Source organism: Streptomyces cinereospinus, assembly GCF_042430725.1.
Taxonomy (GTDB): domain Bacteria; phylum Actinomycetota; class Actinomycetes; order Streptomycetales; family Streptomycetaceae; genus Streptomyces; species Streptomyces cinereospinus.
Map to the genome: position 1 here is coordinate 1 of NZ_JBHMCY010000006.1, position 53838 is coordinate 53838.

60 protein-coding genes, 2 tRNA genes, 3 pseudogenes and 1 riboswitch (1 of these 66 only partly in view) are annotated in these 53838 nt (G+C 70.5%); of the genes and pseudogenes, 38 read left to right on the forward strand and 27 right to left on the reverse strand.

What is annotated here, in order from left to right; genetic code table 11:
- Nucleotides 1-102: 102 nt before the first annotated feature.
- Complete coding sequence (locus ACFF45_RS04350; RefSeq protein WP_381342084.1) at nucleotides 103-1368, reverse strand: PTS transporter subunit EIIC; 1266 nt, start codon at nucleotides 1366-1368, stop codon at nucleotides 103-105.
- Nucleotides 1369-1545: 177 nt separating this feature from the next.
- Nucleotides 1546-2525 (reverse strand): annotated as a pseudogene (locus ACFF45_RS04355) (PTS transporter subunit EIIC).
- Nucleotides 2526-2778: 253 nt separating this feature from the next.
- Between ACFF45_RS04355 and ACFF45_RS04360 the strand changes: the two are divergent.
- From ACFF45_RS04360 to rdgB, 4 genes are all read left to right on the forward strand, one after another.
- Nucleotides 2779-3012, forward strand: coding sequence for a PTS sugar transporter subunit IIB (locus ACFF45_RS04360; protein WP_381342087.1), 234 nt, complete (start codon nucleotides 2779-2781; stop codon nucleotides 3010-3012).
- Nucleotides 3013-3169: 157 nt separating this feature from the next.
- Nucleotides 3170-3955 carry a ribonuclease PH gene (gene rph / locus ACFF45_RS04365; RefSeq protein ID WP_381342089.1) on the forward strand — a complete coding sequence of 262 codons (786 nt, stop codon included), beginning with the start codon at nucleotides 3170-3172 and terminating at the stop codon, nucleotides 3953-3955.
- A gap of 140 nt (nucleotides 3956-4095) precedes the next feature.
- Nucleotides 4096-4497 (forward strand): hypothetical protein, encoded by a 402-nt coding sequence (locus ACFF45_RS04370; RefSeq protein WP_381342092.1) that lies wholly within the window; start codon nucleotides 4096-4098, stop codon nucleotides 4495-4497.
- Nucleotides 4498-4544: 47 nt separating this feature from the next.
- On the forward strand, nucleotides 4545-5147 hold the full coding sequence (rdgB, locus tag ACFF45_RS04375) for an RdgB/HAM1 family non-canonical purine NTP pyrophosphatase (protein ID WP_381342094.1): 603 nt from the start codon (nucleotides 4545-4547) through the stop codon (nucleotides 5145-5147).
- A gap of 54 nt (nucleotides 5148-5201) precedes the next feature.
- Here the strand turns inward: rdgB and ACFF45_RS04380 are convergent.
- The 3 genes from ACFF45_RS04380 to bcp all read right to left on the reverse strand — a co-directional run bounded on the left by ACFF45_RS04380 (nucleotide 5202) and on the right by bcp (nucleotide 6908).
- Nucleotides 5202-5286: transfer RNA gene (locus ACFF45_RS04380), tRNA-Leu, on the reverse strand.
- Between the two features lie 18 nt (nucleotides 5287-5304).
- Entirely contained in the window at nucleotides 5305-6336 is a 1032-nt protein-coding gene (locus ACFF45_RS04385) for an HNH endonuclease signature motif containing protein (RefSeq protein WP_381342097.1), read from the reverse strand.
- Between the two features lie 104 nt (nucleotides 6337-6440).
- Nucleotides 6441-6908 carry a thioredoxin-dependent thiol peroxidase gene (gene bcp / locus ACFF45_RS04390; protein WP_381342100.1) on the reverse strand — a complete coding sequence of 156 codons (468 nt, stop codon included), beginning with the start codon at nucleotides 6906-6908 and terminating at the stop codon, nucleotides 6441-6443.
- Between the two features lie 93 nt (nucleotides 6909-7001).
- Here bcp and ACFF45_RS04395 point away from each other — a divergent pair, with 93 nt between their 5' ends.
- The 3 genes from ACFF45_RS04395 (at nucleotide 7002) to ACFF45_RS04405 (ending at nucleotide 8238) form a co-directional block, all read left to right on the forward strand.
- Nucleotides 7002-7331, forward strand: coding sequence for a DUF3618 domain-containing protein (locus ACFF45_RS04395; protein WP_381342103.1), 330 nt, complete (start codon nucleotides 7002-7004; stop codon nucleotides 7329-7331).
- Nucleotides 7332-7429: 98 nt separating this feature from the next.
- Nucleotides 7430-7732, forward strand: coding sequence for a GroES family chaperonin (locus ACFF45_RS04400; protein WP_202425017.1), 303 nt, complete (start codon nucleotides 7430-7432; stop codon nucleotides 7730-7732).
- Nucleotides 7733-7810: 78 nt separating this feature from the next.
- Nucleotides 7811-7882: riboswitch (guanidine-III (ykkC-III) riboswitch) on the forward strand.
- A gap of 35 nt (nucleotides 7883-7917) precedes the next feature.
- Complete coding sequence (locus ACFF45_RS04405; protein WP_381342105.1) at nucleotides 7918-8238, forward strand: DMT family transporter; 321 nt, start codon at nucleotides 7918-7920, stop codon at nucleotides 8236-8238.
- A gap of 10 nt (nucleotides 8239-8248) precedes the next feature.
- On the opposite strand, the gene ACFF45_RS04410 is transcribed toward ACFF45_RS04405, so the two are convergent.
- Entirely contained in the window at nucleotides 8249-10612 is a 2364-nt protein-coding gene (locus ACFF45_RS04410) for a transglycosylase domain-containing protein (protein ID WP_381342108.1), read from the reverse strand.
- Nucleotides 10613-10797: 185 nt separating this feature from the next.
- Here ACFF45_RS04410 and ACFF45_RS04415 point away from each other — a divergent pair, with 185 nt between their 5' ends.
- The 4 genes from ACFF45_RS04415 (at nucleotide 10798) to ACFF45_RS04430 (ending at nucleotide 14188) form a co-directional block, all read left to right on the forward strand.
- Entirely contained in the window at nucleotides 10798-11598 is an 801-nt protein-coding gene (locus ACFF45_RS04415) for an ABC transporter permease (protein ID WP_381342111.1), read from the forward strand.
- A gap of 67 nt (nucleotides 11599-11665) precedes the next feature.
- Nucleotides 11666-12430 (forward strand): ABC transporter permease, encoded by a 765-nt coding sequence (locus ACFF45_RS04420; protein WP_381342453.1) that lies wholly within the window; start codon nucleotides 11666-11668, stop codon nucleotides 12428-12430.
- Between the two features lie 3 nt (nucleotides 12431-12433).
- The gene (locus ACFF45_RS04425) at nucleotides 12434-13429 is read left to right on the forward strand and encodes an ABC transporter ATP-binding protein (protein ID WP_381342114.1); all 996 of its coding nucleotides are present in this window, start codon (nucleotides 12434-12436) and stop codon (nucleotides 13427-13429) included.
- A 33-nt stretch (nucleotides 13430-13462) separates the two neighbouring features.
- Nucleotides 13463-14188 carry a DUF1707 SHOCT-like domain-containing protein gene (locus ACFF45_RS04430; RefSeq protein WP_381342116.1) on the forward strand — a complete coding sequence of 242 codons (726 nt, stop codon included), beginning with the start codon at nucleotides 13463-13465 and terminating at the stop codon, nucleotides 14186-14188.
- Nucleotides 14189-14390: 202 nt separating this feature from the next.
- Here ACFF45_RS04430 and ACFF45_RS04435 read toward each other — a convergent pair whose 3' ends face one another.
- On the reverse strand, nucleotides 14391-15755 hold the full coding sequence (locus ACFF45_RS04435) for an SGNH/GDSL hydrolase family protein (RefSeq protein ID WP_381342118.1): 1365 nt from the start codon (nucleotides 15753-15755) through the stop codon (nucleotides 14391-14393).
- 253 nt (nucleotides 15756-16008) lie between these two features.
- Between ACFF45_RS04435 and ACFF45_RS04440 the strand changes: the two genes are divergently transcribed.
- Entirely contained in the window at nucleotides 16009-17403 is a 1395-nt protein-coding gene (locus ACFF45_RS04440) for a DUF445 domain-containing protein (RefSeq protein WP_381342121.1), read from the forward strand.
- A gap of 72 nt (nucleotides 17404-17475) precedes the next feature.
- Nucleotides 17476-18981 (forward strand): MFS transporter, encoded by a 1506-nt coding sequence (locus tag ACFF45_RS04445; RefSeq protein WP_381342123.1) that lies wholly within the window; start codon nucleotides 17476-17478, stop codon nucleotides 18979-18981.
- Between the two features lie 165 nt (nucleotides 18982-19146).
- Here the strand turns inward: ACFF45_RS04445 and ACFF45_RS04450 are convergent, their stop codons facing one another.
- Nucleotides 19147-19596 carry a hypothetical protein gene (locus ACFF45_RS04450; protein WP_381342126.1) on the reverse strand — a complete coding sequence of 150 codons (450 nt, stop codon included), beginning with the start codon at nucleotides 19594-19596 and terminating at the stop codon, nucleotides 19147-19149.
- Nucleotides 19597-19760: 164 nt separating this feature from the next.
- Here ACFF45_RS04450 and ACFF45_RS04455 point away from each other — a divergent pair, with 164 nt between their 5' ends.
- Nucleotides 19761-20708, forward strand: coding sequence for a GlxA family transcriptional regulator (locus tag ACFF45_RS04455; RefSeq protein WP_381342129.1), 948 nt, complete (start codon nucleotides 19761-19763; stop codon nucleotides 20706-20708).
- A 62-nt stretch (nucleotides 20709-20770) separates the two neighbouring features.
- Here ACFF45_RS04455 and ACFF45_RS04460 read toward each other — a convergent pair whose 3' ends face one another.
- Nucleotides 20771-21658: an SPFH domain-containing protein gene (locus tag ACFF45_RS04460; RefSeq protein ID WP_381342131.1), complete on the reverse strand. Its 888-nt coding sequence runs from the start codon at nucleotides 21656-21658 to the stop codon at nucleotides 20771-20773.
- 227 nt (nucleotides 21659-21885) lie between these two features.
- On the opposite strand from ACFF45_RS04460, the gene ACFF45_RS04465 reads away from it, so the two are divergent.
- The 4 genes from ACFF45_RS04465 (at nucleotide 21886) to ACFF45_RS04480 (ending at nucleotide 25375) form a co-directional block, all read left to right on the forward strand.
- Nucleotides 21886-22305: an Hsp20/alpha crystallin family protein gene (locus ACFF45_RS04465; protein WP_381342456.1), complete on the forward strand. Its 420-nt coding sequence runs from the start codon at nucleotides 21886-21888 to the stop codon at nucleotides 22303-22305.
- A 177-nt stretch (nucleotides 22306-22482) separates the two neighbouring features.
- Nucleotides 22483-22938: a DUF2267 domain-containing protein gene (locus tag ACFF45_RS04470; RefSeq protein WP_381342134.1), complete on the forward strand. Its 456-nt coding sequence runs from the start codon at nucleotides 22483-22485 to the stop codon at nucleotides 22936-22938.
- A 233-nt stretch (nucleotides 22939-23171) separates the two neighbouring features.
- Complete coding sequence (locus ACFF45_RS04475) at nucleotides 23172-24188, forward strand: DNA cytosine methyltransferase (RefSeq protein ID WP_381342136.1); 1017 nt, start codon at nucleotides 23172-23174, stop codon at nucleotides 24186-24188.
- Between the two features lie 11 nt (nucleotides 24189-24199).
- Entirely contained in the window at nucleotides 24200-25375 is a 1176-nt protein-coding gene (locus tag ACFF45_RS04480; RefSeq protein WP_381342139.1) for a DNA cytosine methyltransferase, read from the forward strand.
- Here the strand turns inward: ACFF45_RS04480 and ACFF45_RS04485 are convergent.
- From ACFF45_RS04485 to ACFF45_RS04495, 3 genes are read right to left on the reverse strand one after another with little or no spacing between them, the layout of a single operon-like run.
- Nucleotides 25365-26267: a DUF6339 family protein gene (locus tag ACFF45_RS04485; RefSeq protein ID WP_381342141.1), complete on the reverse strand. Its 903-nt coding sequence runs from the start codon at nucleotides 26265-26267 to the stop codon at nucleotides 25365-25367. The two genes, ACFF45_RS04480 and ACFF45_RS04485, sit on opposite strands and share 11 nt — an antisense overlap.
- Nucleotides 26264-27238 carry a hypothetical protein gene (locus tag ACFF45_RS04490; protein ID WP_381342144.1) on the reverse strand — a complete coding sequence of 325 codons (975 nt, stop codon included), beginning with the start codon at nucleotides 27236-27238 and terminating at the stop codon, nucleotides 26264-26266. The genes ACFF45_RS04485 and ACFF45_RS04490 overlap by 4 nt, the downstream gene beginning before the upstream one ends.
- A complete protein-coding gene (locus tag ACFF45_RS04495) occupies nucleotides 27235-29304 on the reverse strand; it encodes a helix-turn-helix domain-containing protein (RefSeq protein ID WP_381342147.1) in 2070 nt (689 codons plus the stop codon). Before ACFF45_RS04495 ends, ACFF45_RS04490 begins: the two co-directional genes overlap by 4 nt.
- A 421-nt stretch (nucleotides 29305-29725) precedes the next feature.
- Here ACFF45_RS04495 and ACFF45_RS04500 point away from each other — a divergent pair, with 421 nt between their 5' ends.
- Complete coding sequence (locus tag ACFF45_RS04500) at nucleotides 29726-29896, forward strand: hypothetical protein (protein WP_381342150.1); 171 nt, start codon at nucleotides 29726-29728, stop codon at nucleotides 29894-29896.
- Between the two features lie 247 nt (nucleotides 29897-30143).
- Here ACFF45_RS04500 and ACFF45_RS04505 read toward each other — a convergent pair whose 3' ends face one another.
- Nucleotides 30144-30539, reverse strand: a complete 396-nt coding sequence (locus tag ACFF45_RS04505; protein WP_381342458.1) for a very short patch repair endonuclease — start codon at nucleotides 30537-30539, stop codon at nucleotides 30144-30146.
- A gap of 410 nt (nucleotides 30540-30949) precedes the next feature.
- The gene (locus tag ACFF45_RS04510) at nucleotides 30950-31960 is read right to left on the reverse strand and encodes an SEC-C domain-containing protein (RefSeq protein WP_381342153.1); all 1011 of its coding nucleotides are present in this window, start codon (nucleotides 31958-31960) and stop codon (nucleotides 30950-30952) included.
- Nucleotides 31961-32053: 93 nt separating this feature from the next.
- On the opposite strand from ACFF45_RS04510, the gene ACFF45_RS04515 reads away from it, so the two are divergent.
- Nucleotides 32054-32491, forward strand: a complete 438-nt coding sequence (locus ACFF45_RS04515) for a VOC family protein (RefSeq protein WP_381342156.1) — start codon at nucleotides 32054-32056, stop codon at nucleotides 32489-32491.
- A gap of 1024 nt (nucleotides 32492-33515) precedes the next feature.
- Here ACFF45_RS04515 and ACFF45_RS04520 read toward each other — a convergent pair.
- Nucleotides 33516-34166 carry a hypothetical protein gene (locus ACFF45_RS04520; RefSeq protein ID WP_381342158.1) on the reverse strand — a complete coding sequence of 217 codons (651 nt, stop codon included), beginning with the start codon at nucleotides 34164-34166 and terminating at the stop codon, nucleotides 33516-33518.
- A 46-nt stretch (nucleotides 34167-34212) separates the two neighbouring features.
- A complete protein-coding gene (locus ACFF45_RS04525; RefSeq protein WP_381342161.1) occupies nucleotides 34213-34569 on the reverse strand; it encodes a hypothetical protein in 357 nt (118 codons plus the stop codon).
- Between the two features lie 289 nt (nucleotides 34570-34858).
- Here ACFF45_RS04525 and cutA point away from each other — a divergent pair, with 289 nt between their 5' ends.
- Complete coding sequence (gene cutA / locus ACFF45_RS04530; RefSeq protein ID WP_381342163.1) at nucleotides 34859-35182, forward strand: divalent-cation tolerance protein CutA; 324 nt, start codon at nucleotides 34859-34861, stop codon at nucleotides 35180-35182.
- Here the strand turns inward: cutA and ACFF45_RS04535 are convergent.
- Both ACFF45_RS04535 and ACFF45_RS04540 read right to left on the reverse strand, forming a co-directional pair.
- Nucleotides 35124-35591, reverse strand: a complete 468-nt coding sequence (locus tag ACFF45_RS04535) for a hypothetical protein (protein WP_381342166.1) — start codon at nucleotides 35589-35591, stop codon at nucleotides 35124-35126. The two genes, cutA and ACFF45_RS04535, sit on opposite strands and share 59 nt — an antisense overlap.
- A 96-nt stretch (nucleotides 35592-35687) precedes the next feature.
- The gene (locus tag ACFF45_RS04540) at nucleotides 35688-36443 is read right to left on the reverse strand and encodes a helix-turn-helix domain-containing protein (protein WP_381342168.1); all 756 of its coding nucleotides are present in this window, start codon (nucleotides 36441-36443) and stop codon (nucleotides 35688-35690) included.
- A gap of 180 nt (nucleotides 36444-36623) precedes the next feature.
- Between ACFF45_RS04540 and ACFF45_RS04545 the strand changes: the two genes are divergently transcribed.
- The 4 genes from ACFF45_RS04545 (at nucleotide 36624) to ACFF45_RS04560 (ending at nucleotide 39001) form a co-directional block, all read left to right on the forward strand.
- Nucleotides 36624-37037, forward strand: a complete 414-nt coding sequence (locus ACFF45_RS04545; protein ID WP_381342171.1) for an ATP-binding protein — start codon at nucleotides 36624-36626, stop codon at nucleotides 37035-37037.
- Nucleotides 37034-37237: a hypothetical protein gene (locus ACFF45_RS04550; protein WP_381342174.1), complete on the forward strand. Its 204-nt coding sequence runs from the start codon at nucleotides 37034-37036 to the stop codon at nucleotides 37235-37237. Before ACFF45_RS04545 ends, ACFF45_RS04550 begins: the two co-directional genes overlap by 4 nt.
- Nucleotides 37238-37866: 629 nt before the next feature.
- Nucleotides 37867-38178, forward strand: coding sequence for a DUF6412 domain-containing protein (locus ACFF45_RS04555; RefSeq protein ID WP_381342177.1), 312 nt, complete (start codon nucleotides 37867-37869; stop codon nucleotides 38176-38178).
- 103 nt (nucleotides 38179-38281) lie between these two features.
- Nucleotides 38282-39001 carry a YidC/Oxa1 family membrane protein insertase gene (locus ACFF45_RS04560; protein WP_381342180.1) on the forward strand — a complete coding sequence of 240 codons (720 nt, stop codon included), beginning with the start codon at nucleotides 38282-38284 and terminating at the stop codon, nucleotides 38999-39001.
- A 199-nt stretch (nucleotides 39002-39200) separates the two neighbouring features.
- On the opposite strand, the gene ACFF45_RS04565 is transcribed toward ACFF45_RS04560, so the two are convergent.
- Nucleotides 39201-39692, reverse strand: a complete 492-nt coding sequence (locus tag ACFF45_RS04565; protein ID WP_381342183.1) for a heme-degrading domain-containing protein — start codon at nucleotides 39690-39692, stop codon at nucleotides 39201-39203.
- 26 nt (nucleotides 39693-39718) lie between these two features.
- Nucleotides 39719-40798: a Gfo/Idh/MocA family oxidoreductase gene (locus ACFF45_RS04570; protein ID WP_381342186.1), complete on the reverse strand. Its 1080-nt coding sequence runs from the start codon at nucleotides 40796-40798 to the stop codon at nucleotides 39719-39721.
- Nucleotides 40799-40853: 55 nt separating this feature from the next.
- On the opposite strand from ACFF45_RS04570, the gene ACFF45_RS04575 reads away from it, so the two are divergent.
- The 3 genes and pseudogenes from ACFF45_RS04575 to ACFF45_RS04585 all read left to right on the forward strand — a co-directional run.
- Nucleotides 40854-42035, forward strand: coding sequence for an ROK family transcriptional regulator (locus tag ACFF45_RS04575; protein ID WP_381342188.1), 1182 nt, complete (start codon nucleotides 40854-40856; stop codon nucleotides 42033-42035).
- Nucleotides 42036-42669: 634 nt separating this feature from the next.
- Nucleotides 42670-43434, forward strand: coding sequence for a hypothetical protein (locus tag ACFF45_RS04580; RefSeq protein ID WP_381342191.1), 765 nt, complete (start codon nucleotides 42670-42672; stop codon nucleotides 43432-43434).
- A 30-nt stretch (nucleotides 43435-43464) separates the two neighbouring features.
- Nucleotides 43465-43620, forward strand: a pseudogene (locus ACFF45_RS04585) (2-aminoethylphosphonate ABC transporter permease subunit); the annotation flags it as partial.
- A gap of 120 nt (nucleotides 43621-43740) precedes the next feature.
- Here the strand turns inward: ACFF45_RS04585 and ACFF45_RS04590 are convergent.
- Nucleotides 43741-44520 carry an HAD-IIA family hydrolase gene (locus ACFF45_RS04590; protein ID WP_381342194.1) on the reverse strand — a complete coding sequence of 260 codons (780 nt, stop codon included), beginning with the start codon at nucleotides 44518-44520 and terminating at the stop codon, nucleotides 43741-43743.
- Between the two features lie 142 nt (nucleotides 44521-44662).
- Here ACFF45_RS04590 and ACFF45_RS04595 point away from each other — a divergent pair, with 142 nt between their 5' ends.
- Nucleotides 44663-45145: a hypothetical protein gene (locus ACFF45_RS04595; protein WP_381342196.1), complete on the forward strand. Its 483-nt coding sequence runs from the start codon at nucleotides 44663-44665 to the stop codon at nucleotides 45143-45145.
- A gap of 146 nt (nucleotides 45146-45291) precedes the next feature.
- Nucleotides 45292-45972 (forward strand): pentapeptide repeat-containing protein, encoded by a 681-nt coding sequence (locus ACFF45_RS04600; RefSeq protein WP_381342198.1) that lies wholly within the window; start codon nucleotides 45292-45294, stop codon nucleotides 45970-45972.
- Between the two features lie 6 nt (nucleotides 45973-45978).
- On the opposite strand, the gene ACFF45_RS04605 is transcribed toward ACFF45_RS04600, so the two are convergent.
- From ACFF45_RS04605 to ACFF45_RS04620, 4 genes are all read right to left on the reverse strand, one after another.
- The gene (locus ACFF45_RS04605) at nucleotides 45979-46845 is read right to left on the reverse strand and encodes an aKG-HExxH-type peptide beta-hydroxylase (protein WP_381342201.1); all 867 of its coding nucleotides are present in this window, start codon (nucleotides 46843-46845) and stop codon (nucleotides 45979-45981) included.
- A 102-nt stretch (nucleotides 46846-46947) separates the two neighbouring features.
- Nucleotides 46948-47124: a hypothetical protein gene (locus ACFF45_RS04610; RefSeq protein ID WP_381342204.1), complete on the reverse strand. Its 177-nt coding sequence runs from the start codon at nucleotides 47122-47124 to the stop codon at nucleotides 46948-46950.
- 148 nt (nucleotides 47125-47272) lie between these two features.
- Nucleotides 47273-47419: a hypothetical protein gene (locus ACFF45_RS04615; RefSeq protein WP_381342206.1), complete on the reverse strand. Its 147-nt coding sequence runs from the start codon at nucleotides 47417-47419 to the stop codon at nucleotides 47273-47275.
- A gap of 44 nt (nucleotides 47420-47463) precedes the next feature.
- On the reverse strand, nucleotides 47464-47826 hold the full coding sequence (locus ACFF45_RS04620) for a hypothetical protein (protein ID WP_381342209.1): 363 nt from the start codon (nucleotides 47824-47826) through the stop codon (nucleotides 47464-47466).
- 206 nt (nucleotides 47827-48032) lie between these two features.
- Between ACFF45_RS04620 and ACFF45_RS04625 the strand changes: the two genes are divergently transcribed.
- The 7 genes and pseudogenes from ACFF45_RS04625 to ACFF45_RS04655 all read left to right on the forward strand — a co-directional run bounded on the left by ACFF45_RS04625 (nucleotide 48033) and on the right by ACFF45_RS04655 (nucleotide 52109).
- Complete coding sequence (locus ACFF45_RS04625) at nucleotides 48033-48440, forward strand: hypothetical protein (protein WP_381342211.1); 408 nt, start codon at nucleotides 48033-48035, stop codon at nucleotides 48438-48440.
- Nucleotides 48412-48936 (forward strand): DUF6879 family protein, encoded by a 525-nt coding sequence (locus tag ACFF45_RS04630; protein WP_381342213.1) that lies wholly within the window; start codon nucleotides 48412-48414, stop codon nucleotides 48934-48936. Before ACFF45_RS04625 ends, ACFF45_RS04630 begins: the two co-directional genes overlap by 29 nt.
- A gap of 7 nt (nucleotides 48937-48943) precedes the next feature.
- A complete protein-coding gene (locus ACFF45_RS04635) occupies nucleotides 48944-49798 on the forward strand; it encodes a helix-turn-helix domain-containing protein (protein WP_381342215.1) in 855 nt (284 codons plus the stop codon).
- 6 nt (nucleotides 49799-49804) lie between these two features.
- Entirely contained in the window at nucleotides 49805-49996 is a 192-nt protein-coding gene (locus ACFF45_RS04640; protein WP_381342218.1) for a DUF397 domain-containing protein, read from the forward strand.
- 146 nt (nucleotides 49997-50142) lie between these two features.
- A pseudogene (locus ACFF45_RS04645) lies at nucleotides 50143-50319 on the forward strand (HAD hydrolase-like protein); the annotation flags it as partial.
- Between the two features lie 162 nt (nucleotides 50320-50481).
- The gene (locus tag ACFF45_RS04650; RefSeq protein WP_381342221.1) at nucleotides 50482-51438 is read left to right on the forward strand and encodes a hypothetical protein; all 957 of its coding nucleotides are present in this window, start codon (nucleotides 50482-50484) and stop codon (nucleotides 51436-51438) included.
- A gap of 5 nt (nucleotides 51439-51443) precedes the next feature.
- Nucleotides 51444-52109 carry a class F sortase gene (locus ACFF45_RS04655; RefSeq protein ID WP_381342223.1) on the forward strand — a complete coding sequence of 222 codons (666 nt, stop codon included), beginning with the start codon at nucleotides 51444-51446 and terminating at the stop codon, nucleotides 52107-52109.
- Nucleotides 52110-52400: 291 nt separating this feature from the next.
- Here the strand turns inward: ACFF45_RS04655 and ACFF45_RS04660 are convergent, their stop codons facing one another.
- Nucleotides 52401-53102 carry a FadR/GntR family transcriptional regulator gene (locus ACFF45_RS04660; protein ID WP_381342226.1) on the reverse strand — a complete coding sequence of 234 codons (702 nt, stop codon included), beginning with the start codon at nucleotides 53100-53102 and terminating at the stop codon, nucleotides 52401-52403.
- Nucleotides 53103-53191: 89 nt separating this feature from the next.
- A tRNA-Lys gene (locus ACFF45_RS04665) sits at nucleotides 53192-53265 on the reverse strand.
- A gap of 207 nt (nucleotides 53266-53472) precedes the next feature.
- Between ACFF45_RS04665 and ACFF45_RS04670 the strand changes: the two genes are divergently transcribed.
- Nucleotides 53473-53838, forward strand: partial view of a peptidoglycan-binding protein gene (locus ACFF45_RS04670; protein WP_381342228.1) — the 5' portion only. It continues 693 nt past the right edge of the window; only the first 366 of its 1059 coding nucleotides appear in the window; its start codon is at nucleotides 53473-53475; its stop codon lies off the right edge, out of view.

Consider the following 53838-nt stretch of genomic DNA (forward strand, 5'->3'; position numbering starts at 1 on the left):
CACGGTCCTCGCAACTCCCAACTCGTGAGTGTTGCGAGGACCGCTAGAACCCAAGGAGCGTCCGAGCGCTCCGGGGGCCTTCGTGCGGACGGGGCCGTGCGTCTACTTGGCTTCGGCCTTCTGCAGTTCCGCCAGTTCCTCGTCGGACTCGCGGCCCGGCGTCGGCAGGTTGAACTTGGTGATCGCGAAGCGGAAGACCACGTAGTAGACCGCCGCGAAGCAGAGGCCGACCAGGGCCAGGCCCCACGGGTTGGTCGCGATGCCCAGGTTGAGGAAGAAGTCGACCGCGCCGGCCGAGAAGCCGAAGCCGTCCTTCATGCCCAGCGCCCAGGTCAGCGCCATCGAGACACCGGTGAGCAGCGCGTGGATCGCGTACAGCACCGGCGCGATGAACATGAACGTGAACTCGATCGGCTCGGTGACACCGGTGACGAACGAGGTCAGCGCGAGGGAGAACATCATGCCGCCGACGACCTTGCGGCGCTCGGGGCGGGCGCAGTGCACGATCGCGAGGCAGGCGGCGGGCAGGGCGAACATCATGATCGGGAAGAAGCCGGTCATGAACTGGCCCGCGGTCGGGTCGCCGGCCAGGAAGCGGGCGATGTCACCGCTCTTGCCCTCGAACTCGCCCGCCTGGAACCACGGGAAGGAGTTCAGCAGGTGGTGCATGCCGATCGGGATCAGGGCGCGGTTGGCGACGCCGAAGATGCCCGCGCCCGCGGCGCCGGAGCCGACCAGCCACTCACCGAAGTTGTGCAGGCCCGTGCCCAGGACCGGCCAGATGTAGCCGAACACGATGCCGATGACCAGGCCCGCGAAGGCCGACAGGATCGGGACCAGGCGGCGGCCGCCGAAGAAGCCGGCCCAGTCCGGCAGCTTGGTGCGGTGGAAGCGCTGGTACAGCAGGGCGACGACGACGCCCATGACCACACCGCCGAGGACCTTGGCGTCCACCGCCTGCTCGACCATGACGATCTCGCCGTCGACTATGGCCTCCTTCTTCGGCAGGCTGCCGTCGGTGAAGGTGGCCAGCACGTTCTTGAAGACCAGGTAGCCGACGACCGCCGACAGGGCCGTGGAGCCGTCCGACTTCTTCGCGAAGCCGATCGCGATGCCCACCGCGAACAGCAGCGCCATGTTGTCGAGGATGGCGTTGCCGCCGGCCGTCATGAAGCCCGCGATCTTCGTGAGGAACGCGGGGAACTCCGCGCGCCCCAGCATGTCGGCGTTGCCGAGGCGGACCAGCAGCGCGGCGGCGGGCAGCACGGCCACCGGCAGCATCAGGCTGCGGCCGATACGCTGCAGGACAGCCATCGCGCCGGAGCCCTTCTTCTTCTCGGCCGCGGGAGCGGCGCTGGCCGTGGACACAACTTCCTCCTGGGGGTACCCCCGGCCGTAGGCCGGGGGAGGGCATAATGGCGCCGCCCAGCTGTGAGAGGGAAGGGTGGGACGGCGGCGTCCGGTGGTCTACACCATCAGTGGTGTAGACCTGTTGTAGCACGATGAAGGGCGCACAAGGAACCCGCTGTTCCCGCGACGGAACCGCTACCCGCCGTGTCCGGAAGATCCGGACTTGGTCACGTCCTCCACCTCCTTCGCCGGCTCCCGCCCCGGCGTCCTCAGGCCGAACGCCGTGATCGCGAACCGGAAGACCGCGTAGTACACGGCCGCGAACGCCAGACCCACCGGAATGAGCAGCCACGGCCTCGTCGCCAGGCTCCAGTCGATGACGTAGTCGATCAGACCGGCGGAGAAACTGAACCCGTCCTTCGCGCCCAGCCCCCACGACACCGCCATCGACACGCCGGTCAGCACCGCGTGGATCGCGTACAGCACCGGGGCGACGAAGAGGAACGAGTACTCCAGGGGCTCGGTGATGCCGGTGACGAACGACGTCAGCGTCACCGACAGCATCAGACCGCCCACCTCCCTGCGGCGGTCCGGCCGCGCGCAGTGCGTGATGGCGAGGGCGGCGGCCGGCAGGGCGAACATCTGAAGAACCCCAGCCAGTCCACCAGCTTCGTCCGGTGGAAGCGCTGCCAGAGGAACGCCGACAGCAGACCCATGACGATGCCGCCGAAGACCCCCGGGTTCTGGTACGTGAAGACCGACACCGTCCCGTCGCCCGCCCGGCAGCCCACGGCGACCGCCCGCGCCCCGGCCGGACACTCCTCCGGGAACTGGCGCAGCACCCGGTAGTACACGAGGAACCCCGCCACCGCCGCGAGCGCCGTCGAACCGTCCCCCTTCCTCGCCATGCCGATCGCCACCCCGACACAGAACAGCAGGGGCAGCCCCAGCGAGCTGTCCAGCAGCGCCTCGCCCGCGCCCGCCATCACCTTGGCCGCGCCGGTCCAGCCGAGCCCCTCGGCGCCGACCAGGTGCGGCTGGCCGAGCCCGATCAGGATGCCCGCGGCCGGCAGCACGGCGATCGGCAGCTGCAGGCTGCGCCCCCTCTTCTGCAGGCCCTGGAACAGGGCGCTGCGGCGGGTGCGGGCGGGCCGGGCGGCGCTGTCGGCAGTCATCGGACTCCTCTCGGACTCCTCTCGGACTCCTCTCGGACTCCTCGGCGGACTCCTCGGCGGACTCCGCCCGAAGGGACCGGGTTTGGCGACCGTCCGTGAGGTGGTGTAGACCAGTCGACGGAAGGTTCCGCTGTCGTGACGCCATCATTCGGTACGTACGCCCTGGCCGCTCGCGAAGCTGGGCCAACTGTGGGTTACTGCGGCAAAGCGCATCGGACCAGGACCAGGACCAGGCCGAATCAGGGAGAAGGACATGGCCAGCAAGGCTGAGAAGATCGTTGCCGGGCTCGGCGGCATCGACAACATCGAAGAGGTCGAGGGCTGCATCACGCGGCTGCGGGTCGAGGTGGCCGATCCCTCGCTGGTCGACGACGCCGCTCTCAAGGGCGCCGGCGCGCACGGCGTCGTCAAGATGGGCACCGCCATCCAGGTCGTCATAGGCACCGACGCCGACCCGATCGCCGCGGACATCGAAGACCTGATGTGAGACCCGGCTCACCGCCGAAGGGGCCCTTCCCGTACGGGAGGGGTCCCTTTCCGTGCAAAGAAGCCTTTCCGCACCCAGGGCCGGGCCACGGAACGGCGGGAGACCGGACCGCGACGGCGGAGACCGGACCGCGACGACGGGGCACTAGGCTCGACCCATGTCTCGAATCGACGGCCGCACCCCCCAACAGCTCCGCCCCGTCACCATCGAACGCGGCTGGAGCAAGCACGCCGAGGGCTCCGTCCTCGTCTCCTTCGGTGACACGAAGGTCCTCTGCACCGCCTCCGTCACCGAGGGCGTGCCCCGCTGGCGCAAGGGCAGCGGCGAGGGCTGGGTCACCGCGGAGTACGCCATGCTGCCCCGCTCCACCAACACCCGGGGCGACCGCGAGTCGGTCAAGGGCAGGATCGGCGGCCGTACGCACGAGATCTCCCGCCTCATCGGCCGCTCCCTGCGCGCGGTCGTCGACTACAAGGCGCTCGGCGAGAACACCGTCGTCCTGGACTGCGACGTCCTCCAGGCCGACGGCGGCACCCGCACCGCCGCCATCACCGGCGCGTACGTCGCCCTCGCCGACGCCGTCGCCTGGGCCCAGGCCAAGAAGCTGGTCCGGCCCGGCCGCCGGCCCCTCACCGGCTCCGTCAGCGCCGTCTCGGTCGGCATCGTCGGCGGCGTCCCGCTGCTCGACCTCCGCTACGAGGAGGACGTGCGCGCCGAGACCGACATGAACGTCGTCTGCACCGGCGACGGACGGTTCGTCGAGGTGCAGGGCACCGCGGAGGCCGAGCCCTTCGCACGCGAGGAGCTCAACGCGCTGCTCGACCTCGCCGTCGCCGGCTGCGCGGACCTGACCGCGCTGCAACGCGCGGCGCTCGACGCCGCAGCCGGTGCCGGTGTCAGTACCGGTGCCGGTGCCGGTGCCGGTGCCGGTGCCGGAAAGTAAAGGGCGCACCAAGACCGACGCCCCGGCGCGGGCAACCACGCCGGCCGCCGCGGCGTCCTGAGGAGTACGGGCGCACGGACCGAACCCCGTGCGCCCGGCCGGTTCGAGGCCCGCGGGCCTGTCAGGAGGGGAACGAAACCATGGCCGTGAGCCGCCGTCGTCGTAGCCGTACCGCCGTAGCCGCCACCGTGGCCGCGGTCGGGCTGACGCTCGGACTGACCACCGGCTGCGACGCCGTCAGCAAGGCACTGGACTGCGTGGAGACCGCCGACGCCGTCGCCGACGCCGTCACCGACCTGCAGCAGGCGGTCGAGAACGCGGCCAACGACCCCACCCAGACCCAGGAGGCCGTCGACGCCGTGGGCGACAGCCTCGACAGGATCGACGCCGAGACGGGCGACGCCGACCTCGACAAGGCCACCGAGGACCTGCGGCGCGCCCTCACCGAGGTCACCACCGCCATCGAGAACGGCGACGAGACCCCCGACATCAGCGGCGTCACCGACGCGGCCGGCGAGCTGACCAAGGTCTGCACGTCCTGACGGCGGCGCCGGCCGGCCCGGGACACCGGGCCCGGGATACTGAGGGCATGACCCGCCTGATCCTCGCCACCCGCAACGCCGGAAAGATCACCGAACTGAAGGCGATCCTCGCCGACGCAGGTCTCCCGCACGACCTCGTCGGCGCGGACGCCTACCCCGACATCCCCGACGTCCGCGAGACCGGCGTCACCTTCGCCGAGAACGCCCTGCTCAAGGCCCACGCCCTCGCCCGGGCCACCGGCCTGCCCGCGGTCGCCGACGACTCGGGCCTGTGCGTCGACGTCCTGGGCGGGGCACCGGGCATCTTCTCGGCCCGCTGGTCCGGCCGGCACGGCGACGACCGCGCCAACCTCGACCTGCTGCTGGCCCAGCTGTCGGACATCGCCGAGGAGCACCGCGGCGCCCACTTCACCTGCGCCGCCGCCCTCGCCCTGCCGGACGGCACCGAGCGGGTGGTCGAGGGACGGCTGAGGGGGGTCCTGCGCCACGAGCCGGCCGGCACCCACGGCTTCGGCTACGACCCCGTCCTCCAGCCCGAGGGCGAAACCCGCACCTGCGCGGAACTGACCCCCGACGAGAAGAACCTCATCAGCCACCGCGGCAAGGCGTTCCGCGCCCTGGTACCGGTGCTGCGCGAGCAGCTGGGCTGAGCCCGAAGGAGGAGCAGGGGCCCGGTTCGAGGGAACCGGGCCCCTGCCGACGGGTGCGGTCGGTGGGACTCGAACCCACACGGGATTTCTCCCACGGGCACCTAAAACCCGCGCGTATCGCCTATTTCGCCACGACCGCCACAAAACGGACATCTGGCTATGCCGCTCCGTTTGGTGACCTCAGTGTACGGGGGTGCTGGTCCTGGTGGTGCGCGGCCTTCCTGCGGCACCATGTCGCCGTCAGGGCGTGGCAGTTGGGGCAGAGGTAGCGGAGGTTCTCGCGGCGGTTGTCCAGCCAGTTGCCGTCGACGTGGTCGATCTGGAGTGTGAGGGGTTGCCCCTGCCACTCGCCGTTGTTCCCGCAGCACGCACACCGGTAGGGCACACCCCGGGTCCGGAGCGCCGCATGCAGGCGTTCCCGGTTGGGCCGAGCCGATCCGGCGGGCAGGACGACGAGGACGTCGCCGGCCGTCGACCGCTTCGCGGCCGCTGGTGCCGACGCCCAGGCGCGCCGCCTGAAGTGGCTGGTGTCGAGCCCCAGTTGCGCCACCCGGCGGCGGATCCGGCGGTGGTTCGTGTGGTTCACGTCGAGTTCCAGCGCGCGCATGACGTCCGCGTAACTCTCGGCGGCACGCACGGCCCCGCTGAGCTCGTCGTCCGGCAGGAGCGGCCGGGTGTGGCGGAAGTGGGAGAGGTCGATGCCGTGTTCCCGGAGCAGACGCCCCAGCGCCGTCCTGGTCCGCCCGTCGTCCGGAATCCCGAGCGCTCTGGCGGTGCCGCGCACGCTGTCCGCCGACGCCGCGGCGGCCCGCAGTTCCTCCCCGGTGAACGGCAGCTCCGGGCGGGAGCGGCCGATGCCCTTGAAGTGGCTGATGTCGACGCCCGCCGACTCGATCCGGCGCCGGATGTGGGACAGCGTCCCGGGCGCCGGCGTGGCACCCAGGCGGAGAGCGACCTCCCGGAGGGTCGAGGAGGAGGCGGCCGCGTCGGCGATGGCGTCGTCCGGATAGCTGAACCGGGGCCTGCGTCGGGTGAAGTGGCTGGTGTCGATGCCGTGAGCGGCGACCTTCTGCCGGAGCACCCGTCGCTGTCCGCCGCTCGGCTTGAGCCCCATGCGTCGCATGAGGTCGTTCCATGTGTGCGACTCGCTCACCGCGGCTGCGAGCGGCTCGCGAGCGTACTTCTCCATGTCACCCATGCGTCCCCCGATCGGCCAGGCGTTCGCGTCTCGTACGGATCAACGATCCGAGCGGTGGGCGGTCACGCCCGGCCTGTCGGCAGTGGACGGGACGGTCAGATCCCCAGGTCCTTGATGATCTTGGCGACGTGGCCGGTGGCCTTGACGTTGTAGAGGGCGCGTTCGACCTTGCCCTGTTCGTCGACGATGACCGTGGAGCGGATGACGCCGACCACCGTCTTGCCGTAGAGCTTCTTCTCGCCGAAGGCGCCGTAGGACTCCAGCACCCGCTTGTCGGGGTCGGCGAGCAGGGTGACCTTCAGGGACTCCTGGTCGCGGAACTTCGACAGCTTCCCGGGCTTGTCCGGGGAGATGCCGATCACCTCGTAGCCGGCGCCGGCCAGCAGGTCGAGGCTGTCCGTGAAGTCGCAGGCCTGCTTGGTGCAGCCGGGGGTCAGCGCCGCGGGGTAGAAGTAGACGATGACCTTGCGGCCCCTGTGGTCCGCGAGGGACACCTCGTTGCCGTCGGCGTCGGGCAGGGTGAAGGCGGGGGCCACGTCCCCGGGCTGGAGTCGTTCGCTCATCGATCCAGCGTAACCGGGGGTCCTGGCGGTGCGGTCGGCGAGGCAACTGACAGACTGTCCGGAAACAGCATCAGCAGACTCGGAGGCCGTACGGTGGCGGACACGTCGGACACCAGAACCCCGGCGCAGATCGAGGCGGACATCAGGCGCCGCCGCGATGTGCTGGCCGAGACGCTCGACGAGATCGGGGTGCGGGTGCACCCGAAGACGATCGTCGGCGACGCCAAGGCCAAGGTCGTGTCGAATGTCAATCACACCCTCGGACGGGCCTATGTGCAGGTCAACCGAATGGTGAGCGATGTCAGGGCACAGTTCGTGGACGAGGACGGCTCGCCCCGGATGGCGCGTGTGCTGCCCGTCGCACTCGTCGCCGTCGGGGTGGTGGGGCTGCTCGCCCTCGGCCCCCGGCGCCGCAAGCGCTGACCCACCGGCGGACGTACGCCCCGGATGCAGGTAGGTTCAAGGACGTGAGCGCCAACAGAAACGACCAGAGCACCCATGCCGACAAGCTGCCCATCCGGATGCTGCACGACCGTGTGCTCGTGCGGCAGGACACCAGCGAGGGCGAGCGGCGTTCCGGCGGCGGCATCCTGATCCCCGCCACGGCGGCCGTGGGCCGCCGGCTGGCGTGGGCGGAGGTCGTCGCGGTGGGGCAGAACGTACGGACCGTGGAGCCGGGCGACCGGGTCCTGTACGACCCGGAGGACCGCGCGGAGGTGGAGGTGCGCGGCATCGCGTACGTCCTGATGCGCGAGCGCGACCTGCACGCGGTCGCCGCGGACCGGTTCGAGGGGTCCGAGGACTCCACGGGGCTGTATCTGTGAAGCGGGACGCGTAGGGCGGGAGTACGAGGCGGGAGGGCCGGTGGCCGGTGTCACCGGCCCTTCCGGCTGCCCGGGGGAGCGGGCCCCTGCTAGCGTGGGGAGGCACCCGACGAGACGCGCCGTACCGGGTCAAGGCAAAGACGACGCACCACCGTCAGTCCGCCTGTCTCCCGGAGGTGCCCGTCATGGCCTGGGTCCTGCTGATCGTCGCCGGTCTGCTCGAAGTCGGCTGGTCGATCGGGATGAAGTACACCGACGGTTTCACCCGGCTCGTGCCGAGCCTGCTCACCGGCGCCGGCATCGTCTCCAGCATGCTGCTGCTGTCGTACGCCGCGAGGTCCCTGCCCATCGGTACCGCCTACGGCGTCTGGGTCGGGATCGGGGCGGCCGGGGCGGCGGTGCTCGGCATGGTGGTGCTGGGTGAGCCAGCCACCGCCGCCCGGATCTTCTTCGTCTGCCTGCTGCTGGTCGCCGTCGTGGGCCTGAAGGCGACCTCCGGTCACTGACCCCGGTCGGTCACCGGCCCCGGTCGGTCGTCGTGCCCGTGGAGGTGCCGGTGCCGGTGGTGCCGGTGGAGGTGCCGTCGGTGGTGCCGCCCGCGGTGGTGTCCCCGCCGGTGGCGGTCCCGCCGTCCGCCGTACCGCCGTCGCCGGTGGTGCCCCCGTCGGCGGTGGTGCCGCCGTCGGCCGGGTCTCCGGTCGTCCCCCCGTCGGTGGGCGTCCCGCCGGGTGTGGTGCCGGTCCCGGCCGTGGCACCGGCGTCGGTCGTGCCGCCCTGCGCCTGGTCCGGTGTCGCCGGGTCGCCGGTGCCGGGGGTGTCCTCGTCGCCGGGGGCGTCGGTGTCCTGGTCGGCGGCGGGCGGGGCCGGGGGCTGGTACACCACCTCGGCGCCGTTCTGGAGCCGCAGGTCGAAGTCGGTGACCGGGGTGCCTTCGAGGGCGTCCCTGGTGAACTGGGCCCAGATCTCGGCGGGGGCCCCGCCGCCGTTGACGCGCTCCAGGCCCATCGCGCCGTACAGCGACTTGTGGTCGGCGGTGACCGGGTCCTGTCCCATCACGGCGACCACGGTGGCCAGGTCGGGGGTGTAGCCGGCGAACCAGGCGGCCTGGTCCTCCTCCGCCGTGCCGGTCTTGCCCGCGGCGGGCCGGCCGGCGGCCTGTGCGGCGGTGGCGGTGCCGTTCTCGACGACGCTGCGCAGGACCGAGGTGGTGGTGTCGGCGGCCTCGCGGCTGACGGCCTGGGTGGTGCGCCGCTCGGGGGTCTCGATCACCGCGCCGCCCCGGGTGATCTTCTCGACCAGGGTGTACGTGCCGTGCTCCCCGTGGTTGGCGAGCGTCGCGTAGGCCTCCGCCATGTCCAGGACGCTGGCCTGGGCGACGCCGAGCGCGATCGAAGGGTAGGGGAGCAGCTCGGGGGTGCCGGAGGGCAGGCCGAGGGCGACCGCGGTGCGCTTCACCTCGTCGGGGCCGACGTCGACGGCCATCTGCGCGTACACCGCGTTCACGGACTTGTCGGTGGCTTCGCGGACGGTGATGTCGCCGTACGACACCTGGTCCTCGTTCTCCGGCGCGTAGCCGCCGCTCCAGCCCTGCACGGGGCGCTTGTTGGTGCCGTCGTAGTAGGTGTTGGGGGTGATGGGCGAGCCGTTCTGGGTGGTGGAGGCGTTCTCGACGGCGGCGGTGAACACGAACGGCTTGAAGGTGGAGCCGACCTGGAAGTCCCGCCGGGTGGCCCCGTTGGTGTACTGCTTGACGTAGTCGATGCCGCCGTACATCGCGACGACCTTGCCCGACGTGGGCTCGACGGCGGCGCCGCCCGCGCGGACGTAGGTGTCGACCGTGCGGTTCTCCGGGTCCAGCTCGGACATCAGCTGGTCGTCGACGGCCTTGACGAAGGCGTCCTGCTTGGGCTTTTGCAGGGTGGTGGTGATGCGGTAGCCGCCCGCTTCGAGGGAGTCGGCGTCGACGACGCCGTTGTCGACGAGGTACTGCTTGACGGCGTCGACGACGTAGCCGCGCTGTCCGGACATCCCGGTCGAGACGGTGGCCTCCTTGGGCATCGGGAACTTCAGCCCGGCCCGCTCGGACGAGGTGAGCCAGCCCTCCGTCACCATGCCGTCCAGGACGTAGTTCCAGCGGGCCTCGGCGGCGGAGCGGTTCTCCGGGTGGGCGACGACGTCGTACTCGCTGGGCGCGTTCAGCAGGGCGGCGAGGTAGGCGCCGCGGGCGGCGTCCAGTTCGGTGGCGTCGACGCCGTAGTAGGCCTGGGCGGCGGCCTGGATGCCGTAGGCGTTGCGGCCGAAGTAGCTGGTGTTGAGGTAGCCCTCCAGGATGTCGTTCTTGCTCTTCTCCTGGTCGAGCTTGATCGAGATGAAGAACTCCTTGACCTTCCGGGTGACCGTCTGTTCCTGGGCCAGGTAGTAGTTCTTCACGTACTGCTGGGTGATCGTGGAGCCGGACTGCTTGCCCTTGCCGGTGGCCGTGTTCCAGGCCGCGCGGACCATCGCCTTGGGGTCGATCGCCGACTCGGTGTAGAAGCCGCGGTCCTCGGCGGCCAGCACGGCGTGCTGCGCGTCCTCGGAGATCTGGGCGAGGCCGACGTTCTCCCGGTTGACCTCGCCGTCCCGGGCGAGCTGGGAGCCGTCGGCGTACAGGTAGACGTTGCTCTGCTTGATCGCCAGCGCGTTCGCGGGCGGGATCCTGACCATCGAGTAGCCGAGGTAGAACAGGCCGATCACCAGCAGGGCGCCGATGACGCAGGTGCCCAGCACCGTGCGCCAGGTCGGGATGATCCGGCGCCAGCCGGTGCGCCGGGGCCGCCTGCTCTCGCCCTCCCCGGCCCCGCCCTCGTTCGGCTGCTGCGGCTGCGGCTCGTCGCTCATGTCGTGCACGGACTCCTGTGTATTTCCTCGAACGTCATCTGTGCCCCCAAGTGAAGACTCCCGTACCGGGCGTTCCGTTCCCGGAATCGGCACTGTCACGCCCGGAAAATGCCTGGCAGGGCCTCCCGGCCGCGTACTAGGCTCCTGCGCTTCGGTGTCGGGCTGGTCGGGGACGGTGGTTCGGTGTGGGCACGGGACGGTTGTACGCGGCCGTCGCGCTGGGGAGTTTCCGACGGTACGCGACCTATCGGGCGGCCACGGCGGCCGGGGTGTTCACCAACACCGTCTTCGGGCTGATCCTTGTGTACACCTATCTGGCCCTGTGGGACGAGCGGCCGCAGCTCGGCGGGTACGACCAGGCCCAGGCCGTGACCTACGTCTGGCTCGGGCAGGCGCTGCTGGCGACGCTCGCGATCGGCGGTGGCGGTTTCGAGGCCGAGCTGATGGAGCGCATCCGTACCGGTGATGTGGCGATCGACCTGTACCGCCCGGCCGACCTCCAACTGTGGTGGCTCGCGGCCGACGTGGGCCGGGCCTGCTTCCAGCTGCTGGGGCGCGGGGTGGTGCCGTTCGGGTTCGGGGCGCTGGTCTTCGACGTCGCGCTGCCGTCGGATCCGCTCACCTGGGGCGCCTGCCTGGTCGCGGTGGCGCTGGGCATGGTGGTCAGCTTCGGGATCCGGTTCCTGGTGGCGCTGAGCGCGTTCTGGCTGCTCGACGGCACCGGAGCGACCCAGATGGCGTTCCTGCTGGGCTTCTTCTGCTCGGGCATGCTGCTGCCGCTGAACGTCTTCCCCGGCCTGCTCGGTGAGATCGTCCGGGCGCTGCCGTGGTCGTCGCTGCTCCAGGCGCCGGCGGACGTGCTGCTGGGCCGGGCCGATCCGGTGGGCACGTTCGTCTTCCAGGGCGCGTGGGCGGTGGCGCTGCTGGCGGCGGGGCGGCTGGTGCAGTCGGCGGCCACGCGGCGGGTGGTGGTGCAGGGTGGGTGAGAACGGTCACCCGGGGCGGGCCGGCCGGGCCGCCGAGGGGCTGCGGGCGTACGGGCTGATCGTCGCCATGTGGATCAGGTCCACGATGGCCTACCGGGCGTCGTTCGTCATGACCACGGTCGGCAACTTCGTGGCGTCCGGGCTGGACTTCGTCGCGATCCTGCTGATGTTCTCCCGGGTGGACGAGCTCGGCGGCTACACGCTGCCCGAGATCGCGTTCCTGTACGGGCTGGCCGGCCTGGCCTTCGGGCTGGCCGACCTGGCGATCGGGTCGACGGAGCGGCTGGGCCGCCGGGTGCGGGACGGCACGCTGGACACGCTGCTGGTGCGTCCGGTGCCGGTGCTGGCGCAGGTCGCCGCCGACCGGTTCGGGCTGCGCCGGCTGGGCCGGATCGTGCAGGGGGCGCTGGTTCTCGGCTACGCGCTGGCGGCGCTGGACATCGACTGGACGCCGTCGAAGGCGCTGCTGCTGCCGGTGACGGTGGTCAGCGGGGCGGTGATCTTCGGCGCGGTGTTCGTCGCGGGCGCCGCCTTCCAGTTCGTGGCGCAGGACGCCTCCGAGGTGCAGAACGCGTTCACCTACGGCGGGACGACGCTGTTGCAGTACCCGCCGACGGTGTTCGGCCGGGAGCTGGTGCGCGGGGTGACGTTCGTCCTGCCGCTGGCCTTCGTCAACTGGCTGCCCGCGAGCCACATCCTGGGGCGGCCGTATCCGCTGGACCTGCCGGAGTGGGTGGCGTTCGCGCCGCCGCTGGTGGCGGTGGGGTGCTGCGCGCTGGCCGGGCTGGCGTGGCGGGCCGGGCTCACGTCGTATCGGAGTACAGGGAGTTGACCGGTGACGGGCTTCATCGAACTCGACGGGGTCGAGAAGGTCTTCGAGGTGCGCAGGCGGACCGGGCTGCTGAGGCGGGAGCGGCGGCAGGTGCGGGCCGTGGACTCGCTCACCTTCCGTGTGGCGCGCGGTGAGATGGTCGGCTACATCGGGCCGAACGGCGCCGGGAAGTCCACCACGGTCAAGATGCTGACCGGCATCCTCACCCCGAGCGGCGGACGGCTGCGGGTCGCGGGCATCGACCCGTCCCGGGAGCGGACGCGGCTGGCGCACCGCATGGGGGTGGTGTTCGGGCAGCGCACCACGCTGTGGTGGGACCTGCCGCTGATCGACTCCTACCGGCTGGTGCACCGCATGTACCGGATCCCCGAGGCCCGTTACCGCGCCAACCTGGAGCGGTGCGTCGAACTGCTGGAGCTCGCCGACCTGCTGGACGTGCCGGTGCGGCAGCTCTCGCTCGGCCAGCGGATGCGCGGGGACATCGCGGCCGCGCTGCTGCACGATCCCGAGGTGCTCTACCTCGACGAGCCGACCATCGGCCTGGACGTCGTCTCCAAGGCCAGGGTGCGGGAGTTCCTGCGCGACCTCAACGCCGAGCGGGGCACCACGGTGCTGCTCACCACGCACGACCTCCAGGACATCGAGCAGCTCTGCTCCCGGGTGATGGTCATCGACCACGGGCGCCTGATGTACGACGGCCCGCTCGCCGGGCTGCACGAGGTGGGGGAGAGCGAACGGACGCTGGTGGTGGACCTGGAGCGGGAGCTGCCGCCGGTGGCGGTGCCGGCGCCCGCGCGGGTGGTGCGCGTCGAAGGGCCCCGGCAGTGGCTGGCGTTCCCGGCGGCGCAGTCGGCGGCGCCGCTGGTGGCGCGGATCGCGGCCGAGTACCCGCTGGCCGACCTGTCGGTGCGGGAGCCGGACATCGAGGCGGTGATCGCCCGCATGCTGCACTCCCTGCGGGACACCCCCGAACCTCCGGCGGAGCGGGCGAGTGCGTAGTGCCGGCGGCGGGGAAATCGTAGGCTGCTGTCCATGACCGACGATGTTCCGGAGCTGCGTGCCTCCGACGCCGATCGAGAGCGAGTCGCCGAGGTCCTGCGGGACGCCCTCGCGGAGGGCCGGCTGGACATGACGGAGTTCGAGGAGCGGCTCGACGCGACGTACCGGGCACGGACGTACGCGGAGCTGGCGCCGATCACACGGGACCTGCCGGTCGCGGGCGGCGCGCCGGCGGACTCGGTGTCCCTGATGAAGGAGTCCGCGCCGGGCGGGAGCTGGGCCGGGCGGATCGTCGGGGGCGAGGGGTCCTCGGCGGCGGGCGTCGCCGTGATGGCCGGGTTCCAGCGCAAGGGCCGCTGGACCGTGCCCAAGCGGTTCACCTGCTTCGCGTTCTGGGGCGGCGGCGAGATCGACCTGCGCGAGGCCGACTTCGCCGGCCGCGAGGTCGAGATCAAGTGCGTGGCGATCATGGGCGGGGTGAACATCGTCGTCCCGCCCGGTGTCGAGGTCGTCGTGCGCGGCGTCGGCGTCATGGGTGGCTTCGACCACCGCGAGGACGGCGTGCCGGGCGACCCGGGCGCCCCCCGGGTGATCGTCTCCGGGTTCGCCCTCTGGGGCGGTGTCGGGGTGGAGCGCAAGCCGGTCCGCGACCGGGGCCGGCCGGAGCGGGAGGCGGAGGGGGCGGACCGGCGAGTGCTGGGGCACGGGGACCCGGCGCACGGCTGGGGGCACGACCCGCACCGCCGCGACGCCCCCTAGTGCCGCGGCAGGCGACGTTCGCCCCGTCGCGACGCCCGGCACGCACTCTGGCCGCACCGGCCGAAACGGCACGCACTCTCGCCGCACCGGACGAAAGCCCGAGGACGTCCCGTACGAGGGCTTCCGGCCGGCACGCCGAGAGCCCCGCACCGGACGCCGCTCCGCCACGGGCGGACGTCGCCTGCCGCGGTACCAGGTGTGCCTACAGCCGGGCCGGCACCGACCCCTTCAGCGCCCGCAGGTCGAACGCGCGGGCCATCCGTTCGTACCCCCTGTCGTTGGGGTGCAGATGGTCGCCCGAGTCGTAGTCGGGGCGGAACCTGCGCGGGTCGTAGGGATCGCGCAGCGCCGCGTCGAAGTCGACCACCGCGTCGAAGACGCGCCCGGACCGGATCTCGGCGTTGATCTCCTGGCGCACCGCCTCCCGGCCGGCGGTGTAGCCGCGGTGGCCGCCGAACGGCATCAGCGTCGCGCCGACGACCTTGATGCCGTGGGCGTGGGCCCGGTCGGTCAGGGTGCGCAGGCCGTCGAGGACCGGGCCGGGCTCGATGACGCCGGGGTGGCGCAGGATGTCGTTGACGCCGAGGTCGATGACGACGACCTCGACGCCGGTCCGGCCGAGCACGTCACGTGCGAAGCGGTCCAGGCCGCTGGGGTTGTCGGCGGGGCGGCCCAGGCCGCCGGTCAGGACGCGGTTGCCGCCGATGCCCTCGTTGACGACGCCGTACCGGGGCACGTCCCGGCCCGCGCCGGCCGCCTCGCGCAGCCGGTCGGCGAGGACGTCCGGCCAGCGCCGGTTGGCGCCCACGGTGGAGGAGTGGCCCTCGGTGAGGGAGTCGCCGAAGGCGACGAGGGTGCCGTGGGACTCCCTGCTGAGCACGTCCAGCGCGGTCAGATAGCGCCAGGCCTCCACCCGCCGGGTGTACGGCGCGCCGGTCACGTCCGCGGCCCGGTCGCCCGGCGCGGCGTAGGAGATCTGCCGTACCCGCGAGTGCACGGTGACCGGGCCGGGTTCGGCCGGGGCGTACGTGCTGACCAGGACGTCGCTGTCGGGCGGGACGGCCAGGCGCACGGCGTCGCTCGTCACCTGCCGGCCCGGCGGGACCACCACCGTGGCGGTGCCGCCGAACGTCAGCGGCCGCATCGTCTCCGGCACCGCGGCCGCGCTGTCGTCGGCGGCGGCCAGCGCGATCGTGGCGTGCGTGACGGTCAGCGGCAGCCGGCCGTAGTGGTTGGACAGCGTGATCCGGGCGGCCGTGCCGCCGGCGCTGGTGTGGACGACGTTGCGCACGGAGCGGTCGTGCAGGCCGGCCGCCTCGGTGCCGGGCTCGGCGGCGGACGGGGGCGTGGACCAGGAGCCGACCCAGGTGCCGGTGGACACCGGGGCGGCGGGGTCGTGCGGGGCGCGGGGACCGGCGAGCGCGCGCTGGGCCGTGCCGTCGTCCAGGGCGGTCGTCGCGTATATGGCGACCGACAGGGCCACGATCAGTGCGACGATCGCGGCGAGCAGGGCGCCGTACTGGGCGGGGGCCACCCCCACGCCCCCGGCGTGATGACGCCTGGTCAATGCGGTGCGTCTTTCTCTGGTCTCTCTGGCGGAAAGGGGAGCGCGGGCTCCGGTCCGATCACCCCATGATGCGTCATCGAGGGCGGGACGGTGACCCGGGCCTCGCGCGGGAGACCCGTTCGGCCGCGGGAGCCCACGGGCCGGTTCACTCGCGCGCGGCTCCGGCGAACCGGTGCGGGGAACTCCCGTCCCGTTCCAGGAGTCGGTCAGGAAGGGACAATGTGGAGTGGAGGCTCGGGAACGGGTGGAGCGGATGGATCGTACGCAACCGGAACAAGCAGGCGGAACGGAGACGGCTGCCGCGGCGCGGCAGGCCCGGCCGGACCCCGCCGATGACCGCCGCGCGGCCGGCACCCGCGGAGTGCCCGCGGCCGCCGTCCGCGCGATGACGACGTTCAGCCCGGCCGACGAGGAGAAGCGGCGCGGGGTGCGCCGGATGAAACTCACCGCGACCGGGCTGCTGCTGTTCGTGGCCGTGGTGTACGTCCTGGCCGAGTGGGCCTCGCACGCGGGCGCCGGTCCCTGGGCGGGCTATGTCGCCGCGGCCGCCGAGGCCGGCATGGTCGGCGCGCTGGCCGACTGGTTCGCCGTCACCGCCCTCTTCCGCCACCCGCTCGGCATCCCCATCCCGCACACCGCGATCATCCCGACCAAGAAGGACCAGCTGGGCGTCTCGCTGGGCGAGTTCGTCGGCGAGAACTTCCTCTCCGGGGACGTCGTACGGCAGCGGCTGCGCGCCGTCGGCATCGGCAGCCGCCTCGGCGCCTGGCTCGCCGAACCGCAGAACGCCGACCGGGTCACCGCGGAGCTGGCGACGGCCCTGCGCGGCGCGCTGACGGTGCTGCGCGACTCCGACGTGCAGGCGGTGGTCGGCGAGGCGATCACCCGGCGGGCGAACGTCCAGGAGATCGCGCCCGGCATGGGCAAGATGCTGGAGAAGGTCGTCGCCGACGGCGGCCACAAACGGTTCGTCGACCTGATCGTCTCCCGCGCGCACGACTGGCTGGTGCTGCACGGCGACTCCGTGATGGACGCGGTGCAGGGCGGCGCGCCCGGCTGGACCCCGCGGTTCGTCGACCGCAAGGTCGGCGAGCGGGTCTACAAGGAGCTGCTGCGCTTCTGCGCGGAGATGCGGGACATGCCCTCCCACCCGGCGCGCGGCGCCCTCGACCGCTTCCTCACCGACTTCGCCGCCGACCTGCAGTCCGACACCGACACGCGCGCGAAGGTGGAGCGGCTCAAGGGCGAGGTGCTGGGCCGCGGCGAGGTCCAGGACCTGATCGCCTCCGCCTGGACGGCCGTACGCTCCATGATCGTCTCCGCGGCCGAGGACGAGCGCAGCGAACTGCGGCTGCGGGTGCGGGCCTCCCTGCTGTCGCTGGGCGCCCGGATGGCCACCGAGACGAAGATCCAGGGCAAGGTGGACGGCTGGGTGGAGGGCGCGGCGGTGCACGTCGTGACGACGTACCGCAGCGAGATCACCCTGCTGATCACCGACACCGTCGCGAGCTGGGACGCCGGGCACACGACGCGGAAGATCGAGGCCCACATCGGCCGCGACCTGCAGTTCATCCGGATCAACGGCACGGTGGTGGGCTCCCTGGCCGGGCTGCTGATCTACACGGTCTCCCGCATGCTGGGGGCGTAGCCCCCGACCGTACGGGCGTGTCCCTCCGCTTCCCGGGCACACGAGAGGGGGTCGCTCAACGGAGAGGGAGCCATGACAGCAGCAGCATCGTCGTCGCCGGCCTCTGTGCCCGGCTCCACCGGAACCGTCACCACGTCCGTCCCGGCCCGTCTGGACCGGCTGCCGTGGTCCCGGTGGCACTGGATGATCGTGATCGGTCTCGGCACCGTCTGGATCCTGGACGGTCTCGAAGTCACCATCGTCGGCAACGTCGCCGGCCGGCTGGCGGAGGAGGGCAGCGGGCTGGACATCACCGCCGCCCAGGTCACCGGCGTCGCGGCGGCGCTGTACGTGGCGGGCGCCTGCGCCGGCGCCCTGTTCTTCGGCCGGCTGACCGACCGCTACGGCCGCAAGAAGCTGTTCATGGCGACCCTGGCCGTCTACCTGGCGGCGACGGCCATGACGGCGCTGTCGTTCGAGTCCTGGTGGTTCTTCCTCTTCCGCTTCCTGACCGGCTTCGGCATCGGCGGTGAGTACGCGGCCATCAACTCCGCGATCGACGAGCTGATCCCGTCCCTCTACCGGGGCCGGGTCGACCTGATCATCAACGGCAGCTACTGGCTCGGCGCGATCGGCGGCGCGCTGCTGTCCATCGTGATGCTGGACACCGCGATCTTCCCCAAGGACCTGGGCTGGCGGCTGAGCTTCGCGCTCGGTGTCGTCCTGGGCCTGGTCATCCTGCTCGTACGGCGCCATGTGCCGGAGTCCCCACGCTGGCAGTTCATCCACGGCAAGGGCGAGGAGGCGGAGGCCCTCGTCACGTCGGTGGAACGCGAGATCGAACAGGAGAAGGGCCGGCCGCTGCCGCCCCCCGCCGGCGAGATCACCATCCAGCAGCGCAAGAGCATCGGCTTCGGCCTGATCGCCCGGACCGTCTTCGCCCGCTACCCGCGCCGGGCGGTGCTCGGCCTCGCCCTCTTCATCGGCCAGGCGTTCCTCTACAACGCCATCACCTTCGGCTTCGGCACCATCCTCAGCACGTTCTTCGACGTGCCGACGGGCAACACGGGCTACTACTTCGCCGTCATCGCGGCGGGCAACTTCCTCGGCCCGCTGCTGCTCGGCCCGCTCTTCGACACGGTGGGCAGGAGGGTGATGATCTCCTCCACCTACCTGCTCTCCGGCCTGCTCCTGTTCGGCACGGCCTGGCTCTTCGACCGGGGCTCCCTGACCGCGACGACGCTGACGGCGTGCTGGTGCGTGGTGCTGTTCTTCGCCTCGGCGGGCGCGTCCAGCGCCTACCTCACGGTCTCCGAGATCTTCCCGATGGAGACCCGGGCCATGGCCATCGCCTTCTTCTACGCCCTCGGCACGGCGGCGGGCGGCATCAGCGGCCCGCTGATCTTCGCCGACCTGACCGAGTCGGGCGTGGTCTCCGACACGGTGCTCGCCTTCCAGATCGGCGCGGTCCTGATGTGCGCTGCGGGGCTGGTGGCGGCGTTCCTGGCGGTGAAGGCGGAGCGGCGCTCGCTGGAGGACATCGCCACGCCGCTGTCGGTGACGGGGGCGGAGGCGGGAGCCTCCAAGGCGACGGCCTAGGTGTTCTGCCCGGGGAGGTCCGGGGCGGGGGCGCCGGGGCCACGGTGTGCCCTCGCCCGGCACCCGTACGGCGGGCCCTGCCGGGGCGGGGCGCCGGGTCTGCGGCGCTGCCTCGTCCGGCGCCCGTACGGCGGGCCGTGCCGCCCCGTCCGGGGAGGGCGGGGCTCAGGCGCCGGTCGTCGACCCGGGCCGGACGATCATCAGCACCGTCACCACCGCCCACAGCAGGTTGAAGACGCCGGTGAACATGGCCAGCCGCACGGTCGCCCGCGGCGTCCCGCCGCCCTCCACCAGCGCCTCCTGCCGGGGCAGCACCAGGGCGCCCAGCACGACCGCGGCGAGCACGGTCAGCACGACGGACGTGATCAGCCAGGCGTCGCCGAGCACCCCCATGGCGCTCGCCGTGGCCACCCCGAACACCGGCACGACGACGCCGACCGTGGCGTACACCCGGCAGATGCGGTGCAGCAGCCGTACCGTCTCGACGGCCCGCGGGTCGTCGGGCACGGCCAGCACCCGGCGGGCGGCGGGCGGGAACATGCTCGCGGCGACCGTGACGGGGCCGATGGCGACGATCGCGGCGAGGACGTGGACGGCGAGGAGGAACGTGGTCACGGACGATCACGCTAGGCGGGCTGCGGATCTCGGAGAAGTGGCGGTAATGCCATGCTGCGACGGATTCTCGCCATAGAGACGGGCAGGCGGCGGAGCATGGGCGGGTAGACGAGGGCCGGCGTGGGCGGGTTGGCGAGAGTCCGTCGTACGCCTACGATCCCGCCATGCACACCGTGGCCGTACTGGCGCTGGACGGCGTCATCCCGTTCGACCTCTCCGCGCCGATCGACGCCTTCGGCTGGGCCCGGCTGCCGGACGGCCGCGAGGCCTACCGGGTGCGGGTCTGCGCGGAGCGCGAGGAGGTGAACGCGGGGGCGTTCACCCTGCGGGCGCCGTACGGGATCGAGGCGCTGGCGGAGGCCGGCACGATCATCGTGCCCGGCGTCGAGGACCCGCCGCGGACCCTGCCGTCCGGGGTCGCCGAGGCGTTGCGCGAGGCGGCGGCGAACGGCACGCGGATCGCGTCGGTCTGCGTCGGCGCGTTCGTCCTCGCGGCGACGGGCCTGCTGGACGGCCTGCGCGCCACCACCCACTGGTTCGCGGCGCCGGACCTGGCCCGGCGGTACCCGCGGGTGACCGTCGACCCGAACGTCCTCTACGTCGACAACGGCCAGTTCCTGACCTCGGCGGGCGCCGCCGCGGCGATGGACATGTGCCTGCACATGATCCGTACGGACCACGGCTCGGCGGTCGCCGCGCACGCCGCCCGGATGTCGGTCATGCCGCTGGAACGGGAGGGCGGACAGGCCCAGTTCATCGTGCACGACCAGCCGCCGGCCCCGGCGGGCGCGACGCTGGAGCCGCTGCTGGCCTGGCTGGAGGACCACTGCGACCGCGACCTCACGCTGGACGAGATCGCGGCGCGGGCCGGGATGAGCACGCGGACCCTCAACCGGCGGTTCCGGGACCAGACGGGGACGACGCCGTTGCAGTGGCTGCACCGGGCGCGGGTGCGACGGGCGCAGTACCTGCTGGAGACGACGTCGTACCCGGTGGAACGCATCGCGGCGCAGGCGGGGTTCGGGTCGCCCACGGCGTTCCGGGAACGCTTCCGGCGAGTGGTGGGGACCAGTCCGCAGGGGTACCGCAGGGCGTTCCGGCCGTCTCCGTGAGCCCGGGGCGCGCGCCGAGTGCCGCGCGCCCCTCGCCGCCGGCCGCCTCCGGGTGCCGGCGATCAGTTCCCGGTGCCGTCCACGATGACCGGCGTGCCGCCGGAGCCGGTGCCGCACGGCACCGCGTAGACCGGGTTGGCCCTGGCGGCCTGCTGGTAGGCCTCCAGGCACTGGTTGTAGAGCACCTGGTCGCTCAGCGACCGCTCCAGGATCCTGTTGGCGCGGGCGATGCCCTCGGCCTCGATCCGCCGGCGCTCCGCCTCCGCCTCGGCCGTCCGCGCCGCCTCGGTGGCCCGCTGGGTGGCCTGCTCCTGCTGGATCTTCTTGTCGATCTGGTCCTGGAGCGTGTCCGAGGGCCTCACGTTGCGCAGGTTGACGGCGGTCACGTCGATCCCCCGCGAGGCCAGCCGCTCCCTGACCAGGGTGGCGATCTCCGAGCCGATCTGCTCACGGGCGGAGGCGTAGCCCTCCTCGCTGGTGTGCTTCGCGAAGACGTTGCGGACGATCTCCCGGCTGTCCGGCAGCACCAGCCGCTCCTGGACCGCCTCCGCGCTGCCCGCCAGCCGGTACAGCTCGACCGCCTTCGCCGGCACCACGGCCCACTTGACGGTGACGTCCGCGTACAGCACGCCGCCCTGCGAGGAGCGGACCTCGACCACGTCCTTGTCGTTCAGGTTCAGGTCCACCGGGCGGGTGGAGAAGGAGGTCACGTCGGTGAACGGCGACCGGAAGTGGACGCCGGAGGTCAGCGGCGTGCCGACCTTGCCGAAGGTCGCCGGGACGCCGACCTCGTAGGCGCTCACGACGTGGACGCAGGCGAAGACGCCGGCCAGCACACCGCCCAGCGCGCTGAGCGCCGCGCCCAGCTTCCAGCCGCCCTCGCCGCGACTGCGGCCGACGAAGAAGAGGATGATCGCCGCTATCAGCAGCAAGATGGAAAGTACGAACACTGTTCCCCCATTGATTCACAGTCCCGCGCCCTCCCCGGGCGGCGGTCGGCAGCGCAGCCTAGCGGCCAAGTGATCGGTTGGCGCAACAAACAGGTGACAGGACAGCGCCAGAATGGGGCGCCGCGGTGCTCGCTATGAGTCGAGGCTTGTCAACTTAACTCCGGCGAGCTATATAAGAAGTCGTGAGGCATCGCTCCCCAGCCCCCTTCCGAGAGGAGTGACCCGTGATGCTCATGCGTACCGACCCGTTCCGCGACTTCGACCGACTCGCGCAGCAGGTCTTCGGCCCCGCCCGCCCGGCCGCGATGCCGATGGACGCGTACCGGTCCGGGGACGACTTCGTGGTCCACTTCGACCTTCCCGGCATCGACCCCGAGACGATCGAGCTGGACGTCGAGCGCAACGTCCTCAGTGTCCGCGCCGAGCGCCGCGTCCCCGCCCCCGAGGGCGCGGAGATGATCGTCGCCGAACGCCCCACGGGTACCTTCACCCGCCAGCTGTTCCTCGGCGACACCCTCGACACGGAGCGCATCGACGCCTCGTACGAGGCCGGCGTCCTCACGCTGCGCATCCCCGTCGCGGAGGCGGCCAAGCCGCGCCGCATCCAGATCACCGGCGGTGACAGCCGCAAGCAGCTCAGCGGCTGAGCCCCGACCCGAGGAGAAGCGTCCCGCAGGCCCCGGTCCGCCTGCGGGACGCTCCCCCTCGCCCATGCCCCGCGCAGGACTGCACGAGCCCCCGTTCACCGGCCCCGTCAACTCGGCACGCAGTCGCCATGGGCTCCCCATCTCGCCCCCTCACCGACCCGGAGGAGAAGCAGCACGATGACCGCGCCGACGCTGTCGCCCCTGACGACGCCCGCGCCCCCCGCCCGCCCGGCCGCGACCTGGACGGACCTGATCACGGCGGTACGGGAAGCGGGCCAGTACCCGACGAGAACGGAAGCGGAACGCGTCACGCGCATCGTCCTCGCCGCCCTCGGCGGCCACGTCACGGGCGACGAACGAGTGGCCCTGGCCCAGGCCCTCCCCGACGAGGCGGCACGGATCATCGCAGCCCAGGTACCGGCCGGCCGCCCCCTCACGGCCCTGGAGTTCGTCGACTCGATCGCCGCCCGCACGGAGGGCGCCACCCCGGCGACGGCACGCTGGGACGTCAGCTCGGTCCTGAGCGCCCTGCCGCCGCTGCTCGGCACCACCCTGGTGGACGACATCCTGCGCCGACTCCCGCAGGGGTACGCGCTGCTGTTCGGCCGGGCGGAGCTGGGCGCGAGGGCGTGAGACCGGGGAGCTGACCCCGGAAGGACCCCACCGACGACATCGACGGCGGGGCCCACCCGGCCCTGGCCGCCCCACTCGCGCGGCGACCTCCGAGCACGGCCAGTACGAGGCACGGGCTCTCCGGGGAGAACGAGCAGACCGTGCAGGGGAGTCCCTGACAACGTCAAAACACCACCCGCCCGGCGGGCTCGGGAAGTACCGTGAGGGACGATTACCTTCGACCAAGGAGCCGAATGTCGTCCTCAGTCCCTCTCCACTCCGTTGAGATATGCGCCGGTGCGGGCGGGCTTGCTCTGGGTCTGGAGTCTGCCGGTTTCTCTCCCGTGGCGTTGGTCGACACCGACGAGAAGGCACTTGCCACGCTCTTCGCCAATCGGCCCGAGTGGAATCTTGTGGAAGAGGACCTCAACGCGTTCGACCCGGAGCACTATCCCGAGACCTATGACGTGGACCTGTTGTCGGCCGGCACACCTCGGGTGAAGTCCATGGCAACCATCAATCGCAAGGACGATCAGCCCGAAAGAAGACTGGTTCAGGCGGCGCTCTACCTGGTGGGCGCGGTGAGACCACGTGCAGTGCTTCTCGAGAACGTGCCGGGGCTGGTCAGCAAGGACGAGTTCTGCGAGATCCGCGCCGAGATCGAGGACGAGCTGAAGCACCTTGGGTTTCGGCTCTTCAAGAGTGTCCTGAACGCCAAGGACTTCGGTGTTCCGCAGCACCGGCCCCACGGGTTCTTCGTCGCGTTGCGCGAGCCCTACGCCACATATTTCACTTGGCCGACTCCGCCTGTCGAAGCGTCACCATATGTCGGTGATGTGCTTTACCCTTCGATGGCCAGTCGCGGCTGGCCGCATGCGCGGGCCTGGGCTCGGCAAGCCAAGATCGTGGCGCCGACGCTCGTCGGTGGTTCCGACAAGCGGGGCGGACCGGATCTCGGCCCCGAACGCGCCAAGGCCGTCTGGGAGAAGATCGGCATCAACGGCGGCACGCTTGCCGACGAACTGCCCGGACCGGAGGACGGTTGGGCGCTCGGGGGCGACAGGAACGATCTCCCCGCGTTGACAGTGGCACAGACAGCGCTCCTGCAGGGATTCCCGCCGAGCTGGCAGATCGCCGGCAGGAAGACACGTGGGTATCGGCAAGTGGGGCAAGCCGTTCCTCCGCCCCTTGCCGAGGCTGTCGGGCGGCAGATCGCGGCCGCACTCGGGGCTGCCGCATCTGGCTCGCAGCCACCTCACAGCGCGCGTTAAGATCGGGCCACATGAACGCCACCAAGCCCACAGCCCCCATCAACGTCGTTGATCTCTTTGCCGGTTGCGGTGGGTTCACTCAAGGTTTTCATGAGTTTCGGCCGGAAGGTGCCGATACTTCCGTATTTCGCACTGTAGCGGCAGTGGAGCACGACATCGCCGCCGCCTCAACCTATGCCCTGAACTTCGCGGACGAGGCAGGCGGCGTGGATCACATCCACGCCAAGGACATTGAGGAATGGGAACCCGACACGCACGAGGTGCAAGCCGAGGTCGTCCTTGGCGGGCCTCCGTGTCAAGGCTTTTCGGGCTTGGGCAAGGAAGACGAGAGCGACCCACGCAACAAGCTCTGGCAGGAGTATGCGAGAGTCGTCAACAAAATCAAACCCAAGCTTTTCATCGTCGAAAATGTCGATCGCTTTCTGCGGTCTCCTGAATTCGCGCTTCTTCACGCGGCGACCGAAAAGCCTGACGGAATGTTGCGCGACTACATGCTCGTTCGGCATTCAGTGCTGAACGCTGCGGACTACGGGGTGCCGCAGGCCAGGCGTCGAGCGATTGTTGTCGCTGTGCGTCGAGACCTCAAGCGTCTGGCGGACCTCGACTACCCCAAACCGACTCACACCAAAAACGCCGAGGATTTCCTTCCTGGATCCGGTCCCGAGAAGTGGGTGGCCGTGGGGCCGGCCGTCTTCGAGCGCACACCATCCGACACGCTTACGACGGACCTGCCCGAAGGAAAGATTTGTGCTCCATTGAATAAGACCCTTCCCGGAGAATTCCTCACGACGGACTTGCATATCGGTCGTAATCCGACAGAGCTCTCCAGGAAGAGGTACCGTGCCATCCCTGAAGGGGGGAACCGTCACGACCTCCCGCCGGAACTCTCCACGGAGAAGTGGTTGGCGCACACGAGTGGTTCCCACGATGTGATGGGCCGCATGTATTGGGACCGTCCTGCGGTGACCATCAGGACTGAATTCTACAAGCCGGAGAAGGGGCGTTACCTCCACCCTCGGGCACATCGCCCGATCACCCACTACGAGGCGGCCCTTATCCAAGGTTTTCCGCCCACTTTCAAGTGGAGTGGCAGCAAGATCCAGATCGGCCGTCAAATCGGCAATGCCGTGCCTGTCGGTCTTTCCCGGGCCTTGGCTGGGATGGTGTACGAAGCACTCAGAGGCTGAGGGGCGCTTCCTGGGGTTCCTCGCGCGGTTCTCTGCCGCGCACCGGTGCTGTTTCAAACAGGTGCTCGAACCATTCGGTGAGCCGCTGGACGGACCCCAAGGGAACGCTGCCGTCAACGGGTCCCTGCGGCAGGTTATGTGGATTCCACAGGGGATCCGAATCAACGGTTTCGATCCACTGGCGCAAAGCTTCGTAATCCCTGGGCTCATCGGGTGCGACGACTTCGTAGACCAAGGTGCTGCCGGCGGTTGCGGCAGCCTTGACGAGGCCGTTCACTTCGCGTCCCGTCCGAATGGTGCCCTTCTCAAGTAGCTTCACGAATGCCTGAGCAGTCGGTCGATGGTTGGTCATGTCCAGACGAAGAGCGGTGTTGAGAACGTCCTGATTGCCGCATGCGACGACCACAGGACGGTAGTCCTCGCCGTCGCGGAACAGTTCAGCAGCCCACCACAGGCGTGAGAAGCACTGAATGTCCCAGCGCCCGCTGAAGCGGGCCGCCTGACCCACGACCATTCGACCATCCTTCTCATGGCCCCATCGCCAGCGTACGAAGTCCGGTGCGACTCGAAGGGCGATGAAATTCCATATGCCCGTGTCAGTGGCTTCGGCACGAGTCATTCGCAAGGTGTAGTGGAAACGAGGAGCGAGCCAGGCATCGGATGCGGTAGGACGTTCTGTCTCGAATCGTTCCATTGCCTCATCAAGAAGCGCACGCACCTCTTCGGCGTTCCACCGGGACGAATTATCGAGGGGTGCGGTGGAGTTGCTCGTCAGAACTGCTTGGGGCAGGGGAGCTCCGGTTACCACCCCGGGAGTCAGCACCTTGGCGGCCACGGAATCTGAGATTCTCCCGAGCTTTTCGGGTATGTCGAACTTGTGCCCGGTAGTCATTGCGTCTCCCTCTTGCTTGCCAAGCGCCGCAAATCACGCAGGGCGGTCGACACTTTTCTGGGCTTGCGTGACTGTACCCCGGAACCATGCATGAGGCGGCGCTGTAGATCGCTGCCGTTCTCGCCCTCTGCACGTCCTTGTACGAGCTCTATGAGCGCATCCTCGGGCGAGAGGTCCGGATAGAGGTCGGGAATCATCCTGCGCAGTACGTCCTCGTGCCATCCACCAGGCCACTGCGGCTCACCGTCGACCATGTCACATGCATATATCGCCGCATTGAACATGGCGCTCCAGGCCTCGGACGCCACCTGGGACGCCAATATCTCTCGTACGAGCTTCTGCTCCGGAGTTCGAGCATGTTCCAGCACGCCGCGGAGCCCGTCCACGGCTGAGTTGAGCAGGAGCACAGGTTCGCCGGCTTCGGAGTCGACCAGCCAGGGATCGTCGCGGTATTCCTTGAGATGATCGTGCTCGGTGAAGTCGACCCAGCGCATCTTCACAGATCGTTCAGCGGCAGGCACCTTGGCTTCGAAGTCGACGTCCCAGGTCGCTTCGGATTCCCCGATCAGTCGTCCATCGACACCGTCGACGGTTGCCGCGATTCTCGCGGTCAACTGACTGCGGTTCACGTGCTCCTCCCGTCTGAGTTCGACGTCACCGATCCACGTACCGTCGCCTCGCGAGTGCAGAGGGAAGGCCTGGTACACGTTGGTTCGTCTGTTCGTGAGCACAGCAATGCACTGCGGCGCTTTCCACGGTCCAGCAGCGAGCTCGGCCGGGTCCACACTCACCGATACGTTGAGGCGTACTTCGGACCATCGTCGGTTGGTCTCCTCAAGGTCCTCGAGGGCAACAACCTGAGCCCGATCATTGATCCGCTCCAACCTGATCGGCTTGTTGTCGACGAACAGCTTCTCGACTCGAAGGGTGACGTCGCCACTGAGCACCTCATAGGGGAAGACAGTCTTCAAGAGAGTTCCTCCTTGGCCCGGCGTATGTCCACCATCACCTGTGACATCGCGGCGGACACCGGGTGACTGGAGGTATCCGTGATTCCGCGGAACTTCCCTTGGACTGCTCCGTCACGGAAGACGAGATTGCCGTGGGGCGTCAACTCGCAGCAGTCAATGGGGGACAGCTCACTCCATTCGACGCTGACAGGACCCGAAGACCGTGTGGCAAACCTGGGGATGGCCGTCAGCACCCATGGCTCCTCTCGTTTCGGGAGTTTCACCGTGACGGTCACCTCCCACGCGCCCGTATCGTCAATGGCTCCCGTGATGGCCTTGACCGTCGGAAATCCGTGCGTCCGGACCACCTTGGGCGGATCCAGTCGAAGCAGCTCACGCAGGACCTCCGGTCCCTCGTCCTGAGCTGTGTCGTCCTCCTGGCCGCGCAGGACCTCGCGCACCTTCTGCTCGGCCAGCCTCTTGAAGTCGATGATCTTCTGTCGTGCCCCGCGTTCGTACGTCGCCGTAAGGTCCTCGGTGCCTTCCCAGTCGTTGTGGTCCGGCGGCTCGGCAGTACGCAGAAGTTGCTCGGCTGCCTCGGCGTCCGGTGTGCCGCTGCGTGTTGCGGCGCCGGCGAGGAGCACCGCCTGGAACGGTCGATGCCCAAGCGGAAGGTCACCGACTCGCTTGTACCTCACCACCATCCGGGTCGAGCGCATGTAGGCGATGCAGTCGGGCTGTTCGTCCTCGTCACCGGCCGGTGTGACGAGGAGGACTGCCTCATGCACCCCGGGATCCTTGGTGTCGGGATCGTCCTTTCGACGACGCAACTCCAACGGAACCGAGGTTTGTAGTACTTGGTGACGGTCTGTGAGTTCTTCGACCGTCTCCGCGTCGAGGAACGCCTGTACGGCTCTGGAACGTGCAGGCTCGTACACATGGGGATCAATGAACTCTTCGGGTTTGACCGGCTTGCCGTTCTTGAAGGCGGCCACCGAGGCGCGCAGCTTGGCTCCCTCCTGCCTTCCACCGACCATCGAAGCCCAGAAGTTTCGCGCGAGACTGGCAACCAGTCGCTCGTGCAAGTCCTCGAGGTCTTCGGACTCCCCGGTACCGTCGAAGGCGCCGACGACCAGAAATGTCGTACCCGGTGCCGGATCGTCGCGTTCCAAGTAGAGAGAGGTGGCTGCTTCTTCGTCCCCCCACCAGGATTGGGCGGTGTTCCGGCGTTCGGGATCGACCGTGCCGAACCATCCGGGACCGGCGTATTCCACCCCGCCCAACGTGTGCCACGGAAGTTCGAGCCGCCCAGCCATGCGTCGCTGCGTGCGTCCGCCCTCCGGCGCGGACAGGGTGCTGTTCACGAGGACCAGGCCGAATCTACTGGTTGCCCACAATGCCGCCTTCCCCAGACCGTACGACCCGCCCTGGGCGCCGACCTTCCCGCTGTCCAGGGTGCGGCGCACGACGCGTGCGAAACGTCCGTCGTCGAACTCCGGGCCCGTGAGCCCGGTGGCGTTGTAGTCGTCCACTCGAAGCAGAATGAGTCGCCGGGTGCGTCGCAACTCCTGGAGTCCGTCCCGGAGTACTCGGCCCACCTTCTGCCGAGCGTCCGCGGCAGCGACGATATGCTTTTCTATGGATCCCCAGCCGAGGGCAGACATGAAGTGGTCGAGGTGCTGTCCCGTCAACTCGTGCACCGTATATCGGACGGTCACAGGCTCGGTGCCCGGTAGCTGCTCGTCCAGGCTGTTCTGCGTCGCCTCCCGCGCCAATACCTCAAGGCTGGGAGAGAAGGCGAAGGTGGCTGCATTGCCGCCCTCTCTGCCGCCGTCTTCCGGAGCCACTCGGAAGATCCACTGCACGTCGCTGGAAGGGGTCATCGGCGTTCGGCGGTTGACGGCGTCCTCCACGTCGACGTCCAGAGCCTTGGCGATGGCTGCGATCTTCTCGTAGCGCGGCTCGGAACGACCGTTGACCCAACCGTTCACGGCGGCCCCGGTGACCCCCGTCAGCTCGGCGAGCTTCTTCTGGCTCATTGCGCGTTGCGTCAACATCTCGCCGAGCCAGACGCTGAACTCTTTCACGATCCCCCTCGCTCACCACTCCGGGCCGATGTTAATTGATCTTGATCCAATTAAACTTTCTTAATCGGATTCGGACATAAGGTGCATACTAGAGTCACTCGACTGGAGTATTGGAGTGTGCCGTGGCACCATAGCATGCCTGCGGGGCGTGTATCGGGCGCCTGCGCTTCGCATATCCGTTCTGCGCAAGGGAGTTCGGGTGTAGGGTGACTGCTCGCCGCCCTCCCCGGGGCCCAAGTGCTCGTCCTCGAAAGTCCAGCGCGTGAAAGTCGTGCATGCCGCTACCGCCCTCTTGGTCCGCTTTGCATCCCTTTGCGGTGTCTGTTTCGTACCCAGTGCGAATGCCTCGGGGCATCCCGTTGCTGCATGCAGTGCAATCTGACTGTGGTCGCCCGAATCATCTTGGAATCTTGGAGGTTCCGTGTATCCGAACCGGCGCCAGATCTTCGCGGAGTTCCCCGCGGACAAGTCCTTCTCGGTGGAGTTTGTCGTCAACGGGTCGGCGACTTCGGCCAGGGTCACCTCTGGCGTGGACGAGATCCACCTGGGTGTTAGTGACATCGACGACGGTGTCGAGGCCGAGGAGGAGTGAGGTGCCGGGGGGTGTCGGGCGGGTGGGCGATCCCGGCCTCCGCCACGCATAGCAGTGGAGGTGTATTGTTCGCCAAAGCAACTTCCCGTGCTCGCCTCTGCCCTCGCAGAAGTGCACTCAGGGATGATATCGCTCATCGGTCGTGAGCTTATTATTTGCTTTAGTGAAGAGCGTCTGAGTTGTGTGACGTGAGCCTCTCAGGTGATCGTCTCCACGCCCGCCGTGCCGGTGGTGGCGGGTTGTGAGGCTATGCGTTCGGCGGGGCGTCACCTGCTGCCGCATGTCTGGCTCGGACGACGGACAGAGCGACATTTTCCGGCGATTCGTGTTCCCAGAAGCGCAGGACGATCCATCCCTCGGCTTCGAGGTGTGCGGTCGTCTCACGGTCGCGGGTCATGTTCTTGTCGAGCTTGGTGCGCCACCATTCCGCGTTCGCCTTGGGCTGAGTGGCATGCTGCGGGCAGCCGTGCCAGAAGCAGCCGTCCAGGAATATCGCGATCTTGGCCTTGGGAAAGACGATGTCGATGGTGCGACGAGGCATGCCGGGAACTGGCACGTTCACTCGATAGCGCAGGCCCGCAGCGTATAGTAGCCGTCGAACCGCGATCTCGGGAGCTGTGTCGCGGGAGCCCTGCTTGCTCATGCGGGCTGAAACGGCGGGGGAGGACGGGACGGCATCGCGCACGTGAGCATTCTGCCGGCGCGGTCAGGACAAGGCTCGATGCGTAGTCCCGGTTGAGGTGAGGGGACGGTCGGAAGATGGGATGGGCCCGGTTCGGGACTGTCGTTGGGCCCGATACACCTGCGACCGTCCGGCTTCCTCGATGTGGCGAATCCGGGGCGAGTGTCGAGAGCGCCCTCCCGGCGTCGGCTTCGCCGGGTGTCTTCGCTCCGCCACTGACACGCGCCTCTCCAGGGCGGAGAGTAACGAAGGCTGAGCGGATCTCTCCGCGGGCGCATGGGTGAGGTACCGGGGACCGTGGGGCGGCTGTCCGAGGGGGTGAGGCCGCAGGTCGGCTGCCGGAGCCGTCACTTCTGTCGGCCCGGCCAGGCCTACGCCCCGTGACACTCGCCGTAGACCCGCCCCGTCCCGCACCAGCACAGCCCCGTCGGCTCCGGAGGCCATGTCGTTGCTCGGCCGCGGGCTGCCAGGGTTGTGGCGTACTGGGGGAGGAGGGTGGGGTCGTTCGGGGAGGTGGCCTCGGAGGCGGCGAAGGCCTCGTAGGAGGGGACCGTGCCGCGTACGACGCCCAGGTTCGCGGTGCCGGAGGCGGACAGCTCGCGCAGGGATTTCTCTATGGTCGACAGGTGCTCCTCGTAGGAGGGGTACTCCGCGGAGAGGGACGGGTACGCCGAGAGCAGTTCCGTCAGCTCGCCCTCCGGCCAGTGGAGGATCGCGACCGGGAAGGGGCGGGAGAGTGCTTCCCGGTAGGCGCCGAGTTCCGCGCGGAGGCGGGAGATCTCCGCCTCCAGTTCCGCCGGGTTGTCCGAGCCCAGGGACCACACGCGCTTGGGGTCGTGCAGTTCGTCCAGGGAGACCGGCATCGAGTGCAGGGTGTCGGCCAGGACGTCCCAGTCGTCGTGGGGGAGGCCCAGCATGCGGCGTACCCGGTGACGGCCGAAGAAGAGGGGGTGGGTGGAGCGCGGGGGCCGCGTCCCCTCCGTCACCAGCAGACGGGTGGCCTGCGTGAAGACCTCCTGCGCCGTCTCCAGCTCGTCGTGGGCCTCCAGGGACTCGGCGACGATCACCCAGGGGGCCGGGTCGCGCGGGGACGCCGTGCGCAGGCCGTCGATGATCGCCCGGGCCTCGGCCTCGTGGCCGTACTCCCAGAGGTTGGAGGCCTTCAGGGCGCGGACCAGGTGGGGGCCGTCCAGGGCGTCGGGGGACGCCAGCAGGCGGTCGTAGAGCGCGGTCGCGGCGGGGCGGTCGCCGGAGAGTTCCAGGTGGGCGGCGGCCCGCAGCAGCAGGGCCTCGGCGTCCTCGGGGTACAGGCCGGCGGTTCGCTCCAGGCGGGCCGCCTCGGCGGAGTGGTCGACGTTCTCGGCAGGCGTGTCGGGGCGCATGGGGGACACCGTACTGCCGTGGGGTGACAAAGGAGAGCCGGGTGCCGGCCCGCCCGGCAGGACCGCACCGCCGCCCTGCGGCACAGTGGGGGTATGAGGACGGACGCGGAGGACAGGGACCTGCTGGGCCGGGGGCGCGTGGCGACCCGGCTGCCCGCCCAGGACCTGGAACGGGCCCGGCGCTTCTACTCCGAGAAGCTCGGGCTGGAGCCCGTGGACGAGCGGCCCGGAGGGCTGCTGTACCGGTGCGGGGGCGTGGAGTTCGCCGTCTTCCGGTCGGCGGGGGCGTCGCCGGGGACGTTCACGCAGATGGGGTGGCAGGTCGAGGACATCGACCGGGTGGTGGCGCTGCTCAGGCGGCGCGGTGTCGTGTTCGAGGTCGTCGACCTGCCGGGGCTGCGGACGGGGGAGGACGGGATCGCCGAGGTCGAGGGGCACTATCCGAGCAAGGGGGCGCGGGGGGAGCGGGCCGCCTGGTTCCGCGACAGCGAGGGCAACCTGCTCGGGGTCGGCGAGCCCCTCCCCGTGTAGCGAGCCTGCCTGCCCGCCCCTCCCTGGATCGTCTCCCCCGTCCACCTGAAGCGTCTGCACCGGCCCCGCCGCGAGCGGCGCCCGCACCGGGTTCCCGCTCAGGTACGTGCTCGCTTACGCGCGGTGACGGCCCGTGCCGCCGTCGTCGTGTTCCAGCGCGGCACCAGGCCGCCCGCCCCGCCCGTCACGGTCGTGAAACGGGAAGGCCGAAGGTGAGCGTCCGTGTCGACGCGGAGGTGTTCACCGCGGTGATCACCAGGTGCCGCGCTGCTGACGTGGGTGGTGCGCTCCATGCGGTTGGTCTCCTCCGTGGTGTCCCGCCCCGGCCTCCTGCATCGCCTGGCGCCCTGGGGCGAACGGCGTGCATCGGAAGGGCGAACGTACCCCTGGGGCCGCAGTCGTGAGAGCGGCTGTTCCCGGGTCTGGGTGTCGCCCAGCCGGCCCGCACCCCACTGCCGTCCGCGACCTGATGGCGCTGTCCCCACTCGTGGCGTCGAGCGGCCCCGTGGCCTTAAGCGTGTGCATGTCGCCTCTCGCATATATCGGCAGTTCTGCCGCCTGGGCGATGTGGAACGGAGGCACCAGCGGTCTGCCAGGGTCACCAGGAGGGAAGAGTTCGCCCAGCGTCTACGACCAAGCGCGTTCGACCACGAAGACCGTGCTAGCCCGCAACCAAGTCTGGCCAGAGATCCCAGGTGCCGGACAGGGGACCGTACAGGACACACTGCTCAAGCACTGCAAGGTCATCGTTCAACGGATCACGGCGGGTGGAAAGGCGCCCACGGGTTTCTACTCGGCTCCCGAGGAGTGGTATCACGGCTGCACCGACACCCTGGCCGAGTGGTTCGCCGAGCGGGACCAGTAGCCGCCACGCCTGGGCGGCGAAGCGGCCAACCTCCACGCAGGGAAGGCCAGCAGGGAACCGCGGCGGCTCCTGTGCGTAGCCGTCGGCCTTCCGCTCCGTAGCCGCGAACCCTGCGCACCCCCCGTGAACCTTTCCCGAACCCTCCGGGCTCTGGGCGCCCTACTCCGCAGCCGGTGGCGTGGGGTCGGTGGCCCCGCTGGCGAGCTGGGCGCGCTGCTCCCGGCGGTATTCGGCCTCGGCCTGTGCGATGGCCTCGTGCTCCTCCCGCTTCAGCGCCAGGGACTCCACGGCCTCGTTGTAGGCGTAGTTCGGCTCCGGTAGTGGCTCCTCCCGCTGCCACGCGCCGACGCATTCCACGGCGTGGGAGAGGACCCCGCGCAGCACCCAGGCCCGGGAGCGGGCGCCGCCCCGGTAGGCGTACTCCAAGCCGGACTGCCAGGCGTCCAGCAGGTCCAGGGTCTGGTACAGGCGTGCGCGTAGGGCCTCGTCGCGCAGGACGCCAACGGCGACGCGCGCCGGGGCGGTGAGGTCTTCCAGCTCCTGGTCCCACGTCTCCCGGGCGGCGGTGAACGCGGCGGACTCCTCCGCGTCCAGCCCGTGCTTCCGGGCGTCCGGCACGTCGCGGACGTGCCGCTGGAGTTTGCCGAAGGTGTCCGCCAGCGTGGCCACGGCGGTGTCCTGCTTGGCCTCTAGCCGGGCCTGGCGGGCGTCTGCCAGCGCCTTGGCCTGCGCCTGGTGCGTACCAACGTATGTAGCCGCCGCACCGACCAGGGCGCCGACGAGTCCGGAAACGGGAGAGATCCAGTCCATGGGTGTCAGTCTCCGTCAACGGACCCGCCGGGCGCGGCGGGTTGGGTCAGGCGGTGCTCTCGGCCTCGGTCTCCTCGGTGTCGCCACGGGGGCGCAGCACGGTCGCCAGGGCGCGGTACACCGTGGCGCGGGAGGGGTGCTGTCCGGCGCGCTTGCCGGTGGGGATGATCAGCTTGCGGCGGATGTCGTCCACGGGCACGCGGCGGGCGTACAGGTCGCGCGCCATGGCCACCAGGTCGGCGTCCAGGGCCTCGGGACGGCCACCGTGGCGCCCGCGCTCCCGGGCGGACGCCTGGCCCTCCAGGGTCTTGTTCCGGACAAGTCGGCTGAGATGTGGTTGGAGAGGAAGACCTGCGGCGTTACCAAAAACGGTGTCGGGCGCGTCCCGATACCCGGTCGCCACCGAACCCAAAAATGCCTCTGACCTGTGGCGATGGCGAAATACTGCCGTTGTCGCCTCTTCCCGCTGCCGGGCATCCTGCTGCCTGTTGCGCAATTCCGCGCCAGACTTCAGCTCACAGGGGGAACCCATGGAGATCATCGTTGCGGCCCTGATAACGGCGGCCGGAGCCATCGCCGCCGCCTGGATCGGCCAGCCCAAGTCTTCCCGGTCCGACGCCAGCAAGGAGAGCAAGCGGCCTGTGTCGTAGGCCGGGTACGGTCCCGGGGACGCCGTACGAAGGAGACCAACTGTGGCTGCGTACCTGACCGTTCTGACCACGACCGATGCCGCCGAGAAGGCCCAGGCTCTGGCCGCCAGCGCGGTGGAGGCCAAGGTGGCGGCCTGCGCGCAGATCGATGGGCCGATCACCAGCGTGTACCGGTGGGAGGGCGCGGTGCAGACGGACCAGGAATGGCGCGTGCTGTACAAGACGACCGCCGAGCGGTACCCGGAGCTGGAGGCGCACATCAAGCAGGTGCACGACTACGACACCCCGGAGATCATCGCCACCCCGGTCACCCACGGCAGTGACGCGTACCTCTCCTGGGTGAGCGAGGAGACGGCCAAGGGCTGATCAGGCGGCAAGCGGCGCGGATGTCCTCGGTGAGGTCCCGCGCCGCACTGTGCCGCTGGGGCAGCAGCGCGGCCATGGACGCCAGGCGGTGGCGGCCCATGGTCGTGGGCGTGGTGGTCGCGGCGTCCACGAACCGGCGCCCGACCTCCACGCCCCGGTCCACGTCGCCGGACAGCACGTAGCCGGTGGCCGCGTCGGACAGGACCGCAATGGACACCTTGGAGTCGTCGTCCCCCAGGTTCGGCAAGGCATCTTTGGCGGCCCGGCCCAGGTCGGGGTGGCGTAGCTGGGAGTACGTGGAGACCGTCAGGGAGTCCAGGCGGGGCCGCTGGTAGAAGCGAATCCACGCCTGTTCGGCGTCGGGGTTGGCGTAGTCAAAGGCGGTGGTCGCCCGGTCGAGGGCGCGCACCGCGCCCTCCCGGTCCCCGCTCGCGGCGGCTTCCTCGGCCTCCCGGGCGGCCAGCCAGGAGCGGGCAGCGGCGCACCCGGCGCCGCGTACGTGCTCCTAGGCGGCGGCCAGCATCTCCCGGGCCTTGTCCGCCGGTACCGCGTACGAGGCGTAGCCCATGGCCAGGGCCACGACGGCAGGGTGCCCGGCCTCGCGTCCGGCCAGAGCAGCCGTCTTGTAGGAGTGCCGCGCGGTGTCCATGTCGCCCACGTCGTAGGCCGCCCAGCCCGCCAGTGCGGCCGTCTCCCCGGCCGCGATGGTGAGCGCCGGGCGGTGGGGGCCGGAGCGCGGGATGAGCGCGGTCAGGGTCTCCAGGTGGCTGCCCAGGCGGGCGGCCAGCAGCTTGGCGGGGATGTGGTGTTCGCTGACGAACAGGTGCGCTGTGGCCTCCACCAGCTCGTCCGTTACTTGGCTGTCCACGTTCGGACCGGCCAGTGCCGCCGCGAGCCGTCCCCATGGCTCGGTGGCGATCCCAGCGGCCAGTATCGAGACGCCGAGGAATGCGCGTCGCTCCACGGGGGAAACCCCCTCCTGGTCATCTAGTGATACCGATGTTGACACGAGTGTGCGGTAACGGCGGCTGGCGGCCACCGCCCGCCGGACTTCCTCCACGGGGACGCCGTACCCCTCGGCGATCACGTCGTGCCAGTCGGGGATGGGGAGACGCTTCTCCGTCTCCCACCGCTTGATGTTCTCCGGGTCGACGAACCGCCCGCTGGTCCGCTCCAGGTGTCCGGCCTGGTCGCGTCTGGTGCGCCCTGCCTGTTCCCGGAGACCACGCAGCAGGTGGCCGATGCCGTCCGGACTCATCATGCGCTGTCCTCAAGGCTCGTTTCCCATGGGGGATTTCATCCTGGCCCCCCGTGCTGGCCCCCCGCCGGAGAACGCACCCCTTTCCGGCCCTCCCAGCCCAACGAGCACGGTCGTTGGCTAGGTATGTGCCCACTGCTCAGCAGATGGACACGATCCCCGCCCGCGACCGACGAGGCTCTGATGACTGTGACCGCTTCCGCTCACCCCACAGGGCACCCGGGCTACACCGAGACCCTGCCCTGTGAGGAGGCCAGCCCCTCGGCCGCCCGCAGGCTCGTACGCACGGCGTTGACCGCCTGGGGGCTGGGGGACCTGGCGGACGACGGTTGCGTGATCGTGTCCGAGCTGGTGACCAACAGCCTGGATCACACGGGGTCCCGGAACCTCCGGGTCACCGTCAGCCGCCCCGCCCCTGGCTGGGTCCGGGTCGCGGTCGTGGACCAGGCCCCCCGCTCCCTGCCCGAGAGGCGCACCGCTTCCGCCAGCGACACGGGCGGCCGGGGCCTGGTGGTCGTGGAGGCCCTGTCCGACCGGTGGGGGACGGACCTGCTGGGACGGGTGTGGGCGGAGCTGCGGACGGACGGCAAGCCGTGACCGAGCAACCCGTCCCGGTGCTGCCGGACATAGCCCGGCTCCGGCCACGGCAGCAGATGGCCATGGACTGCGCCCGCTGCGGCCGTCCCCTGGGGGCGGGCGGCCGGGTCTGGGGCGACACGCGGCACCGGGGCCTCCTGTTCCGCCTGTGGGTGTGCGCCCCCAACTGCCGGCCGCGCGCACCCGGTAGCGCGCCCTGAGCTGCTGCCCCGGCTGCGGTGCGGACAGCCCGCGGCCGGGGCTGCCTGGACCGCCTCCCTCTCCGCGTCCCCCGGCGGGGAGGGAGGCACCCCCGCCCTCCGCTCCCGGAGCGCGGACCGTGCACGGACAGCAAGCCAAACCCGAGGAGGCGTTCGTGACCACCGCCGTTCCCACCGCTCCACCCCTGCGCGAGCTGCTGACCCGGCCCAGCGTCGCGGCGGGGGCCGTGGTGCGTCCGGCACCCCGTGGACCGTGCCACGCGATTCCCGGGCGCTGCTGCCCCCGCGCCGACGCCGAGTACGCCGCCACCGCGTGGCCCAGGTCCGTGGCGAGGACCGTCGCCGCGACGAGGACGCCCGTCGGCCCCGGCTTCTCCGCCGTCGTCGAGGGTGGTCGTCGGAACCGGCGTCGGGGGCCCGTGCCGTGCGGGACCGACGGAAGCACCGGGGGCGGGCGCGCGGGGTGTCGAGGGCTCCGACAGCCCTTTCCCCCAGACCGGTTGACGAAGTGTCGGCGCCCCTGTTGCCGCGCCCGCGGTGAGGCAGGAGCGGGTGAGGTATAAACGGGTGAGGTACAGACGAACGGCGGCGCCCCTGAGCGCCGCCGCGCCAGGAGGGGGGAGTCGGTGATGACGCGTCCGTACGCCAAGCCGCGCCCCGTCGTCCTGCTCCTGGTCCTCCTGGTCGACCTCGCGCTGCTGGACGCCGGCGTCCTCTCCGCCACCGTCGCGCTCGCCGCGACCGCCGCGGCCGGGGCGGCGCTCGCCGTCTGCCTGCTGGCCGCCGCCCGGTGCGCGCCGGCCGTGCCGCCCACCCGGGTGCGTACGGCCATCCGCGACCGCGACCGCCGTACGGCCTTCCTGCCGCAGCGCGATCCCGACGCCAAGGGGCGCACCCGCCCCCGGGCGCCCGGCCACGCCCTCCTGACGACCGTCGCGTAGGGCACACCGCACCACCCAGCCGCACCCCCGTGACCCCGCGCGGGTCGTCCTGCCGCCATCCCCTTGTCCCGGCACGACGAGACCCACGACGGAGGGCCCACCCATGTCCGTTTTCGCCCATCTGGTAGAGCAGCTCGCCGAGTTGCTCCAGCCGCTGTTCCACGCCTCCGCGGCCGCCGCCGCGATCGTCCTGTTCACCGCGCTCGTCCGGCTGCTGGTGCACCCGCTGTCGCGGGCCGCCGCGCGCGGGCAGAAGGCGCGGACGCGGTTGCAGCCGCAGATCGCCGAGCTGCGCGAGAAGCACGGCAGGGATCCCGAGCGGCTGCAACGGGCCGTGCTGGAGCTGCACCAGAAGGAGAAGGTGTCACCGCTGGCCGGGTGTCTGCCCGGGTTGCTCCAGGCGCCCGCGTTCTTCCTGCTCTACCACCTCTTCTCCAACGGGGAGATCGGCGGCCGGCCCAATGAGCTGCTCTCGCACGAGCTGCTCGCCGCGCCGCTCGGGGACCGGTGGTCCGACGCGCTGGGCACCGGCGGCCTCCTCGGGCAGGCGGGGCTCGTGTACCTGGGGCTGTTCGTCCTCGTCACCGCCGTCGCCGCGTTCAACTACCGGCGCACGAAGAGCATGATGGCCGCCAACCCCCTGGCGCCGGTGGGCGTGGACGGCGGGCAGCAGGTGCCCGGGATCGGGGCGGTCACCAAGGTGATGCCGTTCATGTCCTTCTTCACGCTGGTCACCGTGGCGGTGGTGCCGCTGGCCGCCGCGCTGTACGTGGTGACCAGCACGACGTGGAGCGCCGTCGAGCGGGCCGTGCTCTACCGCTGACGCCGGCGGGACTTCCCGGTGGCGGAGGCCGTGCGGTACGCCGGCCGGTTCATGACCCTGCACCCGGGGGCTGCGGGGTTGTCCATGGGCGCGATCCCTCCGGTTGCCGTGCACGGCTGATACGGCCGTGCCGACCGGAGGGCCGCCCGGGTCGATCCCGCGCCCCCGGCCCGGGCCGGGGGCGCGAGGGCCGGGCCGGTCAGACCTGTTCGCCCAGGAACTGCTCCAGCGCCTCGACCACGAAGCGGTGGTCCTGGAGCTGGGGGAGGCCGGAGACCGTCACCGCGCCGACGACACCCACGTCCGCCACGGTGATCGGGAAGGAGCCGCCGTGGGCGGCGTAGGCGTCGGGGTCCAGGCGGGAGGACTCCTCGAACGTCGTGCCCTTGGCCCGGCAGCGGGCGCCGACCAGGTAGGAGGCGGAGCCGTAGCGCTCCACCACCCGGCGCTTGCGGGCGATCCACGCGTCGTTGTCCGGGGTGGAGCCGGGCAGTGCGGCGTGGAAGAGCTGCTGGCCGGCACGGTGGATGTCGATGGCGACCGGGGCCTGGCGCTCCCGGGCCAGCTCCACCAGCAGCGAACCGAGCGCCCAGGCGTCGTCGTGGGTGAACCGGCGGAACACCAGCCGGCGCTCCTGGGCCTCCAGTTCCTCGACCGTGGGCGTCAGTTCGGGGGTGATCTTCGGCGTCATCGCGCTCCTGGGGCCGTGGTTGTGGGTCACAGGGTCACCGTCACTCCGTCGCGGGCCGAACGGCGGGCCGCTTCCAGTACGTCGAGGGCGGCGGCCGCCTCCAGGGCGGTCACCGGGTTGGGGCCGCCGTCGCGCAGGGCGGCGGCGATCGCGGCGTAGTACGCGGGGTAGTCACCGGGCAGGGTGGCCACCGGGCGGCCGCCGCCGGTCAGCGGGGACTCCCCGGCGCCGGCGCGGCCCCACAGCGACTCGGGCTCCGTGCCCCAGCCGGGGCCGGGGCGCCGCCCGTCGCGCAGTGCCGCCTCCTGCGGGTCGAGGCCGTACTTGACGTAACCCGCCCGCGAGCCCAGCACCCGGAAGCGCGGGCCGAGTTGGGCGGTGGTGGCGGCGGCGTAGAGGTGGGAGCGGACGCCGTTCGCGTGGGTCAGGGCGATGAAGGTGTCGTCGTCCGTCTCGGCGCCCGGGCGGCGCGCGTCGGCCTCGGCGTACACCGAGACGGCCGGGCCGAAGAGGACCAGCGCCTGGTCGACGACGTGGCTGCCGAGGTCGTACAGCAGGCCGCCGATCTCCGTCGGGTCGCCGGACTCCCGCCAGCCGCCCTTCAGCCGGGGCCGCCACCGCTCGAAGCGGGACTCGAAGCGCCACACGTCACCGAGTTCGCCCTCGGCGAGGAGGTGGCGCAGGGTCAGGAAGTCGTTGTCCCACCGGCGGTTCTGGAAGACGGAGAGCAGCAGGCCGCGCTCCTCGGCCAGCGCGGCGAGCCCGCGGGCCTCGGCCGCGGTGCCGGCGACGGGCTTGTCGACGACCACCGGGAGGCCGGCCTTCAGGGCGGTGGTGGCGAGCGGGACGTGCGTCTTGTTCGGCGACGCCACGACGATCAGGTCCAGGTCCTCGGCCCGCTCGAACAGCTCGTCCGGGGTGGCGGCGATCCGGACGCCCGGGTGCTCGGCGCGGGCCTGCTCCTGCCGCTCCGGGTTCGAGGTGACCACCGTGTCCAGGGCGAGGCCCTCGGCGGCGGCGATCAGCGGGGCGTGGAAGACGGAGCCCGCCAGGCCGTAGCCGACGAGGCCGGCGCGGAGGGGCGAGCCAGGAGGTGTGCCAGTCATGCGTCCACTTTCGCAACGCTGTTGCCAAAATGCAAGCGGGAGGGACAATGGAAGGGTGAACAGGCCGAATTCCACCACCGGGGCGGGCGCGCGGCAGGGCGCCGGGCCGGGGACCGCCCAGGGCGCCGGGCAGGGGGCCGGGTACGGCGCCGTGCAGGGGGCGAACCTGCTGGCCGTGCGCAGTCACAACGCCGCCCTCGTCCTCGAACTGCTGCGCAGGGCCGGCGCGGAGGGCGTCAGCCGGCTGGAGCTCGCCGAGCGCACCGGGCTGACGCCCCAGGCCGTCAGCAAGATCACCGGACGGTTGCGGGACGAGGGGCTGGCGGCGGAGGCCGGGCGGCTGGTCTCCACGGGCGGCAAGCCGCGCACGGTGCTGCGGCTGGTGCCGGAGGCCGGGCACGCGGTCGGGGTGCATCTGGACCGGGACGAGCTGCGGGTGGTGCTGGCCGACCTGGCGGGCGTGGTGCGCGCGGAGCGGTGTTCGGCGATGGACCTCGGGGCGGGGGCCGAGGCGGTGGTGGGGCAGGTGGTCGCGCTCGTCGCGGAGGTCCTCGGCGGCAGGGCGGCGGCCCGCGTCCGCTCCCTGCTCGGGGTGGGGGTCGCCCTGCCCGGGCCGCTCGACCACGTCCACGGCGTGCTGCACCGGGTCACCGGGATTCCGGAGTGGGACGGGTTCCCGCTGCGGGACGTGCTCGGGGGGCGGCTGGGGGTGCCGGTGGTGGTCGACAAGGACACCAACGCCGCCGCACTGCGGCTCGCCGTCGCGGGCGGGGCCGGGTCCTTCGCGTATCTGCACGTCGCGGCGGGGCTCGGCTGCGGGCTGGTGATCGGCGGCGCGGTGCATCGCGGGACGCGGACCGGGGCGGGGGAGTTCGGGCACCAGGTCGTGCAGCTGGACGGGCCGGTGTGCGGGTGCGGGAACCGCGGCTGCGTCGAGGCGCTGTGCCTGGCCGCGGTGGCGCGCGGGGACGTGGCGGAGGCGGCGCGGGTGCTGGGTGTCGGGGCGAGCAACCTCGTCGCGCTGCTCGACGTCGACCTCGTGCTGCTGGGCGGGCGGATCGTCGCGGGGGAGCCGGAGCGGTTCGTGCGCGGGGTCGCCGAGGTGCTTCGGGAACGTGCCCGGCGCACGGGTGACGCGGTGGTGCCGGTGCGGATCGCGGGCGGCGGGACCCGCACGGTCGCGGAGGGCGCGGCCCAGCTTCTGCTGGCGCCGTTGTTCGGGCGGGGCGGGGGATGAGGGCGGGCGTGGGCCGACAGCGCCGGGCCCGACGCCGACCCTGACGCCGACGCCGACGCCGACGCCGGCGGTGCGGTCTGGAGGGCGGGGGCCGGTGTGGATACCGAGCCGATGGGGCGGTGGGTGCGGCGTCGGCGTGGACGGCGGGGTGTGGTCGGTGTCGGCGGTGGAGCGTCGGGTCGGTGACGACAGCGGGGCGTGGGGTCAGCAGGGCGCGGGGTCAGTGGGGCGTGGGGTCAGTGGGGCGTGGGGTCGGCGGGGCGTTGGCGTCGGCGTTGACCGGTCTCGGGGACCGGTACCGCGGTTGTCGATGAGGACGATCACGGCGTGGCCGGTGCGCGGGTGTCGACGCGGTTCTCGTCCTCGCGGCGGGCCTCGCGCTGGGCGGGGATCGCCCCGACGCCGTCGAGTGCCCGGCAGCGGGCGAGGAGTCGGCGGTGGCCTCCGGGAACGGCGGTGACGCGCCGGGTGTGGCCCGTGCCGCGTCGTACGGTCCCGACACGCCGGGCCCGCCTTCGCCGGAGCAGGCGGCCGCCCGGCGCGAGGTCACCGACGCAGCCCGAACGGGCGGACCTGTTGGGCCGTACGGCGCGGTCTCCTCGCGCGGCGGGGGTGCCCGGCGCGGAATGGGGGCATGCGACTGTGCACGCCCGTCTCCCTCTGCCTCGCCGCAGCCGCCCTCCTCGGCGGAGCCGCGTCGCCGGTGCGCGCCGCCCCCGGACCCGACTGCGCCGCCGCCGACGACCGGCGCTTCCCCATCACCACCCGCATCCCGGGCGGCCCGGACTCCTACGACGCCGGCGGTGGGTACGGGACCTGGTCCATCGAGCTCACCAACACCACCGGCCGCACCTGCACCGGCATCCACCCGGTCGTGGTGCTGGTCGACGGCGAGCGGGCGCTGAAGCCGTCGCAGCCCCGGCTGGAGTTCTACGAGGGGCCGCGGCCGCGGCCGGTACGGTTCCAGCGGACCGACCAGGACGAGCTGGTGGGGGCGTTCGAGGAGGGGTTCGCGGGGTTCACCGTGCCGGCCGGGCGGACGCTGACCGTGCGGGTGCGGCTGGCGATGACCTCCGACGCCGTACCGAACGAGGTGACTGCCAACGCGGCCGTCGTGCAGCGGCGCGAGGACGACGGCGACTGGGTCGGGCAGTCCAACGACTACCGCTTCCGGGTGCGCGTCGAGCCGGACGGCGCCGCCGAGCCGGACGACGACCCCTCCTCCTCCGCGTCCTCCCCGACGTCCTCCGCCGCCGCCCCCACCGCGCCCGACAGGCACCGCTCCCTCGCCGACGAACTCGCCCGCACCGGCCTGACCACCCCGCACGGAGCCCTCGCTGTCACCGCCTCCCTGCTCGCTCTCACCGGCGGAGCCCTGCTGGTGCGCAGGCGGCGCTGACGTGACCGCCGCACGTGCGACGATCACGTCTTCCCGTCCTTCCTGATCACGCACGCCCTGCTGTTCGTCCACGGCACGGTCGGCATGGCCAACGGGCTGTGGACCGACCGCACGGGGGCCGCCGGGGGACCCTTCCGGTTCCTCACCACGCCCTGGGGCGTGCTGCCGGCACAGATCACGTACTTTATTTGGCCCTGACCTGCGGCTTGTCGCCCTCCGTGAGGCATCGACAACAAGCCGATACTGACGAGAAGGCCCTCCCGCGATACCGGGAGGTCCTTCGTCGTTGTGGCGGATTCTCCGCGATCAGATGTACTCGATCAGGTCGGCGATCGAATCCACGACCTTCGAGGGTCCGTACGGGAACCGGTCGACCTCGTTCGGCTGGGTGACGCCCGTCATCACGAGGAAGGTCCGCATCCCGGCCTCAAGGCCCGCCAGGACATCCGTGTCCATCCGGTCGCCGATCATGGCCGAGGTCTCCGAGTGTGCGCCGATCGCGTTCAGCCCGGCCCGCATCATCAAAGGGTTGGGCTTGCCGACGAAGTACGGCTTCTTGCCGGTCGCGGCGGTGATTAGGGCGGCGACCGCTCCTGTAGCGGGGAGTGCGCCTTCGGTCGAAGGCCCGGTCTCGTCGGGGTTCGTGGCGATGAACCGGGCACCGTTGTTGATCAGCCGGACCGCCTTCGTCATGGCCTCGAACGAATAAGTCCGAGTTTCGCCCAAAATGACAAAGTCAGGGTCGGTATCAGTCAATACGTACCCGATCTCGTGCAGGGCGGTGGTCAGCCCGGCCTCGCCGATCACGTACGCCGTGCCGCCCGGCCGCTGGTCGTCCAGAAACTGTGCGGTGGCGAGGGCTGAGGTCCAGATGTTCTCACTCGGCACGTCGAGGCCCATGCGGGCCAGGCGGGCGTGCAGGTCACGCTGGGTGTAGATCGAGTTATTGGTCAGAACCAGGAAGGGCTTCCCTGACTCCTTCAGCCGCTTGAGGAACTCCTCGGCGCCGGGGATGGGGATGCCTTCGTGGATCAGAACCCCGTCCATGTCGGTCAGCCACGACTCGATCGGCTTGCGCTCTCCCATGGGGATGTTTCTCCTGCCGGACGCGATGTACGAGGCGGCTTGCGCTCGACGTAGACATTACCGCCGACACGTGTTCGATTCCGATGCAGTCGGATCTGTCCGGTATTCGGATGGCTTTCCCCGAATATCGACCAGTCAAAACGTGACCATGCTCACCGTATCCGGTCCAAAGTTCAAACAGGTGTCGGTCGTCGGGCCGGTCGAACAGCGCGGTCACGTCATGATGATGATGTCCGCGCCGCTCGCCGAAGACCTGACCGTGAAGACGGTCATCTCGGCCCCGCTCAACGCCGAGGCGGACGTGAAGCCAGTGGTGGCAACAGTCGCCATCGACACCAGCACGGGCGAAGTCGTCGCTCGGGAGAAGGAGAAGTGCGAGCACGTCGACGAGGTGCCCACTGTCGCAATCGAGCAGGTCGTCGATGTCGTACTCGAAGCACGCTCGGAGATGGGCCCGGAGGTCCCCATCATCGCCGCAGAGTCGGTCGAAACTCCCGAGGCGCCTGCCGAGGGCGAGCAAGCGCCTGGGGTCGTCGGCCTCGAAACTCCCGTCCGAGAAGAGGATGTCGCCGCGACAGCCGTCAGGCCGGAGGAAGTCGAGCTGACCTCGACAATGGAGAGCTAACTCGCGGGTCCACCCTTTCGAGGCCCGCAACTGCCCAACAATACGGTCTATTTCCCCTAGACTCTGGAGTCTCTCCGCACCACTGTCGCGAGACCTCTCGATGATGGTGCGGAATTCACTCGACTCCGAGAATTGGATGGACCAGCATGGCCCAGGTCGCTCGGCAAGGCGTCCGGCACATCAAGAATCCCGCGGCCCCGAGGATGGCCTTTTCTCTACGTCCAGCAGAGATGCCGAGAGACGGCCTGGAAGACGACGCCATGATCAAGGGTGTCAGGTACGACGGAACGCCCTTTGTGGGACTCGACGTCGAGGCGGCAGAGGCCGAGGGGTGCGTGTTCGACAGCTCTCGCTTCACTGGATCACGCCTGGTCAGAAGCCAGTTGAGTGACTCGCAGTTCAGTACCTGCGACTTCGCCGAGGTGGTCGCACAAGACGCGTCTCTAATCCGGTGCACTATCAGCGGAAGCCGTATGACGGGTTCGACATGGAAATCCGGTACGTTCCGGGACGTGCGGTTCGAGGGGTGCGTCGGTACCCCGGCGATGCTTCGACACATGAAGCTCTACAGCGTCGTATTCAGCGACTGCAAGCTGGCTGGTCTTGATCTCCAGTCGGCGGAGATGTACAACGTGAAATTCGAGAACTGCGACCTGACCGGGGCACAATTCGCCAACGCGAAATCTGGTGTTGTGCGGTTCGAGAATTGCACGCTCATTGATGTGGGCGGTGCGGCCAGTCTCAAGGGTGCAACAGTGCAGGGCCCAGGGTCGATGGAGCTGGCCCTGAGCCTTGCACGCGAAGCAGGAATCCTGTTCGAGCCGTAGGCCGCGTCAGGCGGCCACGGTCGGCTTGTGGCCCGCGTACTCCGGACTGGAGATCGCGCGGGCCACCTGCGTGAAGTCGAGGGTCTCGGCCCAGGCGCACATCCCGTCGAGCAGCATCTGCCCGTAGGGGGTGAAGTGCTCCCGCTGGGTGCGCATGTCTGCGCAGGCGTCGCGGAGTGAGGCCCCGTACTTCTCGACGAGGTCGCCCGTGCCGCGAACGGGCTGCATGTACATGAGGGGGACCGCCACGACGGCGGCGTGGAAGGCCGCGTGCAGCGGGCGCTTCTGTCCGATCTTGACGGCGGAGAGCGCGCGGTACTCGTCCTTCTCCAGCTCCCGGGCCGAGAGGTTGAACATGGGCTCGACCATGTCCAGGACGAAGAGGCCCGTGTGCAGGCCCTCGTGCACGAGGCACTCCGCGTATTCGGGCACGTCCCAGTGGCCTCCAGGGCTCATGACCACCAGGCCGGGCAGCTTGTTGGCACTGCCTCCGCCGTCCTGCCCGGAGTTGACGACGACGACATCGGTGACCAGCAGGTCGACCAGGCTTCCCAGGTCGCTGTTCAGGCCGTGGATGTGCTGTATGGCCTGGTTGACCTTCGAGTCCCAGTCTTCCCGGGTCGGGCCGTCCGAGGGTGTGGCGGGGCCGACGATGTGGGCGAAGACGCCCTCCTGGCGGCAGTGCTCGGCCCAGGCGCCGTCTTCGTACGAGATGGTGAACCGCTCGGCCTCCGCCGGCATGGGGCGGAGCTGCGAGATGGCGCCGCGGAAGGCGGCCGGGACGCTGTCTGCGCCGTCCGGGTACTCGCCGGTCAGGGCGTGGACCAGGCGAGCCGTCGTCTCGTAGACGTGTCCGATGTTCAGGAAATGCACGGGAGATCGCTCCTTCAGTGATGACCGGCCGTGCGCCCGGAACGGAAGCCCCGCTCCGGGCGCACTCGTTGCGTCAGCGCGTCGCGGCGCCGGAGGGGTGGACTAGTTGGTCCAGCCGCCCATCATGCAGACGTTGTCCGCCTCCTGGGAGCGCTGCACCCGACCCTGGATGACGGCCGGCAGGCCCTTCGGGTCGTCCTTGACGGCGGCCACGAGGTCGGACAGGACGGTGCGCGGCATGGCAGCCGTCTCGGCCGACTCGATCTGGGCAGACCTCATGGTGTTCTCCCTTGCTCGACGAGTGGTGCTCTGCACTTGCTCGCCCGCCCCAGCCGGATCTGCGGCCGATGCGGGGTCCTGGTTCCGCCTCCGAGGGGGATGCAGTCGGTCGGGGGAGGCCGATGCGCGGACACTCGAAGGCGGAAGATCACGTGGTCATCTGCACATAGGCGGCCATGACCGATACCGAGGCGAGGATCAAGAGGCCCTGGAAAACCCACTGACGCCATCCGAGCGGGCGCCCGTGTCGGGCCTTCGGACTGGCGAAGATGCCCACCGTCAGGGCGGCCATCACCGCGAGGAGGGCAAGGACGTAAGCGACCTGCTGCGCTCTCGGGCTCACGAGACACCCGTCCCGCTCCTCTGGCTGTAGATCCACAGAAAGCGGCGGGTCAGGCTCGCGACCTCGCGCATGTAGAAAAACGAGGCGAAGGTCGGAGCGTCCGGCTCGGGGCGGGCCTTCAGGTCCAGCAGCTTGTACGCCTGGGAGAACAGGGCCCTGACCGTGGGGTCATCGTCCGCACCCAGCTCCTCGGAGAGAAGCAGTTGCAGGTGACCGATGAGGATCGGCGTCCTCTTGTCGATGTCCTTGCGGGTCGTCGTGCCCAGCCTCATGACGAGGGCAGTGTCGGTGCTGTCCCCGATCATCTCCACGTCGATCGGAGCTTCGTCGACGCTCGGAGCCTCTTGTCTCTCGCTCACGGTGGACACCACGGATCTCCCCTCGGTACCGCATCGCTGTGCCGGTTCCTTGGCTGCTCGGGTTCGTGACGAACGTAGAGTGGGTGCAGCCCAAGTCCCAAGCAGATTGCGTGAGTTTGCAGCAAGTCGATTGACGGCCTCGAACGGGCTCGTGACCATCAGTGTGTCGCGCAATCCTGCGCAAGACAGCGGACGGGAGAGCAGCCATGCAGCTAACGTTCCTGGGGAAGAACTCCACCCCCGGAGACAGCCCCACCCTGTACGCCAGTGACCAGGACACCTACGTCATCCAAGGCTGGAAGGTGTACGCGAACGACTTGCTCATGCAGCTCGAAGTGCCGGCGGGACAGACCGTCATCGAGGTGCCGACCGAGTTGTTCGAGCACCTGACCAAGGACGGCCAGGCGTCCGGCGAGATCAAGAAGTTCGACGCACCGATCATGATCGTCACCGAACAGGGAACGTGCGTCCTTCAGGGCCCGGAGATGCACGACGCCGAGGCCCTGAGCCAGATGCGTATGCCCGACTATGAGACCTGCATCGAGGTCCCCAAGTCCTCGATCACGGCCCTACTGGAGGAAGACAGTGGACCTGATCACTCCCGCGCAGCGTGACGAACTGTTCAACCAGTTCGAACGAGACGCCTTCCACCTGGAGTTGAGGGACGACTACGGGTCTCCGGTCGAGGACACGCCATACGCCCGCTGGAAGCGAGGCGAGCCTGACGACTACGCCTGGCTCGACGAGTGGAAGGCGCTGATGAAGCGCGTCACGGGCGAAGGCAAGACCGTGCGTCGCGTCCGCGTGGTCAGCGAGCCGCACAGCCAGTACGTCACCTGGGAGCACTCGCTTACGCACCTCAACATCGAGGTCGGCGAGGACATCCGCTGGCTGCCGCGTCACATGCTGCCCGAAGGGGTCATCTTCCCCGTGCAGGGGAATGACTGGTGGCTGTACGACGATCGCCTTCTCGCTGTGGGCCACTTCGACCCGGAGGGGCGAGTGCTCGGGTCGGAGATCGTCGAAGACCCGGACACCGTGGCCGAGTGCATCCGCCTGCGCGACCTGCTCTGGTCCGTCGCCATCCCTCACGCCGAGTACAAGCCCTGACCCTTCAGTGAGCACACAGGCACAAGAAGCACGAGAGGCGCTGGGTGCCCGGCTTCGCGGATTCCGCAAGGATGCGGGGTTCGAGAGCGGCCGGGCATTCGCGCTGGCTACAGGGTGGGCGGAGTCCAAGGTTTCCCGGATCGAGAACGGGAAGCAGAACGCGAGCGAGCACGACATCCGCACCTGGTGCAGCAGAACCAACCGCGACGACCAGGTGGACGACCTGATCGCTACGGTGCGTCATATCGACGAGCTGTGGCTTGAGTGGCGCCGGCAACTGGCGACCGGCGCAGAGAAGAGGCAGAAGGCAGCCCTGCCGGTCTACTCGAAGACCAAGGTCTTCCGGATCTGGCACCCGACGCTCATCTGGGGGACGCTCCAGACTGCCGAGTACGCGGCTGAGACCTTCAAGCAGGTCCGCGACTACTACGAAATTCCCGACGACACCGAAGCCGCCACAGCCAAGCGGCTTGAGCGTCAGCAGTACCTGTACCAGGGCGAAAGGATCTTCAACGTACTGCTCGCCGAGCAAGCGCTGTACACCAACTTCGGCGGAGCGGAGGTGATGAAGGGGCAGCTCGACCGTCTGTTGGCGGTGATGCGGCTCGCTCGGTTGAGCCTCGGCATCGTGCCGCGGTCTGCCCCCATGCGCATCTGGCCCGGAAATTCCTTCTCGATGTTCGATGACAAGCTCGTCCTCGTGGAGACGTACTCCGCCGAGTTCTCGGTCACGCAGCCTCGCGAGATCGAGCTGTACGCCAAAGCGTTCGCGCTGCTCCAGCAGTCAGCGGTCTACGGGACCGCCGTTCGAGACCTCATCTTCACTGCGATTCAGCACTTTGACCGGATGCCGACCGACTAGGAGACGATGACCATGGAACCGAACTGGCGGACCAGCACTTACACGAAGTCCGATAGCTGCGTCGAGGTGGCCGACAGCGACCCGGCGAGGGTTCTGATCCGAGACACGAAGGACCGCGACGGCGGAACCCTGGCCTTCCCGCCGTCGTCCTGGACGGCCTTCGTGACGTTCGCGATGGAGGTCAGGCTGCCGGGGTGAGGACCACAAGGAGAGGCCCCGCGGCCTTGCTCCACTGCCGCCCGGCCTCGACTTCTGCCCGAGCCTCCGTGGAGACGCTCTCCCGAACCGGCGACAGGAACGTCTCGCGGAAGTGCGACAGGGCGTCGGGTTCATCCCGCTCGCGGGAGAGCAGCGCGATGATCGGCGACCGGATGGACACCGACGTGCTGGCGGGCATGGAGGCCGGCATGCAGACCTTCCTGGTGCTGACCGGCCTGACCCGGCCCGAGCAGGTCGAGGACTTCCCCTACCGCCCGTCGAAGATCGTCGACTCGATCGCGGACCTGGTGGACCGCATCTAGCCCTGTAGTAGCTAGGGCCCGTCGTTCACCGGGCAGGGCCCGCCGTTCACCGGACCGGGCGCGGAACGGGGCCGAACCCCACCCGGACGGAGTAGTCCCGCCCCCGCTGAGGATGCGGGGGCGGGGCGTGCGGGGGAGTCTCCAGGTGTCTGGAGGTTCACGATGAGTTCCCTGCGACTCACTCTCTGTACAGGCGTCCTGGCCGCCACCGCCACCCTCACCCCGGCGGCCCACGCGGCGGACGGCGGTGTGCGGGTCAGTCCGGCCACGCCGGTGCCCGGCAGCGACGTCAGGCTCCGGGTGACCGGCTGCACGGGCCGCACCGGCGCCGCCGCGTCGGCCGCGTTCGTCACCGACGCCCGGCTCAGCGGCTCGGACGGCACGCTCACCGGCGAGACCCGCATCCGCTCCACGCTCCCGCCGCGGCAGCGCTACGCGGTCACGGTCACCTGCGAGGACGGGGACGGACCCCGGTCGGTCACCGCACCCCTCACGCTCGCCGGCCCCGCCGTGGCCCGGGTGAGGGCCGCCGCGGCGGACCCGTCGCGGGAGGTCACCCCGGCGGCGCCGGACGCGGCGCCTCCCTCTGCCTACGCCCTCCCGTCCGAGGACATCCCCGCGGACGCCCCCGACGGCATCTCCGAGGTCGTCCCGGAGGACGTCCCCGAGGCCGTGCCCGACGAGGCCGACCCGCCCGCCCTCGCCCTCCCGGCGGAGCAGGTCCCCGAGGCGGCCCCCGAGGCCGTGCCCGACGCGGCCGACCCGCCGGCCCTCGACCTCCCGCCCGGTGAGCTCCCGTCCGGTGATCTCCCCCCGGCGGTGCCCGACGCGGCGGACCCCGCGGACCCGGAGGACTTCTCCGCCGCCTTCCCGCCGGGTGAACCCGTCCCGCCCGCGCCCGACGCGGCGAACCCCTCGGCCTTCGCCCCGCCCTCCGGGTTCGCCTCCCCGGTCGCCCCCGTCAAGGCGGGCGGCGGCGGCACCGCGGGCCTCGCCGCGGTGGACGCCCGCTCCACCGGCCCCAACGCGGCGCACGCGATCACCGGGCTGGTCCTGGCCGCCACCTCCGGCATCGCCGTCCTGGTGCTCGGCGGCCGCCGGAGCCGCCGGACGGGTTGACGGCCATGACCGACCGGGAACGCGCCACCGGGACCGGGCGGCTCGTCACGGGCGTGGCCTGGGCGGTGCTGCTGCTCGGCCTGTGGCTGTGGGGCCGGGAGGTGACCGACGCGGACCACGGCGGGTCCGTGCCCGCCACCGGCGACATGGCGGCGGCGGGCCGTCCGCCCACCGCCGGCCTGCCGCCCGCCGCCCTGCCGCTGACCGGCGCGCCGCCCGAGCGCCTGGACATCCCCGGCCTCGGCGTCCGGGCACCGGTCGTGGCCCGCGGGCTCGACGCGCAGGGCGCGGTCGACCCACCGCCGTACGACCAGCCGGACGTCGTCGGCTGGTACGCGGCGGGCGCCGAGCCGGGCGCGGCCGGCACCGCGGTGATGGTGGGCCACGTCGACACCGAGACCCGCCCCGCCGTCTTCTACAAGCTCAGCGCCCTGCGCCCCGGCCAGACGGTCCGGGTCGTCCGGGACGACGGCACGGTCGCCGAGTTCACCGTGGACGACGTCAGAGTCCTCAGCCGCGACCGCTTCGACGCCCGGCAGGCCTACGGCGTACGGCAGTCGGGGCGGGCCGAGCTGCGGCTGATCACCTGCGGCGGCACCTTCGACCGCGCCAGCCACAGCTACACGGCGAACGTGGTGGTCTCGGCCTACCTCACCGGCACCGGCCGGTGACGGCCCCGGCCGGGCCCGATGGCGACCTCGTGACGCGACGCGGCGTACGCGGCGGTGACGGCGGCCGGGCCGGCGGACGGTGCGGCACCGCGTGTCTGCCGGTCCCTCCACGCGCGCATCCGTCGCCCGGCGCCCCTCGGCATCGCCTGGTCGACGGGCCCCCTCCCCGCCGCACCGGCAACCGGTCCTGTCCCACCCCGATGGGCGGGTATCCGCAGCCTTTGGCACCGGGGTTCTACGCCGCTCCGCGTGATCACAAGAGGGGACGCGGGGTGTTCACCCGCTGTGGGCTCATTCGGACGCGAGGTGACGTCGGTCGGTGCGTGACGACAGACGGGTCCGAAGGTGGCGGAAGTGGTCCCCGATGGCCTGCTCGGCGCGGACCGCGTCGCCGGAGCGCACCGCGTCCAGGATCTCCCGGTGCTGCCGGACGGTGATCCGCCGGTCCTGCGGTACCTCGACGAGGTCCCTGCTCACCCGGTGGAAGGCGTCCCAGAACGCCTCCAGCACCTCGCCCAGCAGGGGGTTGCCCAGCCCTCGGTACAGGGTGGCGTGAAAGGCCCGGTCGGTGTCGGCGAGGGGGGCGCCCTGCGCGGCCCGCTGCTCCATCCGGTCCACCAGGGCCGCCAGCTCGGCGAGGTCCCGTTCCGGGAGCCGCCCCGCGAGCCGGGAGACCAGGCCCGTCTCCAGCGCCTCGCGCAGCCGCAGCAACTGCAGCAGGCTGTCCTCGCCCCGGGAGTGCCCGGCGACCGTGCGGAAGGCGAGGCCCTCGATCATCGGGGCGAGGGACATCCGGCCGACGTAGGTGCCGAAGCCGTGGCGTATCTCGACGATCCCCACCGCCTGGAGCGCCTTCAGCGCCTCCCGGACCGAGTTCCGGCTCGCGCCGAGGAACTCCATCAGCTCCGGCTCGGTCGGCAGCGGTGCCCCGGAGGCCAGCCGTCGGTCGACGATGAGCTTCTTGATCCTCTCCTGGAGGTCACGCGCTGCCATGGCCAGAGGGTAACCGGCCATAACCGGGGAGGACCCTCCTCCGTCCACGCGAAAGGCCCCTCACTGCCGTGAGGGGCCTTTCGGTGTCGTGCGCCGCCAGGGACTCGAACCCCGGACCCGCTGATTAAGAGTCAGCTGCTCTAACCAACTGAGCTAGCGGCGCCTGGTGACGTCGTTAACCCTACATGACCTCCGAGGGTGCTCCCGACCACCGCCGCGGGTTCCGCCGGGGCCGGCCGGGGGCCGCTCCGGGGCCGGTCGGGGGCCGTACATCATTCGGACCGTCAACATGCGCGCCGGAACGACAGTTGTGAAACTGATCAACGTGCACTGGTCCGGAACTTCCCACCAGGAGTGTGAGGGGAATCGCATGGAAACCCCGGTCTTCGAGGAAATCGATCCCGCGAGCGACTGCGACTGCCCCGGATGCGCCCGCCGGCGCCGCGTACTCCCGCCCTCCGCCTCCCACCGCCCCTCCGCCCGCCGCGCCGCCCGGCGCGTCCTCGCCCTGGCCGCCGTGACCTCCGCGGCGCTGGGCGCCGCCCACCCGGCACCCGCCGTCGCCGCCGTCCACGCCCCCCACCGGCCCGGCGTTCCCGCAGGTGACGAGCCTCAGTCGCCCCAGGGCGGCAAGGCTCCGCTGCACGGTCCGGCCGGGACGCCGGCCAGGCCGTCGGACGCGGGGAAGGCGCCCGCGACCACCCGCGCGGAGATCGTCGGACGCGCCCAGGCATGG

Coding starts and splice junctions, on each gene's coding strand:
- ACFF45_RS04360 (WP_381342087.1), top strand. CDS start 2,779: ATGGCCAGCAAGGCTGAGAAGATCGTTGCCGGGCTCGGCGGCATCGAC.
- rph (WP_381342089.1), top strand. CDS start 3,170: ATGTCTCGAATCGACGGCCGCACCCCCCAACAGCTCCGCCCCGTCACC.
- ACFF45_RS04370 (WP_381342092.1), top strand. CDS start 4,096: ATGGCCGTGAGCCGCCGTCGTCGTAGCCGTACCGCCGTAGCCGCCACC.
- rdgB (WP_381342094.1), top strand. CDS start 4,545: ATGACCCGCCTGATCCTCGCCACCCGCAACGCCGGAAAGATCACCGAA.
- ACFF45_RS04385 (WP_381342097.1), bottom strand. CDS start 6,336: ATGGAGAAGTACGCTCGCGAGCCGCTCGCAGCCGCGGTGAGCGAGTCG.
- bcp (WP_381342100.1), bottom strand. CDS start 6,908: ATGAGCGAACGACTCCAGCCCGGGGACGTGGCCCCCGCCTTCACCCTG.
- ACFF45_RS04400 (WP_202425017.1), top strand. CDS start 7,430: ATGCTGCACGACCGTGTGCTCGTGCGGCAGGACACCAGCGAGGGCGAG.
- ACFF45_RS04405 (WP_381342105.1), top strand. CDS start 7,918: ATGGCCTGGGTCCTGCTGATCGTCGCCGGTCTGCTCGAAGTCGGCTGG.
- ACFF45_RS04410 (WP_381342108.1), bottom strand. CDS start 10,612: ATGAGCGACGAGCCGCAGCCGCAGCAGCCGAACGAGGGCGGGGCCGGG.
- ACFF45_RS04420 (WP_381342453.1), top strand. CDS start 11,666: ATGTGGATCAGGTCCACGATGGCCTACCGGGCGTCGTTCGTCATGACC.
- ACFF45_RS04430 (WP_381342116.1), top strand. CDS start 13,463: ATGACCGACGATGTTCCGGAGCTGCGTGCCTCCGACGCCGATCGAGAG.
- ACFF45_RS04440 (WP_381342121.1), top strand. CDS start 16,009: ATGGATCGTACGCAACCGGAACAAGCAGGCGGAACGGAGACGGCTGCC.
- ACFF45_RS04445 (WP_381342123.1), top strand. CDS start 17,476: ATGACAGCAGCAGCATCGTCGTCGCCGGCCTCTGTGCCCGGCTCCACC.
- ACFF45_RS04455 (WP_381342129.1), top strand. CDS start 19,761: ATGCACACCGTGGCCGTACTGGCGCTGGACGGCGTCATCCCGTTCGAC.
- ACFF45_RS04465 (WP_381342456.1), top strand. CDS start 21,886: ATGCTCATGCGTACCGACCCGTTCCGCGACTTCGACCGACTCGCGCAG.
- ACFF45_RS04470 (WP_381342134.1), top strand. CDS start 22,483: ATGACCGCGCCGACGCTGTCGCCCCTGACGACGCCCGCGCCCCCCGCC.
- ACFF45_RS04475 (WP_381342136.1), top strand. CDS start 23,172: ATGTCGTCCTCAGTCCCTCTCCACTCCGTTGAGATATGCGCCGGTGCG.
- ACFF45_RS04480 (WP_381342139.1), top strand. CDS start 24,200: ATGAACGCCACCAAGCCCACAGCCCCCATCAACGTCGTTGATCTCTTT.
- ACFF45_RS04485 (WP_381342141.1), bottom strand. CDS start 26,267: ATGACTACCGGGCACAAGTTCGACATACCCGAAAAGCTCGGGAGAATC.
- ACFF45_RS04505 (WP_381342458.1), bottom strand. CDS start 30,539: ATGAGCAAGCAGGGCTCCCGCGACACAGCTCCCGAGATCGCGGTTCGA.
- ACFF45_RS04510 (WP_381342153.1), bottom strand. CDS start 31,960: ATGCGCCCCGACACGCCTGCCGAGAACGTCGACCACTCCGCCGAGGCG.
- ACFF45_RS04515 (WP_381342156.1), top strand. CDS start 32,054: ATGAGGACGGACGCGGAGGACAGGGACCTGCTGGGCCGGGGGCGCGTG.
- ACFF45_RS04520 (WP_381342158.1), bottom strand. CDS start 34,166: ATGGACTGGATCTCTCCCGTTTCCGGACTCGTCGGCGCCCTGGTCGGT.
- ACFF45_RS04540 (WP_381342168.1), bottom strand. CDS start 36,443: ATGATGAGTCCGGACGGCATCGGCCACCTGCTGCGTGGTCTCCGGGAA.
- ACFF45_RS04545 (WP_381342171.1), top strand. CDS start 36,624: ATGACTGTGACCGCTTCCGCTCACCCCACAGGGCACCCGGGCTACACC.
- ACFF45_RS04555 (WP_381342177.1), top strand. CDS start 37,867: ATGACGCGTCCGTACGCCAAGCCGCGCCCCGTCGTCCTGCTCCTGGTC.
- ACFF45_RS04560 (WP_381342180.1), top strand. CDS start 38,282: ATGTCCGTTTTCGCCCATCTGGTAGAGCAGCTCGCCGAGTTGCTCCAG.
- ACFF45_RS04565 (WP_381342183.1), bottom strand. CDS start 39,692: ATGACGCCGAAGATCACCCCCGAACTGACGCCCACGGTCGAGGAACTG.
- ACFF45_RS04570 (WP_381342186.1), bottom strand. CDS start 40,798: ATGACTGGCACACCTCCTGGCTCGCCCCTCCGCGCCGGCCTCGTCGGC.
- ACFF45_RS04580 (WP_381342191.1), top strand. CDS start 42,670: ATGCGACTGTGCACGCCCGTCTCCCTCTGCCTCGCCGCAGCCGCCCTC.
- ACFF45_RS04590 (WP_381342194.1), bottom strand. CDS start 44,520: ATGGGAGAGCGCAAGCCGATCGAGTCGTGGCTGACCGACATGGACGGG.
- ACFF45_RS04600 (WP_381342198.1), top strand. CDS start 45,292: ATGGCCCAGGTCGCTCGGCAAGGCGTCCGGCACATCAAGAATCCCGCG.
- ACFF45_RS04610 (WP_381342204.1), bottom strand. CDS start 47,124: ATGAGGTCTGCCCAGATCGAGTCGGCCGAGACGGCTGCCATGCCGCGC.
- ACFF45_RS04625 (WP_381342211.1), top strand. CDS start 48,033: ATGCAGCTAACGTTCCTGGGGAAGAACTCCACCCCCGGAGACAGCCCC.
- ACFF45_RS04640 (WP_381342218.1), top strand. CDS start 49,805: ATGACCATGGAACCGAACTGGCGGACCAGCACTTACACGAAGTCCGAT.
- ACFF45_RS04650 (WP_381342221.1), top strand. CDS start 50,482: ATGAGTTCCCTGCGACTCACTCTCTGTACAGGCGTCCTGGCCGCCACC.
- ACFF45_RS04655 (WP_381342223.1), top strand. CDS start 51,444: ATGACCGACCGGGAACGCGCCACCGGGACCGGGCGGCTCGTCACGGGC.
- ACFF45_RS04660 (WP_381342226.1), bottom strand. CDS start 53,102: ATGGCAGCGCGTGACCTCCAGGAGAGGATCAAGAAGCTCATCGTCGAC.